Raw genomic sequence first — 57,671 nt, 5'->3', positions numbered from 1 at the left:
TAGCTTGACTTTGCTTATCAGAAAGGTCAAATTTTTCCATCAATGTATTTTTAGCTATTTCTGAAGTTTTTGAATTTCTAATTATAGAAATAACTTCGTCTATATGGTCTAAAGCTATTCTTAATCCTTCTAAGATATGAGCTCTAGCTTCTGCTTTATCTAATTCAAATATAGTTCTTCTTGTTATAACTTCTTTTTGGAAATCAACATAATGAACTAATACTTGCTTTAAGTTAAGAATTTGAGGTTCATTATTAACAAGAGCTAACATAGTTACTCCAAAAGTATCTTGCATCTTTGTATGTTTATATAAAAGATTTAGAACTACATTTGGATTTGCATCTCTTTTAAGCTCTATTACAATTCTCATACCTTCTCTATCTGATTCATCTCTTAGATCTGAAATTCCATTTATCTTTTTGTCTTTTACTAAGTCTGCAATACTTTCTATAAGCTTAGCTTTATTAACCTGATATGGTAATTCATTAACAATAATTCTATGTTTATTATTTTCCTCTTCTATATTTGCTAATGCTCTAACTATAATTTTACCTCTTCCAGTTTCATAAGCAGATCTTATTCCTGATTGCCCCATTATAATACCTGCAGTTGGAAAATCTGGTCCTTTTATAGCTGTCATTAATTCAATTATTGATATGTCAGGATTATCAATAAGCATTATAGTACCATCAATAATTTCTCCTAAATTGTGTGGAGGAATATTTGTTGCCATACCAACTGCTATCCCTGATGAACCATTGACTAAAAGGTTTGGAAATCTTGAAGGTAGTACTGAAGGTTCTTTCTCTTCACCATCAAAGTTTGGTATAAAATCTACTGTGTTTTTACCAATATCTCTGATCATTTGCGCTGCTATCTTATTCATTTTCGCTTCTGTATATCTCATAGCCGCTGCACTATCACCATCAACTGATCCAAAGTTTCCATGCCCATCAACAAGCATATATCTCATTGAGAAATCTTGTGCCATTCTTACTAATGCGTCATAAACTGATGAATCCCCATGTGGGTGATATTTACCTAAAACTTCCCCAACTATTCTTGCACATTTTCTGTATCCTTTTTCTGGTGCTAATCCAAGTTCATGCATTGAGAATAATATTCTTCTATGAACTGGTTTTAATCCATCTCTAACATCTGGAAGTGCACGACCAACAATTACACTCATAGCATAATCAATGTAGCACTTCTTCATTTCGTTTTTTATATCTACGGGTATTACTTTTCCCTCATTAAAACTCATGTACTTCACCTCATAATTAGTACTAAATATCTAGATTACTTACTTTACTAGCATTTTCTTGGATAAATTCTCTTCTAGGCTCAACTTTTTCACCCATAAGAATAGTGAATATTTCATCTGCTGCCATAGCATCTTCTATAGTTGCTTTTAATAGAATTCTTTGTTCTGGATCCATTGTTGTATCCCATAATTGATTTGCATTCATTTCTCCAAGACCTTTGTATCTTTGAATATTAGTAGAGTTATCTTTTCCTCCCATTTCAGCTAAAATAGAATCTAACTCCTCATCTGAATATGCATATCTATCTTTTTTATTCTTAGTTACCTTGTATAAAGGTGGTTGAGCTATATAAACATGACCTCCATCTATAAGTTCTCTCATATATCTATAGAAGAATGTTAATAATAGAGTTCTTATGTGAGCTCCATCAACATCAGCATCTGTCATGATTATAATTCTGTTATATCTTATCTTTGATATATCAAAATCTTTCCCAATTCCAGCTCCAAAAGCAGTAACCATAGATCTTATAGTATCTGAATTTAATATTTTGTCTAATCTCTGCTTTTCTACGTTCATTATCTTACCTCTTAACGGTAAAATAGCTTGGAATTTTCTATCTCTTCCTTGTTTTGCTGACCCTCCAGCAGAGTCTCCTTCTACTATATAAATTTCACATTCTTTAGGATCTTTTGATGAACAATCAGCAAGTTTTCCCGGTAAAGATGATCTTTCTAAAACAGATTTTCTTGTTAATTCTCTTGCTTTTCTTGCAGCATCTCTTGCTCTTGCTGCCATTAAAGCTTTATCTATTATTGCTTTAGATATATTAGGATTTTCTTCAAGAAATATTCCTACGCCTTCACCAACTATAGAATCAACAACACCTCTAACTTCACTATTTCCTAACTTTGTCTTTGTTTGCCCTTCAAATTGTGGTTCACTTATCTTTACTGATATTACAGCTGTTAGACCTTCTCTTATATCATCTCCTGAAAGATTCTTATCATTTTCCTTTAAATGACCAAACTTTTTGGCATAATCATTAAATACTCTAGTTAAAGCTGTTTTAAATCCAACTAAGTGTGTTCCACCTTCTATAGTGTCTATATTGTTAGCAAATGAAAATAAATTCTCATTGTATCCATCATGATATTGAAGTGCAACTTCAACTATGATACCTTCTTTATTTCCTTCAACATATATAGGTTCTTCATGAAGTGTTTGCTTATTTCTATTTAGATAAGATACAAATGATTTTATTCCTCCTTCATAGAAATAATTTTCTGATTTTTCACTTCTTTTATCTGTTAATGTTATGTTTATTCCTTTATTTAAGAATGCAAGTTCTCTTAATCTTTGTGATAATATTTCAAAATCATATATAAGTTCATCAAAGATTTCTTCATCCGGTTTGAAATAAACTGTTGTTCCTGTCTTTTCAGCTGTTCCAATTTTCTCTAAAGGCGTAACAACATTTCCTCTCTCATAAGATTGTTTCCACATTACACCTTCTCTTTTAACTATTACAGAACATTTTTCTGATAAAGCATTAACAACAGAAGCCCCAACTCCATGAAGACCACCAGACACTTTGTATCCACCGCCTCCAAATTTTCCACCTGCATGAAGAACAGTCATAATTACTTCTACAGTTGGTTTGTGCATTTTAGGGTGCATTCCTACTGGCATACCTCTTCCGTCATCTTCAACAGTTATTGAGTTATCTTCGTTTATACATACATTTATATTTTTGCAGTATCCAGCTAAAGCCTCATCAATACTATTATCAACGATCTCATATACTAGGTGATGAAGTCCTCTAGAACTAGTACTACCTATGTACATTCCCGGTCTTTTTCTAACGGCTTCTAAACCTTCAAGAACCTGTATTTGACTTTCGTCATAACTTTGCTTATTTCCTTCCAACATAGATTCCTCCTATTTTTTATAATTTAACTTTAGATCAAAGGCAATGTTAGTCTTTTAAGGATTGTAATCTAATCCCGTTCTTTTAGTTAAAGTTGATGATGATATTGGTGATAAATATATCTTACTCATCTTATCAACCTCAGCTATAACAAACGACTTTGGTTTATCATCAGTTATTCTTTCAACAAATCCATCTTCTTCTGCCATTCTTAAAAATTGTATTGTATCCGAACTATACATAGTTGTTTGTAAATCAAAAATACCAATAACATCTTTTATAGGAACTACAACATTTTCTCCTAAATGTAAAAACATAAAGAATCCTCCTTTACATCGAAATTACTCCATCTTTAACCTTAAACAATTTAGAATTATTATCTAAATAGTCATCTAAATCCTCTATTCCTGTACATGTAATAATCGTCTGTATCTCACCAATTGAGCTAAGAACATATCTTTTTCTGTTAAAATCAAGTTCTGATAAAACATCATCTAAAAGAAGTACTGGATATTCTCCAGTTATCTCTTTTATTATTTTTAAAGATGCAAACTTCATAGTTAATACAGCGGTTCTTTGTTGTCCTTGCGAACCAAAGCTTTTTGTATCAACATCATTTATTAAAACAGAAAAATCATCTCTATGAGGACCATAACATGTTATACCTTTTTCTAAATCTTTTTTTCTATTTTTTTTCAAAATTTCATAAAAATCATTTTGTACATTTTCATAATTTTTAATAGATGAAATATATTTAAATTCTATTTTTTCTTTCCCTGATGTTATATCATTATGTATTTCAATAGAATGAGTATTTAATTTATTTAAATATTCGATTCTCTTATTAATAATATAAGTTCCAAATGTAGAAAGTTGAATATCATATATATCTAAAATATCTAAATCTATTTCTCTATTTTTTAATACTATATTTCTTTCATTCATTACTTTATTGTACTGAACTAAATTATAATAATATTTATGGTCAAGTTGGCACAATTCCATATCTATAAATTTTCTTCTTATCCCTGGAGAATCTTTTATGATTTTTAAATCTTCTGGTGAAAACATAACAACATTGAATGTTCCAAAGAGTTCACCTATTTTATTTATTTTTACAGAATTTACTTTTACAACCTTTTTACCATCTTTCAAGATATTTATATCAATTTTCTTATCTAATCTATTTCTTCCTACAGAAACGCTTATAAAGGCAATATCACCATTCCAATTGATTAACTCTCTATCTCTTGATGTTCTATGAGATTTTGCAAATGCACAATAGTATATAGCTTCTAAAACATTTGTTTTACCTTGAGCGTTATCTCCCATAAATACATTTACGTTTGGACCTAAATTTATTTCTAAATTATCATAATTTCTATAATTTATTAACTTTAGCTTTTTTACATACATTTATAAACACCCATTTAATTATATCATAATAGACGAATAAAAGCTTTTTATATATTCCCAATAAAGTATTTTAAACAATTTTGTAAGTTTCACCTTCAAATTCCACTATGTCTCCTGATCTTAATTTTTTTCCTCTTTGTGTACAAATCTCACCATTAACTTTAACCATTTCTTCTAAAATATAAATTTTAGCTTCTGAACCTAATGAAGCAACTCCAGTCCACTTTAAAAAAGCATCTAATTTTATATATTCTGTGTTTATTCTAATTTCTTGCATAATTATTCAAGAATAAAGGAGTACATGTTTAATTTTCTAATCCGAATAATTATGCACCCTTTATTCATCCTCCTTTATCTAACTACTCTTACTGGTAATACTAAGTATCTATAATTATCAGCCATTTTTCCTTTTATTATACAAGGAGTAACACTTGATGTCATTTCTAGTATTACCTCTTCATCATCTAATGATTTTAAAACATCTAATAAATATCTTGAGTTAAATGCAATTTGTATTTTATCTCCTTGCAGATTTATATTAACTTCTTCTCTTACCTTTCCCAATTGAGAATTGGAACTTAAAATAATAACCTCATCTTCGATATCTAATTTTATTAAATTATTATTACCATCTTTAGCCATTAAAGATGCTCTTTCAATTCCGTTTTGTAATTCTTGTTTTTTAACAGTAATAGATATTTTATGTTCTTGAGGTAAAAGAGATCTATAATTTACAAATTTACCTTCAAGTAATCTTGATATAATTTTAGTTTTATCTAAATTAAATAATATATGATTATTAGTAAATGTTATTTGAACATTTTGATCTACATCTTCTAATATTTTTGATACTTCGTTTAATGTTTTTCCTGGAATTACAACCTCAATATCTATATCTGAATCTAGATATTCTTTCTTTAGTGCTAATCTATATCCATCTAGTGCAATTAAGTTTAGACTTTTATCTTTTACTTCAAATAAAACCCCTTGAAGTATAGGTCTAGTCTCATCTTGAGCTATTGCAAAAGTTGTAGATTTTATCATATTTTTTAATATATTTTGAGGTACTTCAATTTTCATATCTTGATTTAATTGAGGTAATTCTGGGAATTCATCAGCTTTCATATATCCAAGATTAAATACTGATTTTTCACATGTTATTTGAATAGTATCATTTTCTAATGTTTCTATTTTTATATCTGAATTAGGTAATTTTCTTATTATCTCTCCAAATATTTTTGCATCAATAACAACTTTTCCTTCTTCAAGTATATCTGCATCTACTTTTGTTTCTATACTTACATCAATATCAGATCCAATTAAAGTAATATTTGAATTTGAAGCATTTATGTAAATACCTTCTAAAATAGGCATTGTTGTTTTTCCTGTAATAGCTTTTTGAACTATTGAAATACCTTCTAATAATTTTTGTTTTTCACATATAAATATCATTATGAAATCCTCCTTATTTATTCACAGGTTTTTTTCTGTTTTTTAGTGTAGGTATATATAATTTACTAGTAATAATAGTAATAGAGGCTGTGGATTTGTTGAAAAGTGGTTCTAGCTATTGAAAATACTAAGAAATTTAGAAAAAAATATTGTGGATAAGTAAGTAACTAATTGTGTACCTTATCCACAGTTATTAACAAGCAAATCTTAAGTAAGAGTTATCCACAGTTTATTAAGTATAAATTATATACAGATGTTGATAGATTAATTTTGAGTTATTTTTTTAGTCAATTCTTCTATAGTATGTTGAAGACTTTCATCTCTATTTAGATTATCAGAAATTTTTTCGTAGGCATGAATTACAGTAGTATGATCTCTTCCACCAAACTCTTCTCCTATCTTTGGTAAAGACATATCAGTAAGCTTTCTACTTAAATACATTGCTATTTGTCTAGGATATGAAACATTTCTAGTTCTTCTTTGAGATTTTAAATCTTCTATTCTTAAATTAAAGTAGCTTGCTACTATATCTTGAATAATTTCTATAGTTACATGTTTGCCTTGTTTTTTAGAAATTATATCTTTTAATGCTTCAGAAGCTAAATCAACTGTTATAGATCTATTTGTTAGAGATGAATATGCAATTATTCTAGTTAATGCACCTTCTAATTCTCTAATATTTGATTTTATTTTAGTTGCGATATAAACCATAACTTCGTTTGCAACGCTTAAATTTTCTACATCTGCTTTCTTTTTTAAGATCGCCATTCTAGTTTCAAAATCAGGAACTTGAATATCAGCTATTAATCCCCATTCAAATCTAGAACGTAATCTATCTTCTAATGTAGGAATTTCTTTTGGTGGTCTATCTGATGATAAGATAATTTGTTTATTTGCATCATGTAAGGCATTAAAGGTATGGAAAAATTCTTCCTGAGTTCTTTCTTTTCCAGCAATAAATTGAATATCATCTATAAGAAGTACATCTATATTTCTATATTTGTTTCTGAATTCTTCATTTTTGTCATCTTTAATAGCATTGATTAATTCATTAGTGAATTTCTCAGAGGAAACATAAACAACTTTTGATTTTGAGTTATTTTGTAAAATATAATGACCTATTGCATGCATTAAGTGAGTTTTTCCAAGTCCAACTCCTCCATATATAAATAGAGGGTTGTATGCTTTAGCCGGAGCTTCTGCAACAGCTAATGATGCAGCATGAGCAAACCTATTACTATTACCTATAACGAACGAATCAAATGTATATTTAGGATTTAAGTTAGTGCTCATTTCATCAGATGGATTTTGATTTTCTTCTGATTTTTCTTTTTTAATTTTTTGATTAGTTACCGTTTCTTCTGTACTTTGAATTTCTGACGCAACTAAAAACTCTATCTTATAAAGCTTAGAACAACTAGCTTTGATGGAGTTTACTACTAAATCTTTATATCTTTTTTCTAGTATATCTTGAGTAAAGGTATTAGGGACACTAATTTTTATAGTATCTGAAGACATTGATATAGGCTCACAACTTTTTATCCAAGTGTTGAAGCTTACTTCACTCATCTCGCCTTTTATAATACTTAATGTTTTTTCCCATAATTGCTTTAAATCAGAATCCATTTCTTATCCTCCAATCGGATTTTTAAAAAAATTTTTATTTAAATTTACATAGTAATTTGTGTTAATAACATATTATAAACATAGTTATTAACAATAAACATAATCAGTTAAGTTATGAATATAATTTTATCCACATGTTAATAATTATGTTGAAATAAAATATGTATATAAGTTATCCACAATTAATGGTTAATGAGATATAAACATATAAAAACATACCAAAAACTAGGATAAATCAATAGAATTTATTTAAATATAATAAAATATTAATATAAAAGCAACAAGTTATCAACAGGTTTATCAACAGATGTGGATAACTTCCTATTAATAACAAGTTATCAACAATATATTTAATATGATAACATAAGTGAATAGAGGGATTCAATAAGTTATCCACAAAAAGTAATAAGCTTTTTATTATTTATCAACAATTATCCTTATTCTTGACAGATTAGTAAGAGGTATATATAATGGTAAAGTAAAAAGAAAAGTATAAGTATTTTTCTATAATAAAAATTCGAAGGGGGTGTAGTGCAAATGTTCATGACATACCAACCTAAAAAAAGACAAAGAAAAAAAGAGCATGGTTTCAGAAAAAGAATGAAAACTTCATCTGGAAGAAACGTGCTTAAAGCAAGAAGACAAAAAGGTAGAAAAAAATTAACAGCATAAGGGCCGCATTTTAGTGGCCTTTTTTCTACAATAGTAGGAAAAAAGGAGTATTGAATTACCTATGATATATAGATTAAAAAAAAATAATGAATTCAGACTCGTATATAGAAGAGGAAAATCTCTGGCTAATGATTTATTGGTGTTATACAGATATAAAAATAACAGAAATAAAGATAAAGAAAACCTACCTTATAATAAGATAGGAATTTCTGTTAGTAAAAAAGTAGGAAATAGTGTTGTAAGAAGTAGAAGTAAAAGACTAATATTCGAAAGCTATAGATTAAATGATATAGATTTAAAAAAGGGATATGACTACGTCTTTGTAGCTAGAACAAAAATAAAGGATAAGAATTTTCATGAGGTTGAAAAAGCTATGCTTAATTTGTTTAAAAAGGCAGGTCTATTAAATGAAGAGAATCATAATATGTCTAATTAAATTTTATAGATTAAGGATATCACCTATGTATGCTCCATGTTGCAAATATAGACCAACTTGTTCAGAATATGCACTTCAAGCTGTAGAAAAGCATGGTGCAATAAAAGGAAGTCTTATGGCTATTTGGAGAATATTACGTTGTAATCCTTTTAGCAAGGGTGGTTATGATCCTGTTAAATAAAATATGGGAGGATAGTTTTAGATGCAAAATTTTATTCAGCCAGTAATCAATGTATTTGTAGCAATATTTGATGCAATACATAACTTTATAGTATCTTTAGGTGTTACAGATAAAGGACTTGGTTACGTGCTAGCAGTTATAATTTTAACTGTTATTATAAAAACACTTGTTTTACCATTTAGTATTAAATCGGTTAAGTCAACAAGAAAAATGCAAGAATTTCAACCTATGATAAAGAAGGTTCAAGAAAAATATAAAGGGGACCCTCAAAAAGCAAATATGGAAGTTATGAAAATTTATAAGGAAAATAACATCAGTATGACTGGTGGATGTTTACCAATGTTAATTCCGCTTCCTATATTAATGGCTTTATATTGGACATTTGCAAATCCAGCAATAGCTTCACAAATTAATGGTGTGAGCTTCTTATGGATACCAAACTTAAATGGGCATGATCCTTTATATATTTTACCTATATTATCAGCAATATTTACTTTTATTCCATCATATATGATGACTAAATCAAATCCTGCTGGTGATGCCTCAGGTATGAATATGATGCCAATGAATATTGGGATGGCTGTAATGATGGGATTCATTTCATTAAGATTCCAATCATTATTAGTTATTTACTGGGTAGTAAGTGGAATATATCAATTAATTCAAACTTATTTCTTAAATGTTAGACCACTTCAAAAGCAAAAAACTGCTCAAGCAATTGAAGAAAAACAAAAAGATGCTTCAAAAGATAAATTTGGTCTTTTAGAAAGTATTGATGAGGCTAACAATAAAAAGAAAAAGAAGAAAAAATAATTCTTAATTTATAATAAGTGAGAGTAGGTGTCTAGGGCAAATGAAATTTATTGAAACAACAGGGAAAACAGTAGATGAAGCTTTAGAAAAAGCGTTAAATGAGCTTAATGTATCTAAGGAAAGAGTTATTATAGATGTTATTGATGAAGGTTCAAAAGGATTTTTAAGTATTATAGGTAGTAAGCCTGCAAAAATAAAAGTAACATTAAAATATGATTATATACGTGAAGCTAAAATATTTACTCAAAATCTTTTAAAACATATGAATGTTGAAGGGACTGTTGATATTTCAGAAGAAAATGATACTGTAAAAATTGATGTATCAGGACCTAAAATGGGAACGATAATTGGATATAGAGGAGAGACTCTAGATTCAATACAGTATCTTATATCATTAGTTGTAAATAAAGATCATGAGATAAGCTATAAAAAAGTTATTTTAGATACAGAAAATTATAGAGCAAAAAGAGAAGAAACTCTTAAAAGAGTTGCTTTAAAAACAGCAAGAAAAGTTATTAAAACTGGAAAACCATTTAAGCTTGAACCTATGAATCCTTATGAAAGAAGAATAATACATGCAGCACTTCAAAATGAAAGTAAAATTTCAACTTATAGTGAGGGAGAAGATCCTTATAGAAAAGTAGTGGTTGCATTAAAATAATACGTAAAAAGAAAGCCATTAATGGCTTTCTTTTTTTTGCTTTATTTACTATATTTATTATTTTGACTTATTAAGTATATTTCTGTAAAATTGATATTAGTTTGTTAGAGTTAAATGTTTATAAACCGATAAAATAATACATAATTTAAAATAAAGCAAAATTTATAATATGATAAATATTTAAGGAGGTTAAGATATGAAAGAGTTTGATACTATTTGTGCAATAGCAACAGCTCAAGGTGAAGGTGGAATTGCTATTATAAGAGTTTCAGGAAATAAAGCACTTGAAATTGTTTCGAATATATTTAAACCTAAAAATAAATTTGATATAAAAACTATGAAGACATATACAATGAAGTATGGAAATATAGTTGATAAAAACAATGATGTAATAGATGAAGTTATTATAAGTTATATGAAAGGACCTAGAAGTTTTACTGCTGAAGATGTTGTTGAAATAAATTGTCATGGAGGGGTTGTTTCTACTAATAGAGTTTTAGAAGAAGTAATAAGAGCAGGAGCAAGACTTGCAGAACCAGGAGAGTTTACTAAGAGAGCATTTTTAAATGGAAGGATAGATTTAAGTCAAGCTGAAGCAGTTATAGATATAATAAGAGCTAAAACTGATTTGGCTATGAAATCTGCAATGATGCAAAGTTCGGGTAGACTTTCCCAGGAAATAAATAAACTTAGAGAGTACTTATTAAATGTATTAGCTTTAATAGAATATGCTGTTGATTTTACTGAAGATGATGAAGAACCAGATGAAACTATACCAGTTAGAGTTGGAGAAGGATTAGATAAAGCTATATTAGAAATGAATAGGCTTTTAAAAAGTGCAAATGAAGGAAAATTAATAAGAGATGGATTAAAAATGACTATAATCGGAAAACCAAATGTTGGTAAATCATCGCTAATGAATGCTTTACTTCAAGAGCAAAGAGCTATTGTTACAGATATTCCAGGAACGACTAGAGATGTTATAGAAGAGTTCATTAATTTAGATGGAATTCCTGTTAAAATAACTGATACAGCTGGTATAAGAGAAACAGAAGATATAGTAGAAAAAATAGGAGTTGAAAGATCTAAGGAAAAGCTAGAAGAGGCTGATTTAGTAGTCCTTATGATAGATACTTCTAGAGCTATAGAAGCTGAAGATAGAGAGATTATTGAAGTTGTTAAAGATAAGAATACGATAGTACTTTTAAATAAGGTTGATTTAGAAGAAAAAATATCAAGAGATGAGTTAAAAGATTTCAGTAATTTCATTGAGATATCTGCTAAAACAGGTTTTGGAATAGAAGATTTAAAAGCAAAAATAAAGGATATGTTCTTTAGTGGGGAAGTTGATAGTGAAAGTTTAATTATATCTAATAGTAGACATAAGCAAGCTTTAATAAGAGCTTTAGAGAATTGTATAGAAGCAAAAGATAGATTAGATAAAAATGAATTCCTAGATTTAATATCTATATATGTAACTTCAGGAATGAAATCTCTTGGAGAAATAACAGGAGCAGAACTTGAAGAAGATTTAGTAAATAAGATATTTAGTGAATTCTGTTGTGGAAAATAGGAGGAAACAAATGAGATATAACGGTGGAAATTATGATGTTGTAGTTATTGGTGGAGGCCATGCTGGATGCGAGGCTGCTTTAGCTTCAGCAAGAATGGGATTAAAAACGCTAATTTGTACTATAAATTTAGAATCAATTGGAATGATGCCTTGTAATCCTAATATAGGGGGAACTGCAAAAGGGCATTTAGTTAGAGAAATAGACGCATTAGGTGGAGAAATGGCTGTAAATATAGATAAAACATTTATCCAATCAAGAATGCTTAATACTTCTAAAGGGCCAGCAGTACATTCATTAAGAGCACAAGCTGATAAACATGCTTATCAAAAAAGAATGAAAAGTGTATTAGAAAGAGAAGATAATCTTTATGTAAGACAAGTAGAGATTATTGATTTAGTAGTTGAAGATGGAACTATTAAAGGGGTAGTTTCAAGAAATGGGGCTGTATTTAATTGTAAGGCGGTTATTTTAGCTACAGGAACATATTTAAAGGCTAAAATAATAATTGGAGATGTGAGTTATTCTGGAGGTCCTAATGGATTATCAGAAGCTAAAGATTTATCACAAACTTTATTAGATTTAGGAATAGAACTTAGAAGATTTAAGACAGGAACTCCAGCTAGAGTTAATAAAAGATCTGTAGATTTCTCTAAAATGATAGAGCAAAAAGGTGATGATAGAATAATACCTTTCTCATTTATGAATGATAATGTTGATAGAGAGCAAGTATCATGTTATTTAACATATACAAATGAAGAAACTCATAAAATTATAAATGAAAATATAGGAAGATCACCTATTTATAATGGAACTATAAAAGGAATAGGACCAAGATATTGTCCTTCAATAGAAGATAAAGTAATGAGATTCCCAGATAAGGGAAGACACCAAATATTCGTAGAGCCAGAAGGTGATGATTCACAAGAATTATATATAGGAGGGCTTTCATCATCACTACCAGAAGATGTTCAAATACAAGTTATAAGAACATTAGATGGATTAGAAAATGCAGAGATAATGAGAGCTGCTTATGCTATAGAATATGATTCAATAAACCCACTTCAATTAAAGCCAACTTTAGAATTTAAACATATAAATGGTCTTTATGGAGCTGGGCAATTAAATGGTAGTTCAGGATATGAAGAGGCAGCAGCACAAGGAATAGTTGCTGGTATTAATGCAGCACTTAAAATAAAAGGCGAAGAGCCTCTAATATTAACTCGTTCAGATGCTTATATAGGAGTTTTAATAGATGACTTAGTTACAAAAGGAACTAATGAACCTTATAGAATGATGACATCTAGAGCTGAATATAGACTATTATTAAGACAAGATAATGCTGATTTCAGATTAACTGAAATTGGACATAAAGTTGGATTAGTAAATGAAGAAAGATATAATAGATATTTAAATAGAAAAGCTAATATTGAAAATGAATTAGAAAGATTAAAGAATTTACAAGTAACTAATAAAACTGAAAATAATGAATTCTTAGAAAGCTTAGGTTCAGCTGCATTAAAGAAACCAACAAGATTATATGAGCTTATAAAAAGATCTGAATTAGATTATTTTTCATTAGCGCCATTAGATGAAGAAAGACCAGATTATGATTATAGTGTTGGAGAACAAATAAATATAATAGCTAAATATGAAGGGTATATTCAAAGTCAATTAGAGCAAGTTGCTCAATTTAAGAAGTTTGAAAAGAAAATATTACCTAAAGATATTAATTATTATGATGTAAAAGGGCTTAGAACTGAAGCAATGCAAAAATTATCAGATATAAGACCTGTTAGTATTGGTCAGGCTTCAAGAATATCTGGAGTTTCACCAGCTGATATATCAGTACTTCTAATATATTTAGAAATAGGATATGGAAAAGATAAAGAAAATAAATAGCCTTTGGGAGGATAATATGGAATTTTACAATATAATGAAAACTGCAGCAGATGAAGTAAATGTTGAGTTTAATGAAGAAAAATATGAGAAGTTCATAAAATATATGAGACTTGTACAAGAGTGGAATCAAAAGATAAACTTAACAGCTATAACTGAAGATGATGAGTTTATAAAGAAGCATTTTATTGATTGTATAAAAGCGTTTAAAAGTGATGAGCTTAAAAATGCAAAGACTGTAATAGATGTAGGGACAGGCGCTGGTTTTCCAGGTCTTCCTATAGCTATTATGAATGAAAATACTGATGTAACGCTTTTAGATTCTTTAAATAAAAGAATTAACTTCTTAAATTTAGTAGTAAAAGAATTAGGACTTAAAAATGTAACTACTATACATTCTAGAGCAGAAGATGGAGCAAGAAAAAAAGAATTAAGAGAAAAATTTGATGTTGCTACATCAAGAGCTGTTGCTAATATGGCAGTTTTATCAGAATTTTGTCTTCCATATGTAAAAGTAGATGGATTCTTTATAGCTTTAAAAGGCCCTGCAATAGACGAAGAACTTTCTGGAAGTAAAAATGCTATTGGAACTTTAGGTGGAAAACTTATAAGAGTTGATGAAACGATTGTTGAAGGAACTGACTTAAATCATAATATTGTAGTTGTCAAAAAAATAAAAGAATGTCCTAAGGCATATCCAAGAAAAGCAGGTAATGTTACAAAGAAACCAATAAAATAATGATAAATATATATAAATTAAAAGCAATATTTCCTATATAAAGATAAAGGGAAATAAAATAGAATGTAGAATTGATATATATATATATATGAAATAATGGAATTTTATAAGGGATGGGTTGCATAATGAGTAATAATATAATAAATATTAATGTAAAAGAGATAATTCCAAATACATATCAGCCAAGAAAGTATTTTAAAGATGAAGCTTTAGAGGAGTTATCAGAATCAATAAAAGTGCATGGAATAATTCAACCAATAACAGTTCGAAAAAGAGGAGATTTTTATGAATTAGTTGCTGGGGAACGAAGATGGAGAGCAGCTAAGCTAGCAGAAATGACAGAAGTTCCTTGTTCAGTTATTGAAATAAGTGATGTAGAATCAGCAGAGATTGCATTACTTGAGAATTTACAAAGAGAAGACTTGAATTTTATAGAAGAAGCGGAAGCATATTACAATTTAATAAATGACCATAAATTTACGCAAGAACAACTTGCAAAAAGAATGGGAAAAAAACAATCCACAATTGCTAATAAATTAAGGATTTTAAAATTAAGTGAGCCTATTAGAGAATTATGTGTGGATAACAATTTAACAGAGAGACATGCAAGAGCATTGCTTTCTGTGGATAACTCTAAACTTCAAAAAAAGATTTTAAATAAAGTAATTAAAGATAAATTAAATGTAAGACAAACTGAAGAATTTATAAATAAAGAGTTATTAAAATTAGCTGGTAAAGAATTGAATAGTAAAAAGAAAAGTAATATTAAATCAGCCTTTCCTGCAAAATTATATGTAAATAGCATAAAACAAGTTTTTGATAAATTTAATATACCAGCCAAATATGATATGGATGAAAAAGAAGAATATATAGAAATAAAAGTTAAAATTCCAAAAGTAAAAAAATAGTTTATAATAGTAAAGCAACTCTAGTAAAAATAAATAGAGTTGCTTTATTTTTGATCATTTAAATTAATATTTAAGTTATAGTAAAAAATATCTATTATAAATTTATTAAGAAAGTATTCTTTTAGGAGTTTTAATCTTTTATTATACAAAAAAAATATATATAATATTAAGTATGAGAGGGGGTGTATGGCTCTAGTTTAAAAGGCAGAGCTAATTATGAAAACAATTTGCGTATTTAATCAAAAAGGTGGAGTAGGAAAAACGACAACTAACATAAATTTATGTTCGTATCTAGCTATGTTAGGTTATAAAGTTTTAACTATAGATATAGATCCACAAGGAAATACTACTAGTGGATTAGGTCTAGATAAAAGAAGTCTAGAATTATCAATGTATGATGTAATTACATCAAATGTCTCACTAAGTGAAGTTATTGTACATAGTGATTTAATAAGTAATCTTTATATTGCCCCATCTACAATGGAACTTGCAGGTGCTGAAGTTGAAGTAATAGGCAAAGAAAATAGAGAACGTATATTAAAGGAAAAAATAGAAGAGGTGAGTGATGAATTTGATTTTATATTTATAGATTGCCCACCATCTTTAGGAGTACTTACAATTAATGCACTTTCAGCGAGTAATTCAGTTTTGATACCTATACAATGTGAGTTTTATGCTTTAGAAGGTGTAGGTCAACTTATTAATACTATAAAATTAGTTACTAAATCTCTAAATACTAAATTAGATATAGAAGGTGTAATTATGACTATGTATGATTATAGAACTAATTTAAGTAATGAAGTTTACAGAGAAGTTAAAGAATTTTTCAAAGATAAAGTTTATGAAAATACTATACCAAGGAATATAAGATTAGCAGAATCACCAAGCTTTGGTTTACCAATTATGCTTTATGATGAAAAGTGTAAAGGAGCAGAAGCTTATTCTAAATTAACTAAAGAATTTTTAAAAAGACAATAATGAAGGGTGAGAGTAAATGAGTAAAAAATTTGGTTTAGGAAAAGGTCTTGGAGCACTTATACCTGAAGAGATTGAAAAAAAAGAAATTAAAGAAGATAAGAAAGATTCTTTAATGATTCCTTTAAATAAAATAAAAACTTATTCAGAGCAACCAAGAAAATTTTTTGATAATGAAAATATAGCTGAATTAGCTGAATCTATAAAAAATCACGGTATTATTCAACCGATTTTATTAAGAAAAAATAAAAGTAATTATATCATAGTTGCTGGAGAGAGACGTTTTAGAGCAGCAAAAATGCTTGGCTTAAAAGAAGTTCCAGCCATAATAAAAGATTTAACAGAAAATGAAGTTTTAGAAATTTCATTAATAGAAAATATTCAAAGGGAAGATTTAAATCCCATTGAAGAAGCAATAGCTTATAAGAATTTATTACAAGAATTTAACTTAACACAACAAGAGTTAAGTAGTAGAATAGGTAAGTCAAGAGTTGCAATAACTAATACAATGAGATTATTAAAACTTGATGAAAGAGTTCAGCAATATCTAATAGAAAATGTTATATCTGAGGCACATGGGAGAGTGTTATTATCTTTAGAAAATAATGATTTACAATATGAATTTGCTCAAAAAGTTATAGATAATAAATTATCTGTAAGAGATCTTGAAAGAAGTATAAAATTATTTTTAGAGAATTCTAATAAGCCTAAAAAAGAAAGTAAAGTAGTAAATCCTTATGTTAAAGATGTTCAAAATAAATTACAAGATTATTTTGGAACTAAAGTAATTATAGATGATAAAAACCAAAAAGGAAAAATAGCAATAGAATATTATTCAGAGGAAGATTTGAATAGAATTTTAGAATTAATAAACATCTAAATGTTTCTCGTGAAACATAAAGGAAGGACGGAAATAAAAAGTGGAAAATTTAATAAGCACGATTCAAAATGCATTGCCTTATATAGTAATAGTAATGGCAGTCATAGTAATTATACTATTAATACTAGTTATTGCTTTATGGAAAGGACTTAATAAAGTAGAAAAAAGATATAAAAAGCTTATGAGAGGCGTAGATAATAAAAATCTTGAAGAATTAATTGTTAGTGAGTTAGGTAAGATAGATAATGCTAAACAAATTGCTGAACAAGCACTTGATAATGCAACACAAGTTAAAAAAGAAATGTTAGAATGTGTTCAAAAAGTTGCTATTATGAGATATAAAGCATTTGATGATGTTGGAAGTGACTTAAGTTATTCAATTGCTTTATTAGATGGTCATAATGATGGAGTTGTATTAACTGGTCTTTATGGTAGATATGATAGTACATGTTATGCTAAGCCAGTTGATAAAGGAATATCAAGATATGAACTATCAGAAGAAGAAAAATGTGTCTTAGATGAAGCAATAAAAAAAGCGATATAATAAAAAACATCTCAATATAAAATTGAGATGTTTTTATTTTTTTGATATAAATTGATTATCTTTTATATAATATCTCCAAGGAAAGTCTTTAGCTTCTTCAGCATAATCTATTCCTATTCTAGTAGTTTCTATTATTTTAAAATTATTATATTTAGAATCTTCTATATATATTTCATTACTAGATAACATATCTATAAAATTATCAAATTTATTAATTTGATATGCCATAGTAAATTTAGCAGGTCCATTAGTTAATGCTTTAATTTGAGATTTAGATAACTCTGAAAAATTCTTTTTAAACCTAATATTACTAATATAATCAAATTCATTTAACGGTTCTACAGAACGAATTAAGACACCTTCGGGAATATCCATTTCTTTAGTTATTATGTTAAAGCAATAATAAAGACCATAAATAAAATAAACATAAGTTATACCAGGGGGGCCATATAGAGGTTCAATTTTAGATGTTCTTTTTTTACCATAAGCATGACAAGCTTTATCTATTTTACCTATATATGCTTCAGTTTCTGTTATCATACATCTAAGAGTTTTTCCATTTATATTTCTAACTAATATTTTACCTAGAAGTTCTTTAGCTACTATTCTAGCATCTCTTGCATAAAAATCTTTTTTTAATCTCATAAAATATCCTTTCTAAAATGTTTCTCGTGAAACATTTATTTTTTAGTATTAAAATATTATCTAAATATATTTATAAACGTAATTGAATAAAAATATTTATAAAAATTATAAATTATACTTACTATTAAAATAAAAATTTATTGATTAAATTTTAAATCTAGTTTTAAAATGTTTCACGAGAAACATTTCAATTAAATTATAAACTAAAAGAAGCTAAATATAAATTTAGCTTCTTTTAGTTTCTTGAGGATAGATCTTTATTATTTTTTTTAAAGTTTTACTTAATAATTTATCTGCATATACAAAGCTTTTAAAAATAGTATTTGATAATAACATAACTGTATATAATCTAGTATTTTGTAATACTAGAAATTCAAAGTTTCCAGAAATATTAACTATTCCAGTTAAACTTAAGTCACCAACTTTAGGTAAATCTTTATTTAATGCTAATCCTGGAGATAACGGAGTATTTTTTAAATTTATATTACCTATATTAGATATTTTTCCTAAAGAGGCATCTACCGCTATTATAAAAGGATCTTTAAATGTTGAATTTATTTTAATTATATAGTCAGAAAGATTTTTTGCGTGTATTGGATTTTCTAAAGTTCCATAAACAAAAAAATTATTTAGATTATATTTTTTTAATTTATCTCCAGATATAGGGCCTAAAGAATCACCAGTACATCTATCTGTACCAATACAAAGAATAATCAATTGTTTATTTTTCTCATAAGGAGTTTTTATATAGTGAAAAATTTCTTCTCCTAGTTCAATATAAGAGTTTTCATTTGTACCATCTATAACTAATAAGTTTTCCAAAAAACAACACCTCCTTTTGAAATTATTTCCAAAATAGAGGCGGTTTAATCATATCATAAATATTAATAAAAATATTTTTTTGCATCACTTAAAATTTTTAAAACATATTCTATTTCTTCATTAGTATTAAAATAAGATATGCTAAGTCTTACTGAACCTAAAGGAAATGTTCCAATAGTTTCATGAGTTTTAGGAGCACAATGTAAGCCTGAACGATTACTTATACCATTTGAATCTAAATAGAAAGATAATTCTGATGGGTCTACATTTTCTAAATTAAATGAAATTGATGTAGTAGAATTATTACAAGATAAATCTCCGTAAACTGTATAACCTAATTCTAAAAGCCCTGATACAAGCTTTTTATATAAATTAGTATTATGAGATTTTATATTTTCTAATCCAATTTCGTTTATAAAATCTATTCCTCTTGATAAGCCAACAATTCCAGGAATATTTAAAGTTCCACTTTCAAATTTATCAGGTAAAAAAGTTGGCTGATAAATATCGTGAGATAAGCTTCCAGTTCCACCTTCTATGAATGGAGAACAAGCTTCATTAAACTCATCTGATATTATAAACCCTCCAATTCCTTGAGGACCTAATAGACTTTTGTGTCCAGTAAAAGCTAAAGCGCTTGCATTTACTTCGTTAAAATCTATTTTAACTGAACCTGCTGATTGTGCAGTGTCAATAATAAAAAATATGTTATGTTTTTTACATATAGCACCTATCTTTTTTATTGGTTGAATACATCCAGTAACATTTGAGGCATGAGTTAAAACTATTAATTTAGTATTAGGTTTAATTTTAGCTTCAAAATCAGAAGGATTAATAAAAGAGTTTTTATTTGCTTTTACAAACTCTAAATCAATGCCAATTGATTCTTTACATGAAATTAAAGGTCTAATCACAGAGTTATGTTCAATAGAAGAAGTTAATACATGATCACCTTTTTTTAAAATACCTTTAATTAAAATATTAAGAGATGTTGTTATATTATTAGTAAAAATAACATTTTCAATTTTATCAAAATTAAAAAAATCAGCTATTTTTTGTCTAGCCATTAAAACCTCTTTATTACTAGCTAAACTGTTAGAGCTAGTTGAGCGGTTAGCATTTCCACCGATATTTGTTAAGTATTCATATATACTATCAGTAACTATTTTTGGTTTAGGAAAAGTTGTACTTGCATTATCTAAATAAACTTTCATTAAACAAACACCTTTCTAGTCATTATTTTATTATTTAATTATAAATCAAAAGAATTTTCAAATCATCTAATTTGTTAAAAACTATATATAAATAATAAATTTAGATATAATATAAATATATTTTAAATGAAAATAAAAAAGGAGATATTATGAAATATTATATTATGGTTTTTAAAAATACACATGATGCAATGGCAGCTGAAAAAGCTTTAGAGGAAAAAGGATATTCATTTAGAATAATGCCAACTCCAACTAGCATAACTCAAAGTTGTGGCATATGTGTAAGATTTGAAAATGAAGAAGAATTAATAAAAGCAAAGAAAGAAGACTTTGAATACAAAAATACTTATTTAAGAGAAGGAAACTCTTATAAAGAAATATAGGTGCATAAAACACCTATATTTCTTTTTTATTTAATTCTTTAAAAATAATATAAAACAAGTTTTGTTAATTTTATTCAAAAAGATTTAGGGCTTCTTTTAGGTTAGATACTATGTAATCAGGAGTATATTTAGAAATTTCAGTTTCTTTATTGAATCTATTTATCCAAATAGTATTAAATCCGAATTTAGATGCTCCGATTATATCCCATCCATTTGATGAAAAGAAAACAACCTCTTTTAGATTTACATTAAATTTATCAGTTATTATTTTATAAACTTCTTTGTTAGGTTTAAATTTTTTTACTTCTTCGACTGAAATAACAGAATCTAATATATTCTTTAAGCCAGAAGACTCTACAGCATTATTAATCATTTTATATGATCCATTTGTTAGGATTACTAATTTTAATCCTTTCTCTTTAAATTTAAGAAGAGTTTTAATTACTTCTGAATACGGAGATAACTCCATATAAGAACTCATTAAATTAATTTTAAGTTTATCACTAGTTATTTTAAATGTATTACAAGCATAATCTAAAGAGTTAGCAGTGATATCAATAAAATCTGTGTAATCATCCATTATTTCGCTAAGGAAACTATATTCTAATTGTTTAGCTCTCCATAAAATAGAAAATTCGTTATATAGTTCTCCAATTTCATCTTTATATTTTTCAGAAGCAGAGTGAACATCAAATAAAGTACCATATGCATCAAATACACAAATTTTTATATTATTTAAGCTTTTCATAATACACATTCCTTTCTATTGATTAAATCTTGGTATAAAATAATTATAATAAGATTATTATTCCATGGATATGGAAATATATTTAAAAGGGGTGAAAAATTTGATTACACCAGATATTAGTGAAGTAGCAGCTATATTTTCAGATAAGTCAAGAGCAATCATGCTTGTAGAATTGTTAGGGGGAGCAAGAACGACTGGGGAGTTAGCTAAAATTGCAAATATTAAACCACAGACTGCTACATATCATTTAAATAAAATGGCTGATAATAAACTTATAATTAAAAATAGGTTTGGCAGAAATTCATATTATAAAATAGCAAGTGAAGATGTAGCTAAAATATTAGAAGCATTACTTCAATTATCAAAAGATCCTAAAATTACATCTTTAAAAGAAAGTATAAAATCAGAACAAATAAGATTTGCTAGATTATGTTATGACCATATTGCAGGAAAATTAGGGGTTATTTTATTTAATAAATTAATTGAATTAAATTATGCTAAAGTAATTGGAAATAGTGTATTTTTAACTGAAGAAGGCATTTTAAATTTAAAAAATATTGGCTTTATTATTGAAGAAAATAAAGAGTACATAGGAGAACTTTGTAGAGATTGGAGTGAAAAAACTAATCATGTATCAGGAGAACTAGGAAATATGTTATATATTTCTTTATTAAATTTAGATTTAATAGAAAAGGATCCTGATTCACGAAAAATAAAATTAAAAAATTCAGGAAAAGCTTTTTTAAAAGAAAATTTTAATATAAATATATAGAGGTTTATATTAAAATATATTATATGAGAATTTAATGAGGGGGAAAAATGAATAGTTTAATTATAGTAAATGAAGGGTTTAAAATAGGATCTATACAAATAAAACCTGAATTTGTTGATAGAGTTTTACAAGTATCATTTAAATTTATATTTGTATTATTTCTAATGTTTATTTCAATAAAGATAGGGAATATAATAATTAAAAAATTTGTTGAAAATCAAACTAAAGACAAAGGACTAAAATTTGCAATGAGCCCACAAAAGGCAAAGACTATAGGTGAAGTTCTTAAAAGTGTTTTGAAGTATTCTGTATATTTTATAGGAGTTGCAATATTGCTTGAAGAATTATTTGGTGGAATTTCTATTACATTTGCAAGTATGGGAGGTTTTGCAATAGGATTTGGTGCTCAAAGTTTAGTACAAGATTTGATAAATGGTTTTTTTATTTTATTTGAAGATCAATACGGAGTTGGAGATTATGTTACTATAGGTAAGTTTGAGGGAATAATAGAAACTATTGGGATAAGAACAACTATATTAAAAGACTTTACTGGAGACTTACATTTAATACCTAATGGTAGTATAAAAGAAGTAACTAATCATTCTAGAAATAATATAAGATTTATAGTAGATGTAGAAATAGCATATGAAGAAGATATAGATCATGCTATAGAAGTTATTTCTGAAACTTGCAAAGAATTTGAAGCTAAGTATGAAGAAGTTCCTCAACCAATAGATATATGGGGAGTAAATAGTCTTGGAAATTCTGGAGTAACTATTAGAGTAGTTGGATTTAGTATACCAATGCATCAATGGTCTATGGAAAGAAAGTTAAGAAAAGCAATAAAAGAAGCTATGGATAGAGAAAATATAGAAATTCCATATAACAAAACAGAATTTATTATAAATAAAAAAGTAGAAATGGAGGAAGTTTTTTAAATGGTAGAAAAGTTTGAACTTGGTGATATAGTAGAAATGAAAAAACAACATCCTTGTGGGGAAAAGAGATTTAAGATAATAAGAACTGGAGCAGATGTAAAAATAAAATGCTTAGGTTGCGAAAGAATAGTTATGCTTCCAAGAAGCAAATTTGTAAAAGGTGCCAAAAAAATTATCCAAATACAAGAAAATTAATAAAACTATTGAAAAAACAATTATGTAATGATAAAATAAATAATTGTAATCCCTGCTGTGCAAAGCACAGCCGTTAGTCCGAGGGGAGGAGGTGAAAATGATGAGAAAGTACGAAACTATATTTATACTACACCCATCACTAGACGAGGAGGCTGTTAAAGCTAACATCGAAAAGTTCAAAGGTGTAATCGAAAATGGTGGAGGAACTGTTGACAATGTTGATGAGTGGGGTAAAAGAAAATTAGCTTACACTATAGACAAAGTTAACGATGGTCACTATACTTTAGTTGACTTCACAGCTAACACTGAATTACCAAGAGAATTAGACAGAATATTCAGAATTACTGATGGTGTTATGAGACACATCATAATTAAAAAAGAAGCGTAAGAGGTGATATTGTATGAACAAAGTTATACTTATAGGTAGACTTACAAGAGATCCTGAATTAAGATTTGCTGCTGGAACTGGTAACGCTGTTGCTAGATTTTCATTAGCAGTTACAAGACAATTCAAGAGAGATGAAGCTGATTTTATCAATTGTGTAGCATTTGGTAAGCAAGCGGAAACAATAGCACAATATCTTACAAAAGGAAGCCAAATAGCAGTTACTGGTAACATTAGAACTGGTAGCTATGATGCTCAAGATGGTTCAAAAAGATACACTACTGATGTAGCTGTTGAAACATTTGAATTCGTTGGAAGCAAAGGTGGAAATAACACTGAATCATATAACAATGGTTTTGGTGGAAATAATTCTGATAATTCACAGCAATCAAATGATTCATTTGGTTCTGGATTCGATGATGACATGACTCCTGTTGATGACGGAGATATGCCATTTTAATATTTTTCTAGGTAAGGAGGTAAGACAATGAGCAAAGATAATAGAAGATCAGGAAGAATGAGAAGATCTAAGAGAAAAGTTTGCGCTTTCTGTGTTGACAAAGCTGATTCAATAGATTACAAAGATATCGCTAAGTTAAGAAAGTTCGTTACAGAAAGAGGGAAAATACTTCCAAGAAGAATTTCTGGAACTTGCGCAAAACATCAAAGACAATTAACTGAAGCAGTTAAGAGAGCTAGAAACATAGCTTTATTACCATTCACAACTGAGTAGTAATATAAATAAGCATGGCAATTAAATTGTCGTGCTTTTTTTTTATATATTTTTGTAATAAAATAACATAATTTCCATAAAAATCAGTAAGTTCTTGCAATAATAAAGGAAAAAAATTAAAATATACATACAGGATTTAATGGGGTGAGAGAAATTATGAAGAGAAGAGATTTGAATATTATGGCAAATATAAAAATTATAGAAGGATTAAAAGCACAACTTATAAAAATTATAGGGGATTTTTATGTATTACTTACAAGAGGAAGTAACGTTGCTGAAGAATCTATAATAGATTGTCTATCAGGGGCAATAATAACACTATATGTATTAGCTGATAAATTAGGATATTCCTTATCTAAAATTGATGATAAGATAAAAGAAAAATTAGAAATAGGTATAAGAGCGGAAGATGAAATTGAAAAAGAAGGAAGAAGCTTAAGTAAACTTAAGAAGTATATTTCGAACCGAATGGATCAATAATTAAATAGGAGGAGATTAATGAAATTAGATACACCTATTAAAAGAATGATAAAACCTGTTATATTAATTTTAGGTGCTATAATTTCCTTTATTTTAAATTACTATCAGATAGGATTATTAATTATATTAATATTTTTAATAGATAATTTTTATCAATTGAGTATTTTTTGGAAAAAAGATATGGATGAAAAAAATCTCATTAAAGAAATAGATAATGCTATAACTGATAATTTAGAAGCAAATTTAATAATTCCTATTGCTTTAATGGACCAGCAAGGAAATATTAAGTGGAATAATAGTATGATGAATGAGATAAAATCAGGAGATAATTTAGTTGATAGTAATATTTTGAGTATAGCTAGAGGAATAGATATAGAAAAAATACGAGAATCAACAAATGAAACACATCAAAGGCTTATATTAAATAATAAAGTATATGATGTATATTCTAACAAAGTAGATTACAAAAAGGATTTATTTCTAATATATTTTAATAGTGTTGATGAGTCGAAAGATAAAAAGAAAACAAATGAAAGTGTTATGCTAATAGAGATAGATAACATAAGCGAAGCATTAGACACAGTTGAGGAAAATTTAAGACCTTTAATAGTTGCTGAAATAGAACAAAAGTTAAATTCTTATGGAAATAGAATTGAAGCAATGATAAAGAAATATGATAAAAATAAGTATATATTATCAGTTTTAGATAAATATATAGATCAAGAAATTGAATCTAAATTTACTATATTAGAAGAAATATCAAAGATATGCAAAGGAAATAAATTAGAAATAACTCTGAGTATAGGGGTTGGAAGAGGTGCATTAACACCAAATGAAAATTATAAATTTGCAGTTATAGCTAAAGAGTTAGCCCTAGGAAGAGGTGGCGATCAAGTAGTTGTAAAAAATAATGATGATATAAAAATATTTGGTGGAAATAGTAAAGAGATAGAAAAGAGAACTAGAGTTAGAGCAAGAGTTGTTTCTCATGCCTTAAAAGAGCTTATATATGAAAGTGATAATGTATTTATTGTAGGGCATAAAAACTTAGATATGGATTGTTTTGGGTCAGCACTGGCACTATCAACAATAGTAAAAAAATTAGGTAAAAAACGTTCAATAGTATTGGGAAATGATACTTTTGCTATACAGCCATTTTTTTCAAAAATTAAAGAGTTAGAGGAATATAATGACCTTTTTACTACTTATGAGAAAGCATATAAAGAGATAACAGATAATTCGTTGGTAATTATAGTTGATGTGCATAATAGAAATTACGTTGGTAATTTAGATTTTGTAGAAAATGCAAAAAGAAAAGTTATAATAGATCATCATAGAAGAAGTACAGATATAGTAGGAGATGCACTTTTAAACTATATAGAAGTTTATGCATCATCTACATCTGAAATGATAACAGAAATAATTCAATATATTTTGGATAAGCCAAGTGTATCTGTTATAGAAGCAGAGGGGCTTCTAGCTGGTATATATATGGATACTAAAGGATTCTCATTTAAGACTGGAGTCAGAACTTTTGATGCTGCTTCTTTTTTAAGAAGAATGGGAGCAGAAACAACAGAAGTTAAAAAGCTATTTACAGATAATTTAGATGAATTTATACAAATAGCAGAAACTATTAAATCAGCAAAAATAAAAAATAGCACTGCAATTGCTGTAGCACCTAATAATAGTAATACAGTTATAGTAGCAAAATCAGCTGATGAATTATTAAATATAACAGGAATATTAGCTGCATTCGTAGTTTGTGATATAAATGGAGATATTTATATTAGCGCAAGATCTGTTGGTGATATTAATGTTCAAATAGTTTTAGAAAGCCTTGGTGGAGGTGGACATTTGAATATTGCAGGTGTTAAAATATCAGATAAGAGCGTGGATGAAGTTTTAGTAATGTTAAAGGACGCAATAGAAAAATATTTAAAGGTGGGTGAATAACATGAAGGTAATATTATTACAAGATGTTAAGAAGATAGGTAAAAAGGGAGAAGTTATAAACGTATCAGATGGATATGCAAGAAACTTTTTATTTCCTAAGAAATTAGCTAAGGAAGCAACAGATGCTAACTTACACATATTAAATAACCAAAAAGAAAATGAAAGAAAACAAAAGCTTGCAGAAATAGAAGCAGCGCAAAAATTAGCTTCTGAATTAAAAGGAAAAGAAGTTAAAATAGAAGCAAAATCAGGAGAAAACGGAAAATTATTTGGAGCTATAACAAGTAAAGATGTTGCTCAAGAAATAAATAAAGTTTACAAAATGAATATAGATAAGAAAAAAATAGTTATGGATACAATAAAAGTAGCAGGTGGATATGAAATAGAAGTTAAATTATATCCAGAGGTTTCAACAAAGATGAAAGTTATTATTGTTCCAAAAGCTTAAGGAGGAATAAACTTTGAAATTAAACGAACAAATAAGATTCCTGCAAGGTGTAGTAGGTGGAGACTTACCAATAGAATCACAAATAAATGTTTTATTTGATATATTAAAAAATGTATTAGATGATGGAGCTATAAGAGCAAGAACAGTTAGACATAAGCTTAAAGATTATGTTTCTTCAAAAAGCTTAGCAGAAAGAGCATATGCCCTTAATATGATTGCATCTGATGGAGCAGGAATAGAAGTAGTACCTCCAGATGACAAAATAAATGAAGTTCTAGAAGATACTATTGTATGGATTTCAGAAGAAATTGCAAAGAAATATGTGCAAAGAGAAATCGAAACAAAAGTTGAAAGAGCTATAATGGAAAAGCAAGAAAAGTATATTGATGAAATGCGTTTATCTATACTTAAAAAGGAAAAAGGTACTGAAAATCAAAAAACAAAGAAAAAATTAGAAGAGTTAGAAGCTTTAGATGCTAAAGTAACTAATAAAAATATAATGAGCTTTTTAAGACCAGATAGTTTTAAAGAAATAATAGGTCAAGAAAGAGCTATAAAATCATTAATATCAAAGTTATCATCACCATATCCTCAGCACATAATTCTTTATGGGCCTCCAGGAGTTGGAAAAACAACAGCAGCAAGAATTGCATTAGAAGAGGCTAGAAAATTAAATTTTACTCCTTTTGATGAAGATTCTAAGTTTGTTGAAGTTGATGGTACAACATTAAGATGGGATCCTAGAGAAATAACTAATCCATTATTAGGTTCAGTTCATGATCCTATATATCAAGGTAGTAAAAGAGATTTAGCAGATGTTGGGGTTCCAGAACCAAAACCAGGTTTAGTTACAGAAGCACATGGAGGAGTTTTATTTATTGATGAAATAGGAGAACTTGACCATATACTTCAAAATAAACTTTTAAAAGTATTAGAAGATAAGAGAGTAGAATTCTCATCATCATATTATGATCCAGATGATGAAAAAACTCCAGCTTATATAAAATATCTATTTGAAAAAGGAGCGCCAGCTGATTTTGTATTAATTGGAGCTACAACTAGAGAACCAAAAGATATAAATCCAGCATTAAGATCAAGATGTACTGAAGTATACTTTGAGCCATTAGGTGTTAAAGATATCCAAGATATAGTTAAAAATGCAGCTAGAAAACTAGAAGTATCTCTTGACAATTCTGTACCAGAATTTATTAGTAGATATACGATAGAAGGAAGAAAAGCTGTTAACATACTAACAGATGCTTATGGATATGCTTTGTATAAAAGAAAAATAAAGCCTAAAAAGTTAAAAATAACTTTAAAGGATGTAGAAGAAGTAGTATCAATAGGAAGATATTCACCTTTTGAAATAGTTTCTGAAAATGAAGAAAAAGAAGTTGGACACATATATGGATTAGGTGTAAGTGGATTCTTAGGTTCTACAATAGAAATAGAAGCATCAGTTTTTGAAGCAAAGAAAAAAGGTTCTGGAACTGTAAGATTTAATGAAACAGCAGGTAGTATGGCTAAAGATTCTGTTTATAATGCAGCATCAGTTATAAGAAAAATAACTGATAAAGATATTAGAGATTACGATATACATGTTAATGTAATTGGTGGTGGAAATATAGATGGTCCATCAGCAGGAGCAGCTATAACAACTTGTATTATAAGTGCATTATTAGGAAAACCAATAAGACAAGATTTAGCTATTACCGGGGAAATATCTTTAAGAGGAAAAGTTAAACCAGTTGGAGGTATATTTGAAAAAATATATGGAGCAAGAAGAAAAGGAATAAAACTTGTTTTAGTTCCAGAGGATAACAAAAAAGATATACCAACAGGGTTAACAGATATAGAAGTTAAAGCTGTTAGTACAATAGAAGAAATATTAGAATTAGTATTTTAAAATAAGGGGGACTTTTTTATTTAGAAAAAGTCTCTCTTTAATTTTAATATGGAATAAAACATAAAGTTTTATTATAATAGTATAGTGAAATAATATGTGAAAGGGAGGAGAGAGAATTGGAAGCACCAATAGCAAAGACTTTACCTCAAAGTATAGAAGCAGAGCAATCTGTTCTTGGAGCTATGCTTATATCAAGAAATGCGATAGCACCAGCTGCTGAAAAGCTTGAAGAAGAAGACTTCTATAGAGATAGCCATAAAGTTTTATTTAGATCAATAGTTGAGATGTTTAAAAGAGATATGGCTGTAGACTTAGTTACAGTTTTAGAATATCTAAAGTCAACAGATGTGCTTGAAAGAGCAGGTGGAGTTACTTATGTTACAGAAATATCTTCTTCAGTTCCTACTACAGCAAACCTTTCTTCATACATACAAATAGTTCAAGAAAAATCAACATTAAGAAAGCTTATTAGAGCATCTAATGAAATTATAGAAGAGAGTTATAATAAGCAAGGAGAAGTTGAAGGTGTTTTAGATAAAGCAGAAAAAAGAATTTTTGATATATCAGAAAAAAGAACTACTAGTGATTTTGAATCATTGGGAACTGTACTTGAAAGAGGATTTATAGAAATCGAAAGATTATATAATAATAAAGGTGAAGTAACAGGAGTAAGTTCAGGATTTAAAGACTTAGATGATAAGACTTCAGGATTCCAAAAAGGAGATATGATTCTAGTTGCAGCAAGACCTTCTATGGGAAAAACAACATTTACTCTTAATATTGCAGAGCATGCTGCTTTAAGAGAAGGAAAAAGCGTAGTTATATTTTCCTTAGAAATGTCTAAAGAGCAACTTGCATATAAATTACTTTGTTCTGAAGCTAATATAGATATGCTTAAACTTAGAACAGGTAACTTAGAACCTGATGATTGGGATAGAATTGCAAGAGCTACTGGACCTTTATCAAAAGCTAAAATGTATATAGATGATACAGCAGGTGTAACTGTAATGGAAATGAGATCTAAGTGTAGAAGACTTAAGATGGAATATGGAATAGATCTAATTATGATTGACTATCTTCAACTTATGTCAGGATCATCAGGATCAGATAATAGACAACAAGAGGTATCAGAAATATCAAGATCTATAAAAGCTTTAGCAAAGGAAATGGAATGTCCTGTAATAGCATTATCACAGTTATCTCGTGCTCCTGAGCAAAGAGCTGATCATAGACCTATGCTTTCTGACCTTAGGGAATCAGGATCAATAGAGCAAGATGCTGACGTTGTTATGTTTTTATACAGAGATGAATATTACAATAAAGATACAGAAGAAAAAAATACTGGAGAATGCATTATTGCAAAGCAAAGAAATGGTCCAGTTGGGACTGTTAAATTAGCTTGGCTTGGACAATACAGTAAATTTGCTAATTATGAAGCAATACATCAAGAATAAAATGAGATAATCACAAAATGTGATTATCTTTTTTTAAAATAAAAAGGAGGAATTTATAATGACTAAGAAAATAGGATTTATTGGATGTGGAAACATGGGAAAAGCTATGCTTGGAGCATTAGTTCAAAAAGAATTTATAGAAAGTAAAAACATATTAGTTTCTACAAAGAGAGAATCATCAAGAAAAAAAATTGAAGAGGAATATAAGGTTATAGGGAAAGAATCTAACTTAGAAGTGGCTAAAGAATCAGATATAGTTATATTAGCAGTAAAACCTTATATGTACAAAGGTGTTATAGAAGGTATAAAAAAAGAATTAAAAGGAAAAATAATAATAAGCATTGCAGCAGGAATTGATATAGAGGATTTAGAAAATATGTTAGATGAAGATAGTAAAATAGTAAAAACAATGCCAAATACTCCAGCCTTAGTTGGAGAAGGTATGTCAGCGATATGTCCTAATAAAAATGTAACTGAAGATGAATTAAAAGAAGTATGTGATATTTTTAATGTATTTGGTAAATATGAAATATTAGACGAAAAAGATTTCCATGCATTTATAGCAGTTTGTGGTTCATCTCCTGCATATATATTTATGATAATTGAAGCAATGGCTGATGGTGGTGTTAAATTAGGACTACCAAGAGATAAGGCTTATAAGTTAGCAGCTCAAAGTGTATTGGGATCAGCAAAAATGGTATTAGAAACAGGACATCATCCTGGAGTATTAAAAGATATGGTATGTTCTCCAGGGGGAACTACTATAGAAGCAGTTGCAGACCTTGAGAAAAATGGTATTAGAAATACTATTATAAGTGCTATTGAAACTTGCGCAAATAAATCTAAAAATATGTAATAAAATTGTTGACAAAATTTTAAAAAGATTTTATAATTAAATCAATGATAATCAATATCAACTGGACAAGGTATTGATTAACACGAACCACATAGAACACACACATAAATAAAACTCCTCTTAATTTAAAAAATTAAGAAGTAAAACCTTAGAGTTCCACAGGCTCTAAGGTTTTTTTATAATAAAAATTTAATATAATAATAAAACATCCGAATATTTTATTAAAATTTATAAAAATAATTCGATTTTTCATTGACCTATAACTTCCATTTTGCTACTATTGTTTATGGGAGAGAAAATCCAAAAGAGGTTTATATTTATGATTATTGTGAATAATAATTTATATAATCTAACTCCATAAAATTTAAGAATAGATTATTTAATTGATCTGAAGGAGGCAAATATAATGTCAGCATTTATAGTATTAGGAGCTCAATGGGGAGATGAAGGAAAAGGAAAGATGACAGACTATCTAGCAGAAGATGCAGATGTAGTTGTTAGATTCCAAGGAGGAAATAACGCAGGTCATACTGTTGAAGTTGGAGATAAACAATACAAACTTCATTTAATACCATCAGGAATATTATATGATGATAAAGTTAATGTTATAGGAAATGGTGTTGTAGTTGATCCAAAAGCACTTTTTGAAGAAATTGAATATTTAGAGGGTGTTGGAGTTAAGGTTACACCAGAGAAATTAATGATAAGTGATAGAGCACAATTAATAATGCCTTATCACAAAACATTAGATAGATTAAAAGAAAAAGCTAGAGGTAAAAATGACATTGGAACTACTGGTAAAGGAATAGGACCATGTTATACAGATAAATTTGAAAGATGTGGAATAAGAGTTTGTGATCTTATGCATCCAGAAGTTTTTGAAGAAAAATTAAGAGAAAATATGAAAACAAAAAATCTTTATATAACAAAGGTTTTAGGTGGAGAAGAAGAAAATTTTGAAGAAACTTTAAAAATGTATCTTGAATTTGGTAAAAAATTAAAGCCTTTCGTAAAAGATACTTCGGTTAAAGTTTATGATTCAATAAAAGAAGATAAGAATGTATTATTTGAGGGTGCTCAAGGAATGCTTTTAGATATAGATTATGGAACATATCCATATGTAACTTCTTCTAATACAACAGCTGGTGGAGTAGTTAGTGGTTCAGGAGTTGGGCCTACTATGATAACTAATGCTGTTGGAATAGCTAAAGCTTATACAACAAGAGTTGGTAAAGGACCTTTCCCAACAGAATTACTTGATGAAACTGGTGATTGGATAAGAGAAAAAGGTCATGAATATGGAGTTACTACAGGAAGATCAAGAAGATGTGGATGGCTTGACTTAGTAATATTAAAAACTACAGTTAGAGTTAGTGGATTAACTTCACTTGCAGTAACTAAAATAGATACTTTAGCTGGGCTTGATAAGATAAAAGTTTGTGTTGGATATGAATTTAATGGAGAAGTTATAGATTACTTCCCAGCAAGTTTAGAAGATTTAGCAGAATGTAAACCAGTTTATGAAGAATTTGATGGATGGGATGAAAGTGTAGCAGATGCGAGAAGCTATGAAGAATTACCAGAAAACGCTAAGAAATATATAGAAAGAATTGAAGAATTCACAGGAACAAGAATTTCAATAGTATCAGTTGGTCCTAAGAGAGATCAAACTATGAGAGTTAAAGAACTTTAATTCTGAGTATATTACTTGACTTTATTTGATGTATAAAATATAATCTTATATAGAATAATAATTATGTATTTTTACATTAAGAGGTGGAAGTTATGATAACAAAAGAAATGACTATAGGTGAAGTAATTAAAATGGATCCAACTAGAGCAGAAGTTTTAATGTCTTTTGGTATGGGATGTATCGGATGCCCATCATCTCAAGCTGAAACAATAGAACAAGCGGCTATGGTTCATGGATTAAATATTGATGCTTTATTAGAAGCTTTAAACAACAAATAATATAAATAAAAGAGATGCAAGATAAGACTTTGCATCTCTTTTTCAATATTAAATATAATGTTAATAAATTTTGTTTTTTAATATAAATATAAACAAATACTGGTATACTTATATATATAAATAAATTTTGAGGAGAAATTAGATATGGATAATAGCTTTACTAAGGATTATGAAGTTTTATATAGAGATGTAGATTACAAATTAAGATGTAAAATAGCTTCATTAGTATATTTTTTATGTGATGTTGGGAACGCACATGCCGAATCAGTAGGAGATACAATAAATTATCAATTAGAGCATGGAGCAGGTTGGGTATTTTATAAATATGATATAAAGATACATAAGTATCCTAACTATAGAGATAAATTAAGTGTAGTAACAATACCAGCAGGTTTTAAAAAATTCTATGCACTAAGAGATTATCTTATTAAGAATCAAGATGGAGAGGTTTTAGTTGAAGCTACAGCTTTATTCTTCTTAATTAATATAGAAAGAAGAAGACCTATGAGAATATTGCCTGAACACTATAAGATGTATGGAGAAGACGGCGATTTAGAAAAAGCTAAAGAGATGGAAAAAATAGAAAAAATGGAAGAAGAACAATTTTCTAAAGAGTTCCAGATAAGATATAGTGATATAGATTCAAATACACATGTTAATAATGTAAAATATGTTGAATGGGCATTAGAGTCTGTACCTAAAGATATGATAAAAGAATTCGATTTAAAAAGAATAAAAATAGTATTTGAAAAAGAAGTAAGCTATGGAAACTCTATTCATGTTGGAGTTCAAGTTAAAGAAGAGGAAGATGGAACAAAGAAGACACTTCATAAAATATATAATAAAGAAGGTGTAGAATTAACTATTCTAGAATTCCAATGGGAAAAAAAATAATTAAAAAACCTTAAGCAAAATTGCTTAAGGTTTTTTATTGATTTTATTATAAAAATATTAAATGAAATTCTATTTTAATGCATCTTTTATAGAAGTTGCGGCATTAAAAGCAGAACTCCAAGCCCATTGAAGATTAAAACCTCCACAATCTCCATCAACATCTATAAATTCACCAGCAAAATAAAGTCCTGGTACTAATTTTGATTCTAAAGTTTCTGGGGTTATATCTTTCACATCTATTCCACCCACAGTTACTTGTGCATTTTGAAATTCTTTAGTTCCAGTACATTTAAATTTCCAAGATTTAAGTTTGTTAATTAAATCTGCTTGGCATTTCCAATCTAATTCACAACATGGAGTATGTATGTTAAATATATTAGAAGCTTTAAGTATAGTTGGGATAAGCTTTTTATTTACAACTCCAATTAGAGCATTAGATATACTTCTATTAGAGAACATAGCAAGATGAGTATATAATTCATTTTCTACTTCCTCTTTACTCTTATATGGCATAGAGTCAACTTCTATAATAACTTCATGACCTTTATTTAATGCTCTTGAAGCTGTAGATGAAACTTGAAGAATAGGTGGACCAGATATTCCGTAATCAGTAAATAAAACTTCTCCAACCTCACTTCTAATAACTTTACCATTAACAGTTAAATTTACTCTTCCATCAAATTTAATTCCTGACATAGCTTTTAAGTGTGGATAATCTAATTTTAATTGAACTATTCCTGGAATAGGTTTAATAAGTGAGTGACCAAAATTTTCGCATAGTTTATAAGAGGAGCCATCAGAGCCAGTTTTAGAAGCTGATTTTCCTCCACAGCACATTAAAAGTTTTCCACAAGAGAATTCTAAAAATTCCTCATTGTTTGTGGATAATATAAAGTTTTTCTTTTTGTGGATAGATTTTACTTTACAATTGTTATACACAGGAATATTTCTTTCCTCTATATTCATTCTTAAAATATCCACAACAGAAGAAGCTTGAAGTGATTGTGGATAAAGTTTATTATTTTCTAATTCTGTTATTGGAAGACCAAGAGATAAGAAAAAGTTTATTGTATCTTCAACAGAAAATTTATTTAATGTATTTTGAAAAAAGTTTTCTCTTGTACTGTGATAATTTATAAAAGGATATTTTATTGAGGCATTTGAAATATTACAACGCCCATTACCAGTGGTAAGAATTTTCTTACCAACACGATCAGTTCCTTCTATTATTGCTACATCTATACCATAATCTTTTGCTAGGATTGCTGACATAAGTCCAGAAGCCCCACCACCAACTATTATTAAATCGTGATAAATCATATTTAAATTTCTCCTTCATTTAAAATGTATTTAAATAAATTCTATCATAGTTAAGTAAATATAAAATAATTAAAATCGTATTTATATCTATAAAAGAAAAATATTTTTCTTTTATAGATATAAAAAATATTATTTTAAATAAAAAAGTTAGGCTTACTATGTAATTGAATGGCGTTAATATATAAATAAGTAGAAAAATAAATTATAAAAATCATTAGAAAAAAATATAATTAATAAAAAAATTTTTATACATAATAAAAAATAATGAAAAAGAACATAATAAAATTTATAAAAATTGAAGAAAAATAAAAAATGAGATAAGCCTTGCAAATACTAAGTTTGTGAAGATTTCACATAATAAGATTAGTGTTAAAAATAATAAAAAAAAAATATTTTTTAAAAAAAGTGTTGACACTTAAAATGATTTTATGTAATATAGTCTATGTGGTCAGCGCGAAACAAATAAGATCGCAGACACAAATGAAATATGGCTCCTTGGTCAAGCGGTTAAGACACCACCCTTTCACGGTGGTATCAGGGGTTCGATTCCCCTAGGAGTCACCATTTTTGGTCGCATAGCTCAGCTGGGAGAGCACCTGCCTTACAAGCAGGGGGTCACAGGTTCGATCCCTGTTGTGACCACCATTAAAATTATAATATGGCTCAGTAGCTCAGCTGGTTAGAGTGCCGGCCTGTCACGCCGGAGGTCGAGGGTTCGAGCCCCTTCTGAGTCGCCAATATAATTTTATAAAATTTAAAACCAATTTGCTGGCATGGCTCAACGGTAGAGCAGCTGACTTGTAATCAGCAGGTTGTAGGTTCGATTCCTATTGCCAGCTCCAATTTAATATGGCTCCTTGGTCAAGCGGTTAAGACACCACCCTTTCACGGTGGTATCAGGGGTTCGATTCCCCTAGGAGTCACCATTTTTGGTCGCATAGCTCAGCTGGGAGAGCACCTGCCTTACAAGCAGGGGGTCACAGGTTCGATCCCTGTTGTGACCACCATTAAATTATAATACGGCTCAGTAGCTCAGCTGGTTAGAGTGCCGGCCTGTCACGCCGGAGGTCGAGGGTTCGAGCCCCTTCTGAGTCGCCAATATAATTTTATAAAATTTAAAACTAATTTGCTGGCATGGCTCAACGGTAGAGCAGCTGACTTGTAATCAGCAGGTTGTAGGTTCGATTCCTATTGCCAGCTCCAATTTAATATGGCTCCTTGGTCAAGCGGTTAAGACACCACCCTTTCACGGTGGTATCAGGGGTTCGATTCCCCTAGGAGTCACCAATTTTTAGGTCGCATAGCTCAGCTGGGAGAGCACCTGCCTTACAAGCAGGGGGTCACAGGTTCGATCCCTGTTGTGACCACCATTTTTTTTATATGGCTCAGTAGCTCAGCTGGTTAGAGTGCCGGCCTGTCACGCCGGAGGTCGAGGGTTCGAGCCCCTTCTGAGTCGCCAAAGGAGTAAGATTTAATCTTACTTCTTTTTTTATATAAAATATAAGCTATATATATAATTAAAGTAAAGAAAGTAAAATGGTAACAATATTTTATATATTTAATCAATATATAATTATAATTAAAAAAATAAAAGCTATATAAATTTTGAAATTTATATAGCTTAATTTTATATTTTAATTTAATTTTGGCTTTATATTCTATTCCTATTTTCTATTTCTCATATTTAATCTACGTTTTTTCTCTATTCTTAAATCATAAGTGTAAAATCTCATAAATTTAAAATTACCTATTAATCTTGAAGATGTACGCCTATCATAACGATCATCTAAATCATCTGCAACTAGATTTGTAGATATAAGCATTTTTTTTCCTAAAAGTAGTTTTTTATTAAGCAAATTAAAGAATTCAGTTTTTGAGAATTCTGTGATTTGTTCAGAACCTAAATCATCTATTATAAGTAAATCACAATTAGTAATTAAATCATCTAGATTTTGATTCTTATTAAATCTTATATCTGCTAAAATTCTTATAAGTTCATCAGCTGTTTTATAAACTACTAAATATCCTCTATCTAATAATTCTTTTGCTATACAATAGGATAAAAATGTTTTTCCTGTACCAGCAGCTCCAGAAAATAATAAATTTACGTCAGTTCTATTGAAGTTAGGAATATACTGAGAAACTATAAAATCATAAATTCTTTGCATATTTTCAAATGGCGTAAATTTTTGAGTTGGATAACTTGGATCCGTTTTATTTGGAAATAAACTTAAATCAAAATCATTAAAATTATATTTTGATAATATGCTTTGTAAATTGGAATCTTTATAGTGAAGTTTTATAAGTTTATCTTTAAAGCATTCACAACGTTTTGTTCCTATGTATCCAGTATCACTACATTTCTTACATCTATAATGAATAGTTAAATATTCAGGAGAGTATCCTTTAGATACTAAAGCCTCTATTTTTTTAGCTCTTAAATCAAAAATTTTATCTCTAAGTTTTTCAACATCTTCTTCAGTTGTAGTAGATTTTAAAATTAATAAAGGAAGTTTAACAGAAAGCTTTTTTATCTCATCATCTATCTCCATTATTTCAGGATGCTTATCTTTTATTTCTTTAATTCTTTCCTTTAAATTTTTATTTTCTATTGATCTTATTTCTTCGTATTCTTTTAATATTTCGGATTGATATCCACTAATCATTAATCATCCCACCCTAATAATTCACGCTCAAGAGCATCATAATCATAATTTTTCTCTCTAAAGTTTTTGATTTTTTGATTTGATTGATTTTGATTTTTGTAAAATGTTTTATTTCCTTGAGCTTTTTTAAAGTTTATATCTTTAAGTTCTATATCTGTAACAGTTCTTATGTTATTTTTATTCCAGTCAGTAAGAATACTATCTATATATTTAAAATCAGCTCTATTTAATCTTTGGAAACATCTATCGCAAGCTTTTTGAATTATTTCTAATTTAAAGTTATATATAAATAACCATTTTTCTAGCATATCTTCTTGAGGTTTCATTAAATCTGTATTTTTTATACCAAGATATTTTAAAATTTCTTTTATTTTCTTCCACTTATCCTCTTCCTTAGCTATAAGAGTTTGTGCTTGGCTTACTGTTCTTACATTCTTTTCATTCCAAGCTGAAGCAACTGTATCCATATATCTAAAGTGTGATTTACCTTTTGAAGCACAATATTCTACTAAAAGTGTTATTAATTCAGTAGTAAATAAGAATTTCTTATTCCATTCAATACATATTTGCATTTCTTTATAATTTAAAGTTCTTGAAAGGATTTTTTCAACATCTTTTAGCATTGATGTTATATCTGGTTCAGTTAAAGAATTTAAGATACTTTCGTCTTCTTCTGATTCAATAGCTTTTTCTGAATCAAGTGGTAAAAATTCTATACTAAAGTTTCCTAATCTATCTAATGGAGATAATTTTATTAATCCTTCTTCATTCCAGTAGTGTAGGGCATTCATTATATCTGATTCTAATAGATTTAGCATTCTTGCCATTATTTCTGAACCTATTCCAGGTTCACCATTCATATTTTGTTTTAGAAGTAGAAGATAAACTTTTACAAATTCTCCTCTAGCTTTTGGCATATACTGTTCTATAAACACATTGCTTACAGGAGTATAATTTAAAGCTTTATTTTTTAATACAAAAGTACTCATTAGTTTTACCTCACAAAATTGCGTATTCTAGATTACTAGTATTCCTAATATTTAAGCTAATTATAACAAAGACATTAAACTATAACAACTTAAAGGAAAAATAAGGAGGTATAAATTGAAAATAAATTGGTTAATTTAAAAAAGTCGATAAAATTTTAAAAAAGGAGATTTAATTAAATGTACTCGAGAAATTTTAAAAACAATATTATTAAATTTGCTATAATAACTGCAATTTTAATAGGAAGTTCAGCATACTTAAATTCTTTTATAAATGAGAGTATTGCAGTAAATGCTATAAATAATTATGATAGAAAAATAAATGTTGAGAGCGCTAATAAATCACAAGGAGAAGTTAAAACTGTTAACGGAAAAACACTTATGTTTTTTCATCCAACTTGTGGAGGAGTAGTTACATCTGGCTTTGGAGAAAGATGGGGAAAATTTCATAAAGGAATTGATATAGGAAAAAGTCTTGGAGATGATGTATTATCATGCTTAGATGGGACAGTTAAATCAAAATTCTATGAAAAAGATGGTTATGGAAATATAATAATAATAGATCATGGAAATGGATTAGAAAGCAGATATGCTCACTTAAATGGATTTAATGTAAATGTTGGAGATAAAGTTGAAGGTGGAAGTAAGATAGCAACTGTAGGCAATACAGGAAGAAGCACAGGGCCACACTTACATTTTGAAATGCGAATAAATGATAAGCCTATTAATCCTCAAAATTATATAGGAGAATAACAATAGAGACCAAAAGATATTTATCTTTTGGTCTTAAATTTTTATTTTTCTAAAAGTCTATTTAAATTTATTATTCCGCTACCAACTAAATCTTTATCATATTCTTTAAAGTTTGAACAAGATAAATTAATTAAAGAAATTATATCATCTAATTTTAAAGTAGGATCATATTCAAAAAGTATTGCACATATAGCACAAACAAATGCTACAGATAATGATGTTCCTGAATAGGATTTATATTTGGCATCAATATTTCTAGGATAAACTTTAACACCATTTTTTTCTGAAATATATGATGTATCACTATTTAATGTTGATATTTGATCACATGCACAAGCAAAGTTGGGTTTCTTTAGTTTAGAATAAAGTGATTTAGAAGAATAAGTATATGGTTTTGATTCTTTAACAGTTGACATACCTGCAACAGTTATACAATTTTTTAATAAAGCTATTCCCATCATTCCAAATTCAGAATTATTTATACTTCCACTTGGAACTACAGGAATAATATTTTTAGATAAAGCATAATCAAAAATATTATTGAAAGAATTAAAAATTCTATGATTATTAGAAAGCATTTCAAATGGTAAACACAGAACTTTTATATTAAATTCATCCGACTTATCAACTAATTGACATATAGAAAAAAGTATATCAGAGGCATAACCTTTTCCTAAAGCATCAAAAGCTTTATAACAAACTATACTACTTTGAGGAGCAATTCCAGTGCACATATTATTAGATGAAACTCCGCTTCCACAAATTATCCCTGCTAAAGCTGTACCGTGTCCATTGTCATCATAAGGAAATTTTTTATGTGATATTACGTCTTCAAAATGTTCTATCTTATTATTAGGTCTAGTTAAATCTATATGAGGATAAACACCACTATCTACAATACCAATAGTTACACCTTTGCCAGAAAATTTTAACTTGGAAGTAAGCTTATGATAGTTATTAGCGTTAGATACACTCATACCACATAAAAATAAGTACTCATCAAAATATATAGATTCAACTTCTGGATATTCAGAAATTGCTATAATTTCTCTCTTACTTAAGTTACAAGAGATTAAATTGCATGGTTTTATTGGATATATTAAAGCATCATTCATAGATGATATTTTTTTTAACACAGATGAAAATAAGTTTTTACATTTTACAAAGACACGATACTTTTTATAAACATTGCTGTTTAATGATAATTGTAAATTGTAGTCAAGCTTGTTTTTAAAATTAAACATAAAAATACTCCTACATTAATTGTTACACTAACATTTTATTAATGAGGAGTAATAAGTGTTAATATTAATTTGTATTAAAATTTTAATGTTTCTCCTATATCAAGAATTTTTACGTTATTATCATTAAAATTTTTTAAAGTATTATATGTTTCATCAAAATTCTCTAGAGATATTTTAAATGTTTTATAATGAACAGGTAGCATATATTTTGCATTCATGTTCTTAAACATTTTATATGCCTCTTGAGGAGAACAGTGCATATAACTAAACCTTTCAGGCTTATAACATCCTACAGGCATTATAGCAACATCACATTCTATATTGTTGAATCTATTAGTCATTGCAGTATCTCCTGCAACAAAAACCTTTTTATCACTAGCTTCTACTAAGTATGAATTACTTTCTATATCAATACCAACATAAAATCTTCTACCATCATGCTTAGCTTGAATTGAAGTAACTTTTACAAAATCATCTTCATATGTTTGACCTGGTCTTAGTAAAATAACATTTTTAAATCCAAGGAAGTTAAGGATTTTTTTATATCCTCTAGGAACTATGACAATAGCATCTTTATTTAATTTTTTTAAAGATGGAAAGTGCATATGATCCATATGTCCATGGGAAAGTAAAATATAATCAAATTTTAAGTCTTTAAGTTCAAGAGGTTTATGGACAACTCTTTTAAAAAATCCAAGTCTATTTGATAATACTGGATCTGTAAGTATAAGTTTATCTGATATGTTTATAATAGTTGTTGCATGTCCGTACCAATGAATAGAATCTGTTAATATCTCATCATTTTTTACGACTTCTCTTTCATTAAAGTATTCTTTTATGTTGTTATATGTTAACTTTGATAAAAAGTGTATGTTTTTAAAAAAATTCATTTATAGTCTCCTTAAATAGATTAATGCTTCCATTTAAATACTATAATACCTACTATGATTATTGCAACTCCAATGAATTCTTTTAAGGTAAAATTAATCTTTTTAGCATCAAACCAACCAAAAGCATCTATTAAAGCTGCAAGAAGTAATTGTGATACTAATATTATAGAAGTTGCGTAAGTAGTTCCTAATGTACCTATACTTTGCATAACAGTAAAAACTATTACAACTCCTAAGGCACCACCTAATAAATAAATTTTATTTGCAGTACCTAAAGCTTTGAAGCTTCCTTTTCCTAAAAATATAGTTACTATTAATGTCAATATTAGTCCAGTTAATTGAACTATACAGTTTGTTTCCCAAACACCTATTTTATCACCTAATCTAGTGTTAAAAACACCTTGGAGAGCCATAGAGCATCCAGAAATTATTGCAATTATAACACCAATCATTTTTTTATCACCTCCAAAATAGTATTTGCAATATGATAATAAAAAATGTAAAAAAAAAAGCTATAAGTTTAACTTATAGCAATTATTAGTATTTATGCTGCATATTCTTTAAAGGCATTTATTATTTTATTTTCTTCAAATCCTAGTTGTAATCCGATGCTTAAAAAGTCCTCACAAAGAGTTTCAAAGTGATCTTCTGATTTAGATATTATTAAATCATTTATATCTATGTATAAGTTAAGAAATTGATCACTTAAGCAATAGTCACTAGGGGCTACGTCTATTTTTTCTAAAACTTGATCATATTTATTGTCGATACCAATAGAAAGTATTTGTTGAAAACAAGATATATATTTTCTTAAAACTATATCTTCATCAATCTCTAAATCACTATCATTTGTATAAGTGTAACATTTAGTTTCATTTGCAAGATCACTTATTTTTATATGAAGTTCTAAGTTTTTTCTTGCTGTTATTTTATAATTGTTTAGATTTTCATTAATTGAAATATTTGAATCTATATTTCTTTGGATATTAAATAAATCACATATTAACATAAAAAAACCCCTCCTGGCTTTACAGACAATCATCTTAATATATTTTACAAAAAGTTTTGATATAAGGAAAGCTGGGAAAACGAATACATGAAAAAAATTTTGAAATTTTCACAAAATTTAAGAAAATCTAATTCTTAATAAGCAATAATATGTGTTAATAGTAAAAGAAATTATCAATTTTAAATAAAATATTGAAATAAAAAAGCTATCTAAAGTAGATATGTAATTAAAATCTGATTTTAGATAGCTATAAATTATATATATTTTTAATTAGAAGACTTTTAATTCGAAATCTTTTAATTTAATTTCATGTTTATTGTGAGGCATTTTCCAAATTTGAAAACCTGTAACTTTAAGAGTTTTTTCTTCAGTGTTAAGAAGAGTTTGATTTTCAGATAATTTTTTCTTTATATCTCTTGGATAATAATTAAAATTAGCTAGAGTTAATGAAAGAACAGTTGCATCAGGATCTTTTACATTAAAACCATGTAATTTAAGCATATCATTTAGAGAATATAAAATTTTCTTTATATAACCTCTATTATCTAATTTTAAGTTTAATGTTTTGCATTCTTCTGAAACAAAAAGAGTGTTTGTTAACTCAACCTTAAATTTTTTATAAGGTGATAGAACTTTAGATACTACTTCAGTTAATTTTTCAATGTTAGGATTATCTAATATTTCTAATGCAATATAAGGATTAGGAATATTTTTATTAGCTCTAAATTTCTTTGACATTAATTTTTGAGTATCTAGTATTGCTTCGTTAGAAGCTTCATCTAATAATGCAACGATATAATATTTCATATTCAACCTCTCTTAATCTAATTCTTTAAATTTTTAATCCAAACTTTTCTATAAATTATAACATAATACTTACAATAAAAGAATAGGGGGAAATGCTATATGGAAATAAAAGGAACAATAGTGAACTTTTAAAGTATCAAAGTTCACTAAGTTTACAAAATTGAAATATTAAATTGCTAAATTACTAGGTAAAAGCCTTAATTTTTTTATAAAATCGATAATATATGTAAATAATTAATCTCATTTTTAATAATATAAAAAAAAATATTTCATTAACAAAAGTTTATGATATAATGATAAACGTACATTAAATAATTATGATAGGATTATAATGTGTAAATATCCTATTTTATTTGATGATTTAAAAAATAATTAGATGAAAAAAATAAACGAGATTTGGGAAATTAATCATATATATAATCTTATTAATAAGGGTGAATTGGATGGAAAGATTAGTTATACATGGAGGAAGAAAATTAGAAGGGGCTGTTGAAATAAACGGAGCAAAAAATGCTGCTGTTGCAATTTTACCAGCTGTTGTAGCTGCTAGTTCAGGTAAATGTCTTATAGATAATGTACCTGATATAGAAGATGTACATTGCCTTGATAGAATTCTTTCAAGTTTAGGATGCGAAGTAAAAAAAATTGATAATAATACATTAGAAATAGATAGCACAAGTGTTAATACAGTTAATGCTTGTACTGAAGATGTTAGAAGAATGAGAGCTTCTTATTATTTTATAGGAGCGCTTTTAGCAAGATTTAAAGAAGCTAAGGTTGAATTACCTGGAGGATGTCCTATAGGAGTTAGACCTATAGACCAACATATAAAAGGTTTTGAAGCATTAGGAGCAGATGTTGTAATAGAACATGGAGCTGTTCACGTAAAAGCTAAACAATTAAAAGGAGCTAACATATTCTTTGATGTTGTTTCAGTTGGAGCAACAATAAATGTTATGATAGCTGCTACTTTAGCAGAAGGTGTTACAACATTAGAAAATGTAGCAAAAGAACCTCACGTAGTTGATGTTGCAAACTTCCTTAACTCAATGGGAGCAAATATTAAAGGTGCAGGAACTGATGTTATAAGAATTACAGGAGTTAAAAAGCTTACTGGTTGTGCATATAGCGTTATTCCAGATCAAATTGAAGCTGGAACATTTATGATAGCTGCTGCAGCAACAAGAGGAGATATAACAATTAAAAATGTTATACCAAAACATTTAGAATCAATATCAGCAAAACTTTTAGAAATGGGAGTTGAAATAATAGAGGGAGACGATAGTGTAAGAGTTAGATATGTTGGTGACTTAAAAGGAGTTAACATAAAAACTATGCCATATCCAGGATTCCCAACAGATGTTCAACAACCAATGTCAACTTTATTATCTGTTGTACCAGGAAGAAGTATAATAACTGAATCAATCTGGGAAAGCAGACATAAGCATATTGATGAGCTTAAAAAGATGGGAGCAAATATCAAAGTTGAAGGTAGAGTTGCTATAATTGATGGAGTTAATACATTAAGTGGAGCAGTTGTTAAAGCTACTGACTTAAGAGCAGGAGCTGCTATGGTTATAGCTGGATTAATTGCTTCAGGAAAAACAGAAATAACAAGCATTGAACATATAGATAGAGGATATCCTCACATTGAAAATAAATTTAGAAGCTTAGGTGCAAAAATCGAAAGAATAACTGTTGAAGAATAATAAACAACAGGGGGATAAGAAAATGAGATTTTGCTCACTTTATAGTGGAAGTAGTGGGAATAGTATTTTTATAGGTAATGAAAATAACCAAATAATAATAGATGCTGGAATGCCAGGAAAAAAGATAGACGAAGCATTAAAAAAAATAGGTCAAAATCCTAAAGAGTTAAAAGGGATATTTATAACTCATGAGCATTCTGATCATATAAAAGGAGCAGGAATTGTCTCAAGAAAGTATGATATTCCTATATATGCTAATGACAAAACATGGGAAGCTATGGAAAAATCATTAGGAAAAATAAAAGAACATAATATAAAAATTATGGATAAGAGAAGTACTGTAACAATAGGGGATTTAGAAGTTAAATCTTTTAATATCCCTCATGATGCTATAGCACCTGTTGGATACACTATAAAAAGTGGAGATAAATGTGCAAGTATAGCTACAGATTTCGGAACTTTTACAGAAGAAATAAAAGATAATATAAAAGATTCAGACATTATATTATTAGAGAGTAATCATGATGTTAATATGCTTAAATTTGGACCATATCCATATAATCTAAAAAGAAGAATACTTAGTGAAATAGGTCATTTATCAAATGAAGATTGTGGAGAAGCATTAGTTCAACTTATAAAGTATGGGTTAGGAAAAGAAGTGTTCTTAGGTCATTTAAGTGGAACTAATAATCATCCAGATTTAGCTTATCAAACAGTTATTACAACTTTACAAGAACAAGGCATAAAGCTAGGTGAGGACGTTAAGTTATATATGGCCAATAGACATGAACCTAGTAAATTAATAAATTTATAAAAAAGTGAGGGTACTAAAATGAGTTTATACACAGATTGGACTGACATGGTAGTTGAATATGTAAAAACTAAAGGAGAAGCAGCTTTCTGGCAAGAATATGGTGCAATTGAAAAAGCTATATACAAAGATTTATTAGGAAAACACACAGAAGTTAAAAAGACTACAATTGCAGAATTATCAAAAGAATATAATACAACAAATGAATTCATTATGGGATTTGTTGATGGTATAAATGATAGTTTAAAAAATTCATATGACTTAGAAACAGTTGATGTTAATACTGAATTAGTACTTGATATGGATTTTGAAAAATTATACTACAATATGTTAGATGCTAAAGCTGATTATCTATATACTTTAAAACAATGGGATTCTATATTCTCAGTAGAAAAAAGAAAAGAGATAACAACTGAATATAGAAAAGCAGGAACAGTAGTTAATGAAGAAAAAATCGGAAGAAATGATCCATGTCCATGTGGAAGTGGAAAGAAATATAAAAAGTGTTGCGGAAAATAATACTTTAATATAAGGAAAGCTCATAATATAATTATGGGCTTTTTTACTATATAATTATGGAAAAATTTCCTATATAAAGAAGTTTAAATAAATACTTAGGAGGTATTATGTATGGACAAAAATGTGAATTGGGTAAATGAAAAGAAAATAGAAAGAACAATAAAAGCTTTAGAAAATAATAATATGAATGGTTATTTAATAGAGTCAAGAGAAGCTTTAATAAAAAAAATAGAAGAGTTAGTTAATGAAGGTTCTGTTGTTTCTTGTGGAGGATCAATGACACTTGCAGAAGCAGGGATAATGGAACACTTAAGAAGTGGAAGATATGAATTTTTAGATAGAGCAAAACCAGGACTTACACCAGAAGATATAAAGCAAATATATAGAGATACATTTTCAGCAGATGCATTCTTTACAAGTACTAATGCAATAACAGAAGATGGTGAATTATATAATGTAGATGGAAATGGAAATAGAATAGCTGCAATGCTTTATGGACCAGATAAAGTAATAGTTATATGTGGAATAAATAAAATAGTTAAAAATCTTGATGAAGCAATAAAAAGAAATAGATTAATGTCAGCACCAGCTAATGCAAAAAGATTAGATAGAAAAACTCCATGTGCAAAAGTTGGATATTGCATGGATTGTAAAAGTCCAGAAAGAATATGTAAAGAATATTCTGTAATAAAAAGACAAAACTTTAAAGATAGAATACATGTATTATTCTTAAATGAAAACTTAGGATATTAATTGGAGGAATAATGAACATAACACTAATTACAGTAGGAAAACTAAAAGAAAAATATTTAAAACAAGCAATAGATGAATATTCAAAAAGATTAAGTAGATATTGTAAATTGGAAATAATAGAATTAAATGATGAAAAAACTCCAGATAATGCTTCAGAGAAAGAAGAACAACTTATAAAAGAAAAAGAAGGAAAACAAATTTTAAGCAAAATAAAAGAAAATGCTTTTGTAATAGCAATGGATTTGGGCGGAAAAAATCTTACATCAGAAGAATTTTCAAAATTTATAGAGCAAAATGGAGTAATGGGTAACTCTAATATAGTATTTTTAATTGGAGGAAGTCTTGGACTTTCAGATGAAGTTAAAAAGAGAGCAAATTATAAACTTTGCTTTTCAAAGATGACATTTCCACATCAATTATTTAGAGTTATGCTACTTGAACAGATCTATAGAGGATTTAGGATAATGAAGAATGAACCGTACCATAAATAAATGAGGTTTTGGATAGAATTGGATATATAAATGGACGATAGGTGTGCTTTAATTTTTGCAATGAAACTTACAAAAATCTAAAGTTTGAATTTTTGTTGGGTATTTTAATTTTATTTATAGATTCTTCATTTTTCACTACTTGAGAAAATTAGAATTTGTTTTTCAGAATCTGTAGCATTGAAAAAATTTTTAAAATTATATATACTATAATTATACTAAAATATAAGCATAAAAAATATAAATGTAAAGGTGTTGTAAATATGCGCAAAGAGGTAATTTTTAATTAAATTAACTGAATAAGGATTATTTTTAAAAGTATATGAAAAATCTTGAATAACTCAAGGTTTATTTGTGGTAGAATCAATTATTGATAATATTGATATTACCATGTTTATTTGTGTACTCTAAAAATAATTAGTATTATAATGAGCATGTTACATCTTTATTTGCAGGATAGGAAAACCGTGTTCTAAACACGGTATTTTTATGTCTATTTTTGCTATATATAGATATGGTATAAGATTTTAATTTGAATAGCTTAATCATAAGTTATATAATTAAAGTTCTATATTTTATGTTTATATTTAGGTTATATGATTATGAGGCTGTAAGTGAATTATGTTCATTTACAGCTTTTTTTGTTTAAGGAGATTATTTTGATGATTTATATATTTAAATATGAAGATTATGAAAAACAAACAAATTTTTTAAGAAATACTAGGATGGTGATGATTAATGGTTAATAAACTTTCAGCATATAAAACTTATTTATTATTTTCAGCTATTACAGCAATGTGTTTTTCGTTAGTAGCTACAGTTATGATAGTGTATCACATTGAAATAGTTCATTTAAATCCACTTCAGCTTATACTTGTTGGAACTACTTTGGAATTAGCATGCTTTATATTTGAAATTCCTACAGGTATAGTTGCAGATGTGTATAGTCGTAAACTATCTATTGTTATTGGGGGAGTTTTAACAGGAGTGGGATTTATTTTAGAAGGTTCTATTTCTAGTTTTGTTTTCGTACTTGTAGCACAGATTGTATGGGGATTAGGGTCTACTTTTATCAGTGGCTCGCTTGAAGCTTGGATTGCGGAAGAAGAGAAGAATAAAGATTTAGATGAAATTTATATAAAGGGAGCACAAGCAGGGCAGATAGGAGCATTTATTGGAATAGTACTAAGCACTGTAATAGCTAATTTCTCTGTAAGGCTTCCTATTATAGTTAGTGGAGTTTTATTTATAATTCTTGCATTATTTTTATGGTTATATATGCCAGAAAATAATTTTAAACCATCTGCTCCTGGGGATTTAAATACATTCAAAAAGATGGTATATACATTTAAATCTGGTCTTAAATTTGTAAAAAGTAAATCTATAATTATGATTTTACTTGCAGTAACTTTATTTTATGGATTATCAAGTGAAGGTTATGATAGACTTTCTAATGCGCATTTTTTACAAGATACTACACTTCCTAAACTTGGAAACCTTAGTTCAGTGACTTGGTTTGGAATTTTTGGAATTTTAGGAATGATATTGAGCTTCATAGTAATGCATTTTATGGCAAAGAATCTTAAGAATGAGGATAATAGGAAAAATGGAAAACTATTATTATGCATAAATATACTTTATATATCGTCTATGTTGATATTTGCTCTTACAAGAAACTTTAGTTTAATGTTAATAGCTTATTTGGCAACAAATACCTTTAGAATTATAAATGAACCTATATTCAGTGCGTGGTTAAATGGGCATATAGATGATAATTCTAGAGCTACTGTGCTTTCTATAAATGGACAAATGAATTCCTTAGGTCAAATTTTAGGTGGACCGATTATAGGAATCATAGCTACAAATATTTCAGTAAGTATTGGTATAGTATGTACTTCATTATTAGTAGCACCAGTATTAGTGTTATATATTATTTCTATGATAATGGATAAAAAAATATCATGAATATAAGGGATTAAAAATGAAGATAATTTGATTGAACAATACAAGAAGGTTCGTAAATTTTTTGTAGAAATCTTCAAAAACACTTTTAAATTACAATATTAGAATTAGGTTAATTACTGTATTAAAAGATAAATTAAATATATATTATTAACTTAGAAAAACAAACTTTTACTTGTATTTATGTATACAAGTAAAAGTTTTTTACTTTCTTAGAAGGGAGAAATTTATAATGAAAAAGGTTTATTTAAAAAATCAATTAAAAGGATATCCTATAGAAGTAATCAGTAATGTTTTAGACGTCATTAATGTATTAGGTGAAAATTATGGAGCTAATAGAGATATAGAGAAAGATTTAGGAGGATATATAGTTATAGCAGAAAATATCGTTGTTATCGAAATGTTAAAGAAAGATAAGTTACAAGGTTTAATACCAGAATATACTGATATTATTGAATGTAAGGAAGGAGTTAATTGGACTTCTTCCTTATTTTTGCTTTCAAGTGATTATGCAATTGTAGTAGTAACAACAGAAGAACTTTCTAAGTTCCTATTAGAATAAATGGAGGTTAATTTAATGTGAGTAAGAATATAAAAGAGGATAAGATAATCAAGGAAACTAAGTATTGTAAGATAATAAATCAAGGAAAAGTTGGAGATGATGAATATACATATACAATAGAAAAGATATATATCAAGGAACTAAAAAGGAATGAAATAAGATTCTGTGTATATAAATCTACTAGAAGAGGTGATGAGACTTATATTCCAAGAAGTCTTGATGTAACTGAATTAGAGTTAATGGAGTTAATAAAGAAGTCCATTAAAGAGAAAGTATTTTCAGATGAATTCATAGAAATGTTGAAGCAAGAATTAAAATAGCTACTTAATTACAAGAAAAGTAATTAGGTAGCTTTAATTATTTTTAGGAGGATTAAGATGTTTAAGAAAGAGAGCAGATATATAACAAGAGGAGCTAATGAAAAGTTAGATTTAAGATTACAACTTATACTTTGGAGTATGATTGATAAGTTGAATGAAGAGGGAAAGGAATTAGACTACTTACAAGTTTTCAAAGTAAGAAAATGTAAAGAAGGAATTGTAATTGAACATAGTCAAGAAGTTCCAGAGTATAAAGAAAAGTATGTTATAGATTTAGAAAATATAGAGGTTAATGGAAACATAAAAGTTTTCGTAATAGATGATAATGAATACTCAACTATGATGTTAGCAGAAGAATATTAGGAGGTAATAAGATGAAAGAACTAAGTAAAGAAAAGTCTTTTGAGTATAGTTCTAAGGAACTACTTGGAGTAATGCGTTTTGATTTCTATGATGGAGGGCTTGCTAATCAATGGAATCCTAGAGATTTAATAATTGAATTAAATGATAAAAAGGAAATAGATTTAAAGAAGCTACAACAAGAACTTAACTACATTCAATTTGATTTAATAAAGAGTTTTGATACTGTAGTAAGGTTCTGTAATGGTAGAGGATATGATAATGAAACATTAGTCTACATAGATTTAGAAGTTGCTAAGTATGTAATCAAATTAGTTCCTGTAAGAGATAGTTACTCATATATTTATACATATTTAAAGGAGGTGAAATAGATGGATATTATAACTGTAATAAAAGTAGTTGGTACTATATTAACAGTTGTTGCTACTTCAATAGAAGCAGTAAATAATAAGTAAAAATATAAGATAAGTTAAAAAAGCTATATGATGATAGAGAGAAATTGAGCAAAAAGCAACAAAAACATATCAGAAAACAGAGATTTTTTAGATAGTGAAGAAAAGTAGCCATTAGATTAAAAAAGCTCAAAAAAGAGCTAAATAAGTTGCTTTTAAATTGAATAAGTAGATAATAGAAAAGTTTTAGGTCACTAATTTTACTTAAAAATAAAAAAATGAAAAAGATAAAACATATAAATAATGGAACTTGGAAAGAGGGAACTCGGAACTCTAAAGGAGTGACGGGGGGATAGGGGGGCTAAAGCCTTAATAAAAAAATAAATAAAAATAAAAAAATATAATCAGAATAGAGAGAAAAAAAGAATAAAAAATAAATAATAAATATATACAATTAATAATAATTAAATTATATATAATACCAATAAATAAAATTAAAAGAGTTAATGTTTCTATATTTTAGGAGCATTAACTTTTTTTATATTAAATTTAAAATTAATTTTCAGTAAGTTTTTAATGATTTTTTCAATGAATTATTCGCATGAATAATCATTTTAAAGTAGCTATTATTTTTTATGGGAGGTGAAGTTAATATATGGATATTCAAAAAGAGCATTTTAATGGAGTGTATTCTACTATTTTTGAACATATGGGTGAAAAAGTTACAAGAGAAATACATAGTGTATTTGGAGGTCAACAATTTAATTTTCCTAAGAAATTATACTCTAAAGAATATGTAATTAAATATTTACAAGAGAATTACAATGGTAAAAATGTAAGAAAATTAGCTAAAGAATTAGATTATTCAGAGAGATGGGTTCAATCAATAATAAATAGAAATAATATTAAATTTAGATAAAAATATTTAAAGATTGATAAATTTCGACAAAAAATAAAATTAAAATATAGTAATATTGTATTAAATGAAATTGCTGGAATGAGGGAGGTAGTTTAATGAATGTTTTTGATGCTGGAGGATTAACAGCGTTAATTGCACTTATATTTACATTAATATTAGGAACAGGGTTTTTTATTCTAATTAATAATATTTTTGAGATATGGTATTTAGGATTTGGAGCAATGGTTGGTGAGTGGCTTCTATGTTGTGCTGTAGGTGCTTTCATAGTTAATTGGATGAGTGGATTAATTGGAGGAATATTTACAGTATTATGGATTTTGATAAAACTAGCTATAGTTATAGCAGTTTTATTTCTAATAGGTTCTTTTATTTATTCTAAAATTAAAGGGGAGAAATAATTTAATAAAGGGGGAGATAAGTATATGAATAAGAAAAATAAGTCTATAATAATAGGATTAGTTGTTCTTATACTGTTATTTATAGTAGGAATTATAGGTAAAAGAATCAATGAAGAAAATGCAGTAATAAAGAAAGCCGAAGTAGCTATTAATAATGGTGATTATGATAATGCAAGGGATATATTATATACTGTTGTTGATGGAAATAATAAAAAAATAGATAAATTATGGAATGTGGTTGTTAGTTACCAAAAGGCTCAAAGTTCAGGAGTAGATTCTGGATTGAAATATCTTAATGAAATTGATAGCAGTTATAAAAAATATGATAGATTAAAAGATGATGTAGAAAATCTAAAAAAAGAATTGTTAAATGTTAAAAAAATAAGAAAAGAATTTTTAGTAAAAATAGAAGAGGTTAAAAGCTTAATTGAAAAAGGAGAATATGAACAAGCAGAAGAATTAAGTAAAGAAACATCAGAATGGCAATATATAGAACAAGCAGATATAAATACTATGTATGACTTACACGTAAAAGCTAGTGAATTGTTATCTAATCAAAGAAAAGATAATTATGCTAAAGAAGAGGCTGAAAGAAAAGAAAAAGAAGCTTTAGAAAAAGAGAAACAAAATAAGTTGAAGATTGAAACAGACGAGAATAACTTTTCAAAAACAGTAGCACAAGAAATGTTAGATAAAATGAATGCTGATAATGGAAATACACGTAATTTCTATGAGCTATCATCAGATTTAAATATAGATGAAACTGGTAAAAAGTATTTTGATGTTGTAGCTAAAGATAAGGATTGGATAAAGTTTGATGATAATACAATATTAGCGAAATATAGATTGTATTCTAATGGAGAGTTAGTAGAAATACAACAATAAAAAAAAAAGAGGGTTGAACCTCTTTTTTTTTTACAAAAATGAGAAATATCAAGTAAAACTGCGAAATTAAAAGTTGGAAGAGAATTTCCAATAGTATATTTAAGGATTATTTTAAATAATAAATACAAAAAAGTAATAAATTAGGAGGTTTTTAAGCGAGGAAGTCTAGGAGGAAAAAAGATAAAAAATTTTAAGCCTAGACTTCCTAGACAGGATAAAAATTTAAAAAAAGTAAATTAAAGTTAAAAAATAAAATTCATAATTTATTGGAAATAGCTGAAAATGGCTTGAAATAGCCAAAAATGATTTTGGCGTTTTTGGTTTGTTTAGTGTATCATAACAAACGTAGAAGCGATTCATTACCTTACTTAATAAAAATAAGTGAGGAGAAAATGTATGTTAGAAGATGAAAAAATCATAGAGTGTGAAGAAATGGGAATAGAGTTTTCAAAGAAAACTGGAAAGGTAAAATCCTTCAATCCTAATAAATTTGCCACTTTTACAGCTAAAAAATTACAAATTATCTATAATAAAGATTCATTTTATGTATATAACGATGGTATATGGAATAAGATTTCTGATATGTACTTATTTCAGAAATTAAGAGGTAAGCTACAAACTTATTCGGATAATATATGGTCTTTGAAAAATGAAAAGGAATACATAGGAGCTTTAAAAAGAATAGTATTTTTTGAAGAGGAACTTAACTCTAACAAAAGATATATAAATCTTAGAAATGGTATGTTTGATTTAAACACATATAGCTTAATGGAACATAGACCTGAGTTCTACAGTAGTATTAGAATACCTGTTGATTACAATGAAGAAGCTGAATGTCCTAATTTCATTAGATTTCTTAATCAATGTTTTAATGGTGATGAAGAAGCTATAAATCTTGCACAAGAATGGGTTGGGTATATTTTAACAGCAGAAACAAGAGCACAAAAAGCACTAATCTTATACGGTCTAGGAAAAAATGGTAAAGGAATTTTCATTGATATCATTAGTGAACTTATTGGTCAAGAAAATATTTCAAGTATACCAATGAATGAACTTAGTAGACCATTTTCTAGAGTATGTATATATGGAAAGTTAGCTAACATTAGCAACGAGAACGAGTTTAATGGGGCTTCTCTTAATACTCAATATTTTAAGGCTATAGTTGGTGAAGACATAATAACTGCTGAACAGAAAAATCAACCTGTAATTCAGTTTAAGCCTACTGCTAGAATGGTATTTTCAACAAATAATCTACCTCATACAAATGATGGAGGTTATGCGTTTATGAGAAGATTATGTATGCTTCATTTCAAAAATGTAGTTAAAGAAGAAGATAGAGATTTCTATTTAAGAGAAAAACTAAAAGAAGAACTTAATGGAATATTTAATTGGGCTTTAGTAGGTCTAAGGAGATTAAAAGAAAATAATTTTAGATTTTCTGAATGTAACAGTTCCAATAAATTACTTAAACAGTATGAAATGGAACTTAATCCGATGATACTATTCTTTGAGCAATGCGTTGAAAAAGAACATAGTGACCATAGAGAAGATAATAGAATAATCTACAATACATACAAAAGCTGGGCTAGAGCTAATGGAATGGAAGGACAAGCTAAAATAAGTGTTCAAAAGTTCTGGAGGAAATTTGATGCTTATGCTAAGTCATTAGGATATGAATGTGAAAGTAAGAAATCAAATTCATTTAGATACCATACTGGAGTAAAAATAGTTGGATGTTTTAGGATTTCATTAGATGATTCTAGAATATTTGGACAACTAGGTGGCTAATTGGTGGCTAAGATAAAATGCTGAAATTTAGATGTACCAACAACTAGGGCTAAAGGACTAAGAAAATTCATGAAATATCAAAAAGAAGATGTTTCATGAATAATAAACTGAAAGAAGGTGGTAACATATGCGTCCATACGTCCTAGACTACATAAATCAATAGAATAGACTTGAGACTAAGAGACTGAGAAAAGGACTGAGTGAGTCCTAAAAGTGAGGTAATGAATAAATCAAGTAATAAGCAAAAGGAGATTAAAAAATGGCAGTAGTAAAAAGATGGTCAAAACCGAAGGTTAAATATGAAAATATGAGAGAAGAATATGAAAACAAAGAAACAATAGAAGAAACAGTAGAAGAAATTGAAGAAGTAACCCAAGAACAACAGTACAATTTAGAAAACTTTAAGGCTTCTAAGTCTAAACAGAAAAGTGTAATAAAAATCAATCAAGGAGTAGCTACTATAATAAATACTGAAAAAAGTGGTAAAAGGATTGTCTTTTCAAATAATGTCATGGAGGAGTTAGGTAATCCACCTAAAATACTAATTTCATGTTCAGATAATGCAATTGCTGTAGGAGAAAGATTACCAGACAATCAAAACTTTTTAAGTATAAAATACTCTAAAACAAAAGGGACTATATATTCTGCTGGTATAGTAAATGAGCTAACCGAAATGTATCAATTAGATTTTAGCAACAGAACTTCAATTACATTTTCAGAAGTTAATTATACTACATACGAAAATTATAAAGTAGCGATAATAACTATAGATTAAGTGGAAGGTAATAACATATGAATGAATTAACAATAGACGATATAGTTGAAGCAATAACAGAGATACTAAGCCTATACATAATAGCTTCAAAAATAGATGGGGTAGAAGAAAATTAGAAAATCTACTAATCATTGAACTTATATAGTTCGGTGCTTAGTGAAATTAAATGATTTAGGAGGAGTACATAATGGAGAGCAATAGAAAAATAGAAAAGATAAGATTAGAAGATTCAATAATTCAAATATGTGAGAATAGGACAAGCATAAAAGAACAAGAAGAAATAATGAATAGTGAATGGTTCATAAATTGGATTAAAGAAAATAATCAATAAAAAATAATCAATAAGTAAGCAGAAAATAGAAAAATAAAAGGAGAGATAAATATGGCAATCATAAAGAAAGATGGAGTAAGTGTAAAAATAGAAGAAGGATATAAGAAATGTAAAATAGTAAGCTGTGAATTTAATGACAAAAAGATTGTTAAGGGTAAAGTTTTTGAGCAAGGATATATAACTTTTGAAATAGAGAATGGAACATCAATAAAACAATACATGCTTATAGCCCCTTGGACTACATACTTATTTTATA

Annotated in this window: 65 protein-coding genes and 11 tRNA genes (2 of these 76 cut by a window edge); 57 read left to right on the top strand and 19 right to left on the bottom strand. The window is 27.8% G+C overall.

Annotation, left to right across the window (positions count from 1 at the left end):
- The 7 genes from gyrA to dnaA form a co-directional block, all read right to left on the bottom strand.
- Nucleotides 1-1,264, bottom strand: the start of a protein-coding gene (gene gyrA, locus CLTHE_RS16460; RefSeq protein ID WP_080024313.1) for a DNA gyrase subunit A. Its footprint begins 1,295 nt before the window's first position; the window shows 1,264 of its 2,559 coding nt (coding positions 1-1,264); its start codon is at nt 1,262-1,264; its stop codon lies off the left edge, out of view.
- Between the two features lie 22 nt (nt 1,265-1,286).
- Nucleotides 1,287-3,197: a DNA topoisomerase (ATP-hydrolyzing) subunit B gene (gene gyrB, locus CLTHE_RS16455; RefSeq protein WP_278320314.1), complete on the bottom strand. Its 1,911-nt coding sequence runs from the start codon at nt 3,195-3,197 to the stop codon at nt 1,287-1,289.
- A 54-nt stretch (nt 3,198-3,251) separates the two neighbouring features.
- Nucleotides 3,252-3,512, bottom strand: coding sequence for an extracellular matrix regulator RemB (remB, locus tag CLTHE_RS16450; RefSeq protein WP_002599132.1), 261 nt, complete (start codon nt 3,510-3,512; stop codon nt 3,252-3,254).
- Nucleotides 3,513-3,525: 13 nt separating this feature from the next.
- Nucleotides 3,526-4,611: a DNA replication/repair protein RecF gene (gene recF / locus CLTHE_RS16445; protein ID WP_080024311.1), complete on the bottom strand. Its 1,086-nt coding sequence runs from the start codon at nt 4,609-4,611 to the stop codon at nt 3,526-3,528.
- Between the two features lie 70 nt (nt 4,612-4,681).
- Entirely contained in the window at nt 4,682-4,888 is a 207-nt protein-coding gene (gene yaaA, locus CLTHE_RS16440; protein ID WP_002599134.1) for a S4 domain-containing protein YaaA, read from the bottom strand.
- 74 nt (nt 4,889-4,962) lie between these two features.
- Complete coding sequence (gene dnaN / locus CLTHE_RS16435; RefSeq protein ID WP_002599135.1) at nt 4,963-6,063, bottom strand: DNA polymerase III subunit beta; 1,101 nt, start codon at nt 6,061-6,063, stop codon at nt 4,963-4,965.
- Nucleotides 6,064-6,327: 264 nt separating this feature from the next.
- The gene (dnaA, locus tag CLTHE_RS16430; protein ID WP_002599136.1) at nt 6,328-7,689 is read right to left on the bottom strand and encodes a chromosomal replication initiator protein DnaA; all 1,362 of its coding nucleotides are present in this window, start codon (nt 7,687-7,689) and stop codon (nt 6,328-6,330) included.
- A 537-nt stretch (nt 7,690-8,226) separates the two neighbouring features.
- Between dnaA and rpmH the strand changes: the two genes are divergently transcribed.
- From rpmH to CLTHE_RS16370, 12 genes are all read left to right on the top strand, one after another.
- On the top strand, nt 8,227-8,361 hold the full coding sequence (gene rpmH, locus CLTHE_RS16425; RefSeq protein WP_002599137.1) for a 50S ribosomal protein L34: 135 nt from the start codon (nt 8,227-8,229) through the stop codon (nt 8,359-8,361).
- Nucleotides 8,362-8,422: 61 nt separating this feature from the next.
- Nucleotides 8,423-8,797, top strand: a complete 375-nt coding sequence (rnpA, locus tag CLTHE_RS16420) for a ribonuclease P protein component (RefSeq protein WP_080024310.1) — start codon at nt 8,423-8,425, stop codon at nt 8,795-8,797.
- On the top strand, nt 8,769-8,978 hold the full coding sequence (gene yidD, locus CLTHE_RS16415) for a membrane protein insertion efficiency factor YidD (RefSeq protein ID WP_040413737.1): 210 nt from the start codon (nt 8,769-8,771) through the stop codon (nt 8,976-8,978). Before rnpA ends, yidD begins: the two co-directional genes overlap by 29 nt.
- Nucleotides 8,979-8,999: 21 nt before the next feature.
- The gene (yidC, locus tag CLTHE_RS16410) at nt 9,000-9,791 is read left to right on the top strand and encodes a membrane protein insertase YidC (protein WP_080024309.1); all 792 of its coding nucleotides are present in this window, start codon (nt 9,000-9,002) and stop codon (nt 9,789-9,791) included.
- A 40-nt stretch (nt 9,792-9,831) separates the two neighbouring features.
- Entirely contained in the window at nt 9,832-10,452 is a 621-nt protein-coding gene (jag, locus tag CLTHE_RS16405; RefSeq protein ID WP_080024308.1) for an RNA-binding cell elongation regulator Jag/EloR, read from the top strand.
- Nucleotides 10,453-10,648: 196 nt separating this feature from the next.
- Nucleotides 10,649-12,025, top strand: a complete 1,377-nt coding sequence (gene mnmE, locus CLTHE_RS16400; RefSeq protein ID WP_080024307.1) for a tRNA uridine-5-carboxymethylaminomethyl(34) synthesis GTPase MnmE — start codon at nt 10,649-10,651, stop codon at nt 12,023-12,025.
- A gap of 10 nt (nt 12,026-12,035) precedes the next feature.
- Entirely contained in the window at nt 12,036-13,925 is a 1,890-nt protein-coding gene (gene mnmG / locus CLTHE_RS16395) for a tRNA uridine-5-carboxymethylaminomethyl(34) synthesis enzyme MnmG (RefSeq protein WP_080024306.1), read from the top strand.
- A gap of 16 nt (nt 13,926-13,941) precedes the next feature.
- A complete protein-coding gene (gene rsmG / locus CLTHE_RS16390; RefSeq protein ID WP_080024305.1) occupies nt 13,942-14,661 on the top strand; it encodes a 16S rRNA (guanine(527)-N(7))-methyltransferase RsmG in 720 nt (239 codons plus the stop codon).
- A 125-nt stretch (nt 14,662-14,786) separates the two neighbouring features.
- Nucleotides 14,787-15,569, top strand: coding sequence for a nucleoid occlusion protein (gene noc / locus CLTHE_RS16385; RefSeq protein WP_080024304.1), 783 nt, complete (start codon nt 14,787-14,789; stop codon nt 15,567-15,569).
- 216 nt (nt 15,570-15,785) lie between these two features.
- The gene (locus CLTHE_RS16380; RefSeq protein ID WP_002599146.1) at nt 15,786-16,547 is read left to right on the top strand and encodes a ParA family protein; all 762 of its coding nucleotides are present in this window, start codon (nt 15,786-15,788) and stop codon (nt 16,545-16,547) included.
- Between the two features lie 16 nt (nt 16,548-16,563).
- The gene (locus tag CLTHE_RS16375; RefSeq protein ID WP_080024303.1) at nt 16,564-17,424 is read left to right on the top strand and encodes a ParB/RepB/Spo0J family partition protein; all 861 of its coding nucleotides are present in this window, start codon (nt 16,564-16,566) and stop codon (nt 17,422-17,424) included.
- A 40-nt stretch (nt 17,425-17,464) separates the two neighbouring features.
- Nucleotides 17,465-17,968 (top strand): DUF4446 family protein, encoded by a 504-nt coding sequence (locus CLTHE_RS16370; protein ID WP_080024302.1) that lies wholly within the window; start codon nt 17,465-17,467, stop codon nt 17,966-17,968.
- 33 nt (nt 17,969-18,001) lie between these two features.
- On the opposite strand, the gene CLTHE_RS16365 is transcribed toward CLTHE_RS16370, so the two are convergent.
- The 3 genes from CLTHE_RS16365 to CLTHE_RS16355 all read right to left on the bottom strand — a co-directional run bounded on the left by CLTHE_RS16365 (nt 18,002) and on the right by CLTHE_RS16355 (nt 20,649).
- Nucleotides 18,002-18,613, bottom strand: coding sequence for a DNA-3-methyladenine glycosylase (locus CLTHE_RS16365; RefSeq protein ID WP_080024301.1), 612 nt, complete (start codon nt 18,611-18,613; stop codon nt 18,002-18,004).
- 225 nt (nt 18,614-18,838) lie between these two features.
- Nucleotides 18,839-19,435: a spore protease YyaC gene (gene yyaC, locus CLTHE_RS16360; protein ID WP_080024300.1), complete on the bottom strand. Its 597-nt coding sequence runs from the start codon at nt 19,433-19,435 to the stop codon at nt 18,839-18,841.
- 62 nt (nt 19,436-19,497) lie between these two features.
- Nucleotides 19,498-20,649, bottom strand: coding sequence for an aminotransferase class V-fold PLP-dependent enzyme (locus CLTHE_RS16355; RefSeq protein ID WP_080024299.1), 1,152 nt, complete (start codon nt 20,647-20,649; stop codon nt 19,498-19,500).
- Between the two features lie 149 nt (nt 20,650-20,798).
- Here CLTHE_RS16355 and CLTHE_RS16350 point away from each other — a divergent pair, with 149 nt between their 5' ends.
- Nucleotides 20,799-21,032 (top strand): putative Se/S carrier protein, encoded by a 234-nt coding sequence (locus CLTHE_RS16350; RefSeq protein WP_002599152.1) that lies wholly within the window; start codon nt 20,799-20,801, stop codon nt 21,030-21,032.
- A gap of 70 nt (nt 21,033-21,102) precedes the next feature.
- Here the strand turns inward: CLTHE_RS16350 and CLTHE_RS16345 are convergent, their stop codons facing one another.
- Nucleotides 21,103-21,780: a haloacid dehalogenase type II gene (locus tag CLTHE_RS16345; RefSeq protein ID WP_158082757.1), complete on the bottom strand. Its 678-nt coding sequence runs from the start codon at nt 21,778-21,780 to the stop codon at nt 21,103-21,105.
- Nucleotides 21,781-21,880: 100 nt separating this feature from the next.
- On the opposite strand from CLTHE_RS16345, the gene CLTHE_RS16340 reads away from it, so the two are divergent.
- From CLTHE_RS16340 to CLTHE_RS16270, 15 genes are all read left to right on the top strand, one after another.
- Nucleotides 21,881-22,552, top strand: a complete 672-nt coding sequence (locus CLTHE_RS16340; RefSeq protein WP_080024297.1) for an ArsR/SmtB family transcription factor — start codon at nt 21,881-21,883, stop codon at nt 22,550-22,552.
- Nucleotides 22,553-22,599: 47 nt separating this feature from the next.
- Nucleotides 22,600-23,490: a mechanosensitive ion channel family protein gene (locus tag CLTHE_RS16335; protein ID WP_080024296.1), complete on the top strand. Its 891-nt coding sequence runs from the start codon at nt 22,600-22,602 to the stop codon at nt 23,488-23,490.
- A complete protein-coding gene (locus tag CLTHE_RS16330) occupies nt 23,491-23,685 on the top strand; it encodes a DUF951 domain-containing protein (RefSeq protein WP_080024295.1) in 195 nt (64 codons plus the stop codon). It abuts the gene before it with no gap.
- Nucleotides 23,686-23,785: 100 nt separating this feature from the next.
- A complete protein-coding gene (gene rpsF, locus CLTHE_RS16325) occupies nt 23,786-24,073 on the top strand; it encodes a 30S ribosomal protein S6 (RefSeq protein ID WP_002599157.1) in 288 nt (95 codons plus the stop codon).
- A 13-nt stretch (nt 24,074-24,086) separates the two neighbouring features.
- The gene (locus tag CLTHE_RS16320; protein WP_002599158.1) at nt 24,087-24,530 is read left to right on the top strand and encodes a single-stranded DNA-binding protein; all 444 of its coding nucleotides are present in this window, start codon (nt 24,087-24,089) and stop codon (nt 24,528-24,530) included.
- 27 nt (nt 24,531-24,557) lie between these two features.
- Nucleotides 24,558-24,803 carry a 30S ribosomal protein S18 gene (rpsR, locus tag CLTHE_RS16315; protein ID WP_002599159.1) on the top strand — a complete coding sequence of 82 codons (246 nt, stop codon included), beginning with the start codon at nt 24,558-24,560 and terminating at the stop codon, nt 24,801-24,803.
- 156 nt (nt 24,804-24,959) lie between these two features.
- Nucleotides 24,960-25,283, top strand: a complete 324-nt coding sequence (locus tag CLTHE_RS16310) for a MazG-like family protein (RefSeq protein WP_080024294.1) — start codon at nt 24,960-24,962, stop codon at nt 25,281-25,283.
- A gap of 18 nt (nt 25,284-25,301) precedes the next feature.
- Complete coding sequence (locus tag CLTHE_RS16305; RefSeq protein WP_080024293.1) at nt 25,302-27,239, top strand: DHH family phosphoesterase; 1,938 nt, start codon at nt 25,302-25,304, stop codon at nt 27,237-27,239.
- Nucleotide 27,240: 1 nt separating this feature from the next.
- Nucleotides 27,241-27,687: a 50S ribosomal protein L9 gene (gene rplI / locus CLTHE_RS16300; RefSeq protein WP_002599162.1), complete on the top strand. Its 447-nt coding sequence runs from the start codon at nt 27,241-27,243 to the stop codon at nt 27,685-27,687.
- Nucleotides 27,688-27,700: 13 nt separating this feature from the next.
- Nucleotides 27,701-29,593: a Lon family ATP-dependent protease gene (gene lonC, locus CLTHE_RS16295; RefSeq protein WP_080024292.1), complete on the top strand. Its 1,893-nt coding sequence runs from the start codon at nt 27,701-27,703 to the stop codon at nt 29,591-29,593.
- 116 nt (nt 29,594-29,709) lie between these two features.
- A complete protein-coding gene (locus CLTHE_RS16290) occupies nt 29,710-31,047 on the top strand; it encodes a replicative DNA helicase (protein WP_002599164.1) in 1,338 nt (445 codons plus the stop codon).
- Between the two features lie 58 nt (nt 31,048-31,105).
- The gene (gene proC, locus CLTHE_RS16285) at nt 31,106-31,903 is read left to right on the top strand and encodes a pyrroline-5-carboxylate reductase (protein ID WP_080024291.1); all 798 of its coding nucleotides are present in this window, start codon (nt 31,106-31,108) and stop codon (nt 31,901-31,903) included.
- A gap of 406 nt (nt 31,904-32,309) precedes the next feature.
- The gene (locus CLTHE_RS16280) at nt 32,310-33,596 is read left to right on the top strand and encodes an adenylosuccinate synthase (protein WP_080024290.1); all 1,287 of its coding nucleotides are present in this window, start codon (nt 32,310-32,312) and stop codon (nt 33,594-33,596) included.
- 92 nt (nt 33,597-33,688) lie between these two features.
- A complete protein-coding gene (locus CLTHE_RS16275) occupies nt 33,689-33,874 on the top strand; it encodes a DUF1858 domain-containing protein (protein WP_002599167.1) in 186 nt (61 codons plus the stop codon).
- Nucleotides 33,875-34,018: 144 nt separating this feature from the next.
- Complete coding sequence (locus CLTHE_RS16270; protein ID WP_080024289.1) at nt 34,019-34,768, top strand: acyl-[acyl-carrier-protein] thioesterase; 750 nt, start codon at nt 34,019-34,021, stop codon at nt 34,766-34,768.
- A gap of 69 nt (nt 34,769-34,837) precedes the next feature.
- On the opposite strand, the gene CLTHE_RS16265 is transcribed toward CLTHE_RS16270, so the two are convergent.
- Nucleotides 34,838-36,088 (bottom strand): BaiN/RdsA family NAD(P)/FAD-dependent oxidoreductase, encoded by a 1,251-nt coding sequence (locus CLTHE_RS16265; RefSeq protein ID WP_080024288.1) that lies wholly within the window; start codon nt 36,086-36,088, stop codon nt 34,838-34,840.
- A 489-nt stretch (nt 36,089-36,577) separates the two neighbouring features.
- On the opposite strand from CLTHE_RS16265, the gene CLTHE_RS16260 reads away from it, so the two are divergent.
- The 11 genes from CLTHE_RS16260 to CLTHE_RS16210 all read left to right on the top strand — a co-directional run bounded on the left by CLTHE_RS16260 (nt 36,578) and on the right by CLTHE_RS16210 (nt 37,547).
- A tRNA-Glu gene (locus tag CLTHE_RS16260) sits at nt 36,578-36,652 on the top strand.
- Nucleotides 36,653-36,657: 5 nt separating this feature from the next.
- A tRNA-Val gene (locus CLTHE_RS16255) sits at nt 36,658-36,733 on the top strand.
- Between the two features lie 15 nt (nt 36,734-36,748).
- Nucleotides 36,749-36,825: transfer RNA gene (locus CLTHE_RS16250), tRNA-Asp, on the top strand.
- Between the two features lie 30 nt (nt 36,826-36,855).
- Nucleotides 36,856-36,930: transfer RNA gene (locus CLTHE_RS16245), tRNA-Thr, on the top strand.
- Between the two features lie 9 nt (nt 36,931-36,939).
- Nucleotides 36,940-37,014 (top strand) — tRNA-Glu (locus tag CLTHE_RS16240).
- Between the two features lie 5 nt (nt 37,015-37,019).
- Nucleotides 37,020-37,095 (top strand) — tRNA-Val (locus CLTHE_RS16235).
- Between the two features lie 14 nt (nt 37,096-37,109).
- Nucleotides 37,110-37,186, top strand: a tRNA-Asp gene (locus CLTHE_RS16230).
- Nucleotides 37,187-37,216: 30 nt separating this feature from the next.
- Nucleotides 37,217-37,291 (top strand) — tRNA-Thr (locus CLTHE_RS16225).
- 9 nt (nt 37,292-37,300) lie between these two features.
- A tRNA-Glu gene (locus CLTHE_RS16220) sits at nt 37,301-37,375 on the top strand.
- Nucleotides 37,376-37,382: 7 nt separating this feature from the next.
- A tRNA-Val gene (locus tag CLTHE_RS16215) sits at nt 37,383-37,458 on the top strand.
- Nucleotides 37,459-37,470: 12 nt separating this feature from the next.
- A tRNA-Asp gene (locus CLTHE_RS16210) sits at nt 37,471-37,547 on the top strand.
- 205 nt (nt 37,548-37,752) lie between these two features.
- Here the strand turns inward: CLTHE_RS16210 and CLTHE_RS16205 are convergent.
- A complete protein-coding gene (locus CLTHE_RS16205; protein ID WP_080024287.1) occupies nt 37,753-38,754 on the bottom strand; it encodes an ATP-binding protein in 1,002 nt (333 codons plus the stop codon).
- A complete protein-coding gene (locus CLTHE_RS16200) occupies nt 38,754-39,743 on the bottom strand; it encodes a DnaD domain protein (protein WP_002599171.1) in 990 nt (329 codons plus the stop codon). Before CLTHE_RS16200 ends, CLTHE_RS16205 begins: the two co-directional genes overlap by 1 nt.
- 177 nt (nt 39,744-39,920) lie before the next feature.
- Here CLTHE_RS16200 and CLTHE_RS16195 point away from each other — a divergent pair, with 177 nt between their 5' ends.
- Nucleotides 39,921-40,493 carry a M23 family metallopeptidase gene (locus tag CLTHE_RS16195; RefSeq protein WP_080024286.1) on the top strand — a complete coding sequence of 191 codons (573 nt, stop codon included), beginning with the start codon at nt 39,921-39,923 and terminating at the stop codon, nt 40,491-40,493.
- A gap of 41 nt (nt 40,494-40,534) precedes the next feature.
- Here CLTHE_RS16195 and CLTHE_RS16190 read toward each other — a convergent pair whose 3' ends face one another.
- The 5 genes from CLTHE_RS16190 to CLTHE_RS16170 form a co-directional block, all read right to left on the bottom strand.
- Nucleotides 40,535-41,737 carry a S8 family serine peptidase gene (locus CLTHE_RS16190; RefSeq protein ID WP_080024285.1) on the bottom strand — a complete coding sequence of 401 codons (1,203 nt, stop codon included), beginning with the start codon at nt 41,735-41,737 and terminating at the stop codon, nt 40,535-40,537.
- A gap of 74 nt (nt 41,738-41,811) precedes the next feature.
- Nucleotides 41,812-42,627, bottom strand: coding sequence for an MBL fold metallo-hydrolase (locus CLTHE_RS16185; RefSeq protein ID WP_080024284.1), 816 nt, complete (start codon nt 42,625-42,627; stop codon nt 41,812-41,814).
- 20 nt (nt 42,628-42,647) lie between these two features.
- Nucleotides 42,648-43,079, bottom strand: coding sequence for a DMT family transporter (locus CLTHE_RS16180; protein WP_080024283.1), 432 nt, complete (start codon nt 43,077-43,079; stop codon nt 42,648-42,650).
- A gap of 92 nt (nt 43,080-43,171) precedes the next feature.
- The gene (locus tag CLTHE_RS16175) at nt 43,172-43,636 is read right to left on the bottom strand and encodes a dUTP diphosphatase (protein WP_002599176.1); all 465 of its coding nucleotides are present in this window, start codon (nt 43,634-43,636) and stop codon (nt 43,172-43,174) included.
- 270 nt (nt 43,637-43,906) lie between these two features.
- Nucleotides 43,907-44,443, bottom strand: coding sequence for a hypothetical protein (locus CLTHE_RS16170; protein WP_002599177.1), 537 nt, complete (start codon nt 44,441-44,443; stop codon nt 43,907-43,909).
- Nucleotides 44,444-44,886: 443 nt separating this feature from the next.
- On the opposite strand from CLTHE_RS16170, the gene CLTHE_RS16165 reads away from it, so the two are divergent.
- The 17 genes from CLTHE_RS16165 to CLTHE_RS16090 form a co-directional block, all read left to right on the top strand.
- Nucleotides 44,887-46,152 carry a UDP-N-acetylglucosamine 1-carboxyvinyltransferase gene (locus tag CLTHE_RS16165; RefSeq protein WP_080024282.1) on the top strand — a complete coding sequence of 422 codons (1,266 nt, stop codon included), beginning with the start codon at nt 44,887-44,889 and terminating at the stop codon, nt 46,150-46,152.
- A gap of 22 nt (nt 46,153-46,174) precedes the next feature.
- Nucleotides 46,175-46,966 carry an MBL fold metallo-hydrolase gene (locus CLTHE_RS16160; protein WP_002599179.1) on the top strand — a complete coding sequence of 264 codons (792 nt, stop codon included), beginning with the start codon at nt 46,175-46,177 and terminating at the stop codon, nt 46,964-46,966.
- 18 nt (nt 46,967-46,984) lie between these two features.
- The gene (locus CLTHE_RS16155) at nt 46,985-47,482 is read left to right on the top strand and encodes an SEC-C metal-binding domain-containing protein (RefSeq protein WP_002599180.1); all 498 of its coding nucleotides are present in this window, start codon (nt 46,985-46,987) and stop codon (nt 47,480-47,482) included.
- Between the two features lie 111 nt (nt 47,483-47,593).
- Entirely contained in the window at nt 47,594-48,235 is a 642-nt protein-coding gene (locus tag CLTHE_RS16150; protein WP_080024281.1) for a lactate utilization protein, read from the top strand.
- An 11-nt stretch (nt 48,236-48,246) separates the two neighbouring features.
- Entirely contained in the window at nt 48,247-48,726 is a 480-nt protein-coding gene (rlmH, locus tag CLTHE_RS16145) for a 23S rRNA (pseudouridine(1915)-N(3))-methyltransferase RlmH (protein WP_002599182.1), read from the top strand.
- 735 nt (nt 48,727-49,461) lie between these two features.
- Nucleotides 49,462-50,688 (top strand): tetracycline efflux MFS transporter TetA(P), encoded by a 1,227-nt coding sequence (gene tetA(P) / locus CLTHE_RS16140; RefSeq protein WP_004455690.1) that lies wholly within the window; start codon nt 49,462-49,464, stop codon nt 50,686-50,688.
- A 229-nt stretch (nt 50,689-50,917) separates the two neighbouring features.
- Nucleotides 50,918-51,247 (top strand): hypothetical protein, encoded by a 330-nt coding sequence (locus CLTHE_RS16135; protein WP_004455704.1) that lies wholly within the window; start codon nt 50,918-50,920, stop codon nt 51,245-51,247.
- A gap of 17 nt (nt 51,248-51,264) precedes the next feature.
- Nucleotides 51,265-51,567: a hypothetical protein gene (locus tag CLTHE_RS16130; protein ID WP_004455733.1), complete on the top strand. Its 303-nt coding sequence runs from the start codon at nt 51,265-51,267 to the stop codon at nt 51,565-51,567.
- A gap of 57 nt (nt 51,568-51,624) precedes the next feature.
- A complete protein-coding gene (locus CLTHE_RS16125; protein WP_055227689.1) occupies nt 51,625-51,930 on the top strand; it encodes a DUF960 family protein in 306 nt (101 codons plus the stop codon).
- An 11-nt stretch (nt 51,931-51,941) separates the two neighbouring features.
- The gene (locus tag CLTHE_RS16120; protein ID WP_055227691.1) at nt 51,942-52,298 is read left to right on the top strand and encodes a hypothetical protein; all 357 of its coding nucleotides are present in this window, start codon (nt 51,942-51,944) and stop codon (nt 52,296-52,298) included.
- Nucleotides 52,299-52,974: 676 nt separating this feature from the next.
- A complete protein-coding gene (locus CLTHE_RS16115) occupies nt 52,975-53,238 on the top strand; it encodes a Mor transcription activator family protein (RefSeq protein ID WP_004455721.1) in 264 nt (87 codons plus the stop codon).
- A 95-nt stretch (nt 53,239-53,333) separates the two neighbouring features.
- Nucleotides 53,334-53,636, top strand: coding sequence for a hypothetical protein (locus CLTHE_RS16110; protein ID WP_004455678.1), 303 nt, complete (start codon nt 53,334-53,336; stop codon nt 53,634-53,636).
- Between the two features lie 24 nt (nt 53,637-53,660).
- Nucleotides 53,661-54,521: a zinc ribbon domain-containing protein gene (locus CLTHE_RS16105; protein ID WP_004455726.1), complete on the top strand. Its 861-nt coding sequence runs from the start codon at nt 53,661-53,663 to the stop codon at nt 54,519-54,521.
- Nucleotides 54,522-54,917: 396 nt separating this feature from the next.
- Entirely contained in the window at nt 54,918-56,309 is a 1,392-nt protein-coding gene (locus CLTHE_RS16100; protein ID WP_004455731.1) for a DNA primase family protein, read from the top strand.
- A gap of 259 nt (nt 56,310-56,568) precedes the next feature.
- Nucleotides 56,569-57,084 (top strand): hypothetical protein, encoded by a 516-nt coding sequence (locus CLTHE_RS16095; RefSeq protein WP_004455707.1) that lies wholly within the window; start codon nt 56,569-56,571, stop codon nt 57,082-57,084.
- 187 nt (nt 57,085-57,271) lie between these two features.
- Nucleotides 57,272-57,415, top strand: coding sequence for a hypothetical protein (locus CLTHE_RS16840; RefSeq protein WP_004455699.1), 144 nt, complete (start codon nt 57,272-57,274; stop codon nt 57,413-57,415).
- A 51-nt stretch (nt 57,416-57,466) separates the two neighbouring features.
- A protein-coding gene (locus CLTHE_RS16090; protein ID WP_004455709.1) for a hypothetical protein crosses the window boundary here: on the top strand, nt 57,467-57,671 show its start. It continues 278 nt past the right edge of the window; 205 of the gene's 483 nt are visible here — the first part of the coding sequence; its start codon is at nt 57,467-57,469; the stop codon falls past the right edge of the window.

This window comes from Clostridium thermobutyricum DSM 4928 (assembly GCF_002050515.1).
Taxonomy (GTDB): domain Bacteria; phylum Bacillota; class Clostridia; order Clostridiales; family Clostridiaceae; genus Clostridium; species Clostridium thermobutyricum.
Note: the sequence above shows the minus strand (reverse complement) of the source record. Positions and strands in the feature narration are given on the sequence as shown.

Bases quoted from the DNA above. Each gene is read 5' to 3' on its own strand.
- gyrB (WP_278320314.1), bottom strand. From the start codon at position 3,197: ATGTTGGAAGGAAATAAGCAAAGTTATGACGAAAGTCAAATACAGGTT.
- remB (WP_002599132.1), bottom strand. From the start codon at position 3,512: ATGTTTTTACATTTAGGAGAAAATGTTGTAGTTCCTATAAAAGATGTT.
- recF (WP_080024311.1), bottom strand. From the start codon at position 4,611: ATGTATGTAAAAAAGCTAAAGTTAATAAATTATAGAAATTATGATAAT.
- yaaA (WP_002599134.1), bottom strand. From the start codon at position 4,888: ATGCAAGAAATTAGAATAAACACAGAATATATAAAATTAGATGCTTTT.
- dnaN (WP_002599135.1), bottom strand. From the start codon at position 6,063: ATGATATTTATATGTGAAAAACAAAAATTATTAGAAGGTATTTCAATA.
- dnaA (WP_002599136.1), bottom strand. From the start codon at position 7,689: ATGGATTCTGATTTAAAGCAATTATGGGAAAAAACATTAAGTATTATA.
- rpmH (WP_002599137.1), top strand. From the start codon at position 8,227: ATGTTCATGACATACCAACCTAAAAAAAGACAAAGAAAAAAAGAGCAT.
- rnpA (WP_080024310.1), top strand. From the start codon at position 8,423: ATGATATATAGATTAAAAAAAAATAATGAATTCAGACTCGTATATAGA.
- yidD (WP_040413737.1), top strand. From the start codon at position 8,769: ATGAAGAGAATCATAATATGTCTAATTAAATTTTATAGATTAAGGATA.
- yidC (WP_080024309.1), top strand. From the start codon at position 9,000: ATGCAAAATTTTATTCAGCCAGTAATCAATGTATTTGTAGCAATATTT.
- jag (WP_080024308.1), top strand. From the start codon at position 9,832: ATGAAATTTATTGAAACAACAGGGAAAACAGTAGATGAAGCTTTAGAA.
- mnmE (WP_080024307.1), top strand. From the start codon at position 10,649: ATGAAAGAGTTTGATACTATTTGTGCAATAGCAACAGCTCAAGGTGAA.
- mnmG (WP_080024306.1), top strand. From the start codon at position 12,036: ATGAGATATAACGGTGGAAATTATGATGTTGTAGTTATTGGTGGAGGC.
- rsmG (WP_080024305.1), top strand. From the start codon at position 13,942: ATGGAATTTTACAATATAATGAAAACTGCAGCAGATGAAGTAAATGTT.
- noc (WP_080024304.1), top strand. From the start codon at position 14,787: ATGAGTAATAATATAATAAATATTAATGTAAAAGAGATAATTCCAAAT.
- CLTHE_RS16380 (WP_002599146.1), top strand. From the start codon at position 15,786: ATGAAAACAATTTGCGTATTTAATCAAAAAGGTGGAGTAGGAAAAACG.
- CLTHE_RS16375 (WP_080024303.1), top strand. From the start codon at position 16,564: ATGAGTAAAAAATTTGGTTTAGGAAAAGGTCTTGGAGCACTTATACCT.
- CLTHE_RS16365 (WP_080024301.1), bottom strand. From the start codon at position 18,613: ATGAGATTAAAAAAAGATTTTTATGCAAGAGATGCTAGAATAGTAGCT.
- CLTHE_RS16355 (WP_080024299.1), bottom strand. From the start codon at position 20,649: ATGAAAGTTTATTTAGATAATGCAAGTACAACTTTTCCTAAACCAAAA.
- CLTHE_RS16350 (WP_002599152.1), top strand. From the start codon at position 20,799: ATGAAATATTATATTATGGTTTTTAAAAATACACATGATGCAATGGCA.
- CLTHE_RS16345 (WP_158082757.1), bottom strand. From the start codon at position 21,780: ATGAAAAGCTTAAATAATATAAAAATTTGTGTATTTGATGCATATGGT.
- CLTHE_RS16335 (WP_080024296.1), top strand. From the start codon at position 22,600: ATGAATAGTTTAATTATAGTAAATGAAGGGTTTAAAATAGGATCTATA.
- CLTHE_RS16330 (WP_080024295.1), top strand. From the start codon at position 23,491: ATGGTAGAAAAGTTTGAACTTGGTGATATAGTAGAAATGAAAAAACAA.
- rpsF (WP_002599157.1), top strand. From the start codon at position 23,786: ATGAGAAAGTACGAAACTATATTTATACTACACCCATCACTAGACGAG.
- CLTHE_RS16320 (WP_002599158.1), top strand. From the start codon at position 24,087: ATGAACAAAGTTATACTTATAGGTAGACTTACAAGAGATCCTGAATTA.
- rpsR (WP_002599159.1), top strand. From the start codon at position 24,558: ATGAGCAAAGATAATAGAAGATCAGGAAGAATGAGAAGATCTAAGAGA.
- CLTHE_RS16310 (WP_080024294.1), top strand. From the start codon at position 24,960: ATGAAGAGAAGAGATTTGAATATTATGGCAAATATAAAAATTATAGAA.
- CLTHE_RS16305 (WP_080024293.1), top strand. From the start codon at position 25,302: ATGAAATTAGATACACCTATTAAAAGAATGATAAAACCTGTTATATTA.
- rplI (WP_002599162.1), top strand. From the start codon at position 27,241: ATGAAGGTAATATTATTACAAGATGTTAAGAAGATAGGTAAAAAGGGA.
- proC (WP_080024291.1), top strand. From the start codon at position 31,106: ATGACTAAGAAAATAGGATTTATTGGATGTGGAAACATGGGAAAAGCT.
- CLTHE_RS16280 (WP_080024290.1), top strand. From the start codon at position 32,310: ATGTCAGCATTTATAGTATTAGGAGCTCAATGGGGAGATGAAGGAAAA.
- CLTHE_RS16275 (WP_002599167.1), top strand. From the start codon at position 33,689: ATGATAACAAAAGAAATGACTATAGGTGAAGTAATTAAAATGGATCCA.
- CLTHE_RS16270 (WP_080024289.1), top strand. From the start codon at position 34,019: ATGGATAATAGCTTTACTAAGGATTATGAAGTTTTATATAGAGATGTA.
- CLTHE_RS16265 (WP_080024288.1), bottom strand. From the start codon at position 36,088: ATGATTTATCACGATTTAATAATAGTTGGTGGTGGGGCTTCTGGACTT.
- CLTHE_RS16205 (WP_080024287.1), bottom strand. From the start codon at position 38,754: ATGATTAGTGGATATCAATCCGAAATATTAAAAGAATACGAAGAAATA.
- CLTHE_RS16200 (WP_002599171.1), bottom strand. From the start codon at position 39,743: ATGAGTACTTTTGTATTAAAAAATAAAGCTTTAAATTATACTCCTGTA.
- CLTHE_RS16195 (WP_080024286.1), top strand. From the start codon at position 39,921: ATGTACTCGAGAAATTTTAAAAACAATATTATTAAATTTGCTATAATA.
- CLTHE_RS16190 (WP_080024285.1), bottom strand. From the start codon at position 41,737: ATGTTTAATTTTAAAAACAAGCTTGACTACAATTTACAATTATCATTA.
- CLTHE_RS16185 (WP_080024284.1), bottom strand. From the start codon at position 42,627: ATGAATTTTTTTAAAAACATACACTTTTTATCAAAGTTAACATATAAC.
- CLTHE_RS16180 (WP_080024283.1), bottom strand. From the start codon at position 43,079: ATGATTGGTGTTATAATTGCAATAATTTCTGGATGCTCTATGGCTCTC.
- CLTHE_RS16175 (WP_002599176.1), bottom strand. From the start codon at position 43,636: ATGTTAATATGTGATTTATTTAATATCCAAAGAAATATAGATTCAAAT.
- CLTHE_RS16170 (WP_002599177.1), bottom strand. From the start codon at position 44,443: ATGAAATATTATATCGTTGCATTATTAGATGAAGCTTCTAACGAAGCA.
- CLTHE_RS16165 (WP_080024282.1), top strand. From the start codon at position 44,887: ATGGAAAGATTAGTTATACATGGAGGAAGAAAATTAGAAGGGGCTGTT.
- CLTHE_RS16160 (WP_002599179.1), top strand. From the start codon at position 46,175: ATGAGATTTTGCTCACTTTATAGTGGAAGTAGTGGGAATAGTATTTTT.
- CLTHE_RS16155 (WP_002599180.1), top strand. From the start codon at position 46,985: ATGAGTTTATACACAGATTGGACTGACATGGTAGTTGAATATGTAAAA.
- CLTHE_RS16150 (WP_080024281.1), top strand. From the start codon at position 47,594: ATGGACAAAAATGTGAATTGGGTAAATGAAAAGAAAATAGAAAGAACA.
- rlmH (WP_002599182.1), top strand. From the start codon at position 48,247: ATGAACATAACACTAATTACAGTAGGAAAACTAAAAGAAAAATATTTA.
- CLTHE_RS16135 (WP_004455704.1), top strand. From the start codon at position 50,918: ATGAAAAAGGTTTATTTAAAAAATCAATTAAAAGGATATCCTATAGAA.
- CLTHE_RS16125 (WP_055227689.1), top strand. From the start codon at position 51,625: ATGTTTAAGAAAGAGAGCAGATATATAACAAGAGGAGCTAATGAAAAG.
- CLTHE_RS16120 (WP_055227691.1), top strand. From the start codon at position 51,942: ATGAAAGAACTAAGTAAAGAAAAGTCTTTTGAGTATAGTTCTAAGGAA.
- CLTHE_RS16115 (WP_004455721.1), top strand. From the start codon at position 52,975: ATGGATATTCAAAAAGAGCATTTTAATGGAGTGTATTCTACTATTTTT.
- CLTHE_RS16110 (WP_004455678.1), top strand. From the start codon at position 53,334: ATGAATGTTTTTGATGCTGGAGGATTAACAGCGTTAATTGCACTTATA.
- CLTHE_RS16105 (WP_004455726.1), top strand. From the start codon at position 53,661: ATGAATAAGAAAAATAAGTCTATAATAATAGGATTAGTTGTTCTTATA.
- CLTHE_RS16100 (WP_004455731.1), top strand. From the start codon at position 54,918: ATGTTAGAAGATGAAAAAATCATAGAGTGTGAAGAAATGGGAATAGAG.
- CLTHE_RS16095 (WP_004455707.1), top strand. From the start codon at position 56,569: ATGGCAGTAGTAAAAAGATGGTCAAAACCGAAGGTTAAATATGAAAAT.
- CLTHE_RS16840 (WP_004455699.1), top strand. From the start codon at position 57,272: ATGGAGAGCAATAGAAAAATAGAAAAGATAAGATTAGAAGATTCAATA.